This window comes from Pseudonocardia sp. Ae150A_Ps1 (assembly GCF_001932315.1).
Taxonomy (GTDB): domain Bacteria; phylum Actinomycetota; class Actinomycetes; order Mycobacteriales; family Pseudonocardiaceae; genus Pseudonocardia.
The window spans coordinates 5,448,779-5,506,186 of sequence record NZ_MCIJ01000001.1 but is presented as its reverse complement, the minus strand read 5'-3'; the positions used below and the strand labels follow the sequence as shown (position 1 = coordinate 5,506,186).

General features: G+C 73.1%; 51 protein-coding genes and 3 rRNA genes (2 of these 54 only partly in view). 29 read left to right on the top strand and 25 right to left on the bottom strand.

All coding sequences use genetic code 11. The annotated features are described in order from the left end of the window. Positions 1-1,282 carry the end of a fused isobutyryl-CoA mutase/GTPase IcmF gene (icmF, locus tag Ae150APs1_RS25890; protein ID WP_060572940.1) on the top strand. The gene continues 1,994 nt to the left of window position 1, outside the view, so only the last 1,282 of its 3,276 coding nucleotides appear in the window; its start codon lies beyond the left edge, outside the window; its stop codon occupies positions 1,280-1,282. 108 nt (positions 1,283-1,390) lie between these two features. On the opposite strand, the gene Ae150APs1_RS33980 is transcribed toward icmF, so the two are convergent. Continuing rightward, positions 1,391-1,957, bottom strand: coding sequence for a hypothetical protein (locus tag Ae150APs1_RS33980; RefSeq protein WP_249266483.1), 567 nt, complete (start codon positions 1,955-1,957; stop codon positions 1,391-1,393). Between the two features lie 37 nt (positions 1,958-1,994). On the opposite strand from Ae150APs1_RS33980, the gene Ae150APs1_RS25880 reads away from it, so the two are divergent. Beyond that, positions 1,995-2,834 (top strand): MFS transporter, encoded by an 840-nt coding sequence (locus tag Ae150APs1_RS25880; RefSeq protein WP_075300854.1) that lies wholly within the window; start codon positions 1,995-1,997, stop codon positions 2,832-2,834. Between the two features lie 335 nt (positions 2,835-3,169). Here the strand turns inward: Ae150APs1_RS25880 and Ae150APs1_RS25875 are convergent, their stop codons facing one another. Both Ae150APs1_RS25875 and Ae150APs1_RS25870 read right to left on the bottom strand, forming a co-directional pair. After that, positions 3,170-4,426 carry an alpha/beta hydrolase gene (locus Ae150APs1_RS25875; protein ID WP_083680554.1) on the bottom strand — a complete coding sequence of 419 codons (1,257 nt, stop codon included), beginning with the start codon at positions 4,424-4,426 and terminating at the stop codon, positions 3,170-3,172. Positions 4,427-4,500: 74 nt separating this feature from the next. Next, positions 4,501-5,754 (bottom strand): MFS transporter, encoded by a 1,254-nt coding sequence (locus Ae150APs1_RS25870; RefSeq protein ID WP_010227027.1) that lies wholly within the window; start codon positions 5,752-5,754, stop codon positions 4,501-4,503. A gap of 68 nt (positions 5,755-5,822) precedes the next feature. Between Ae150APs1_RS25870 and Ae150APs1_RS25865 the strand changes: the two genes are divergently transcribed. Together Ae150APs1_RS25865 and Ae150APs1_RS25860 are read left to right on the top strand one after the other, a co-directional pair. Beyond that, positions 5,823-6,722, top strand: a complete 900-nt coding sequence (locus Ae150APs1_RS25865) for a LysR family transcriptional regulator (protein ID WP_075300851.1) — start codon at positions 5,823-5,825, stop codon at positions 6,720-6,722. A 91-nt stretch (positions 6,723-6,813) separates the two neighbouring features. After that, positions 6,814-7,566, top strand: coding sequence for a helical backbone metal receptor (locus tag Ae150APs1_RS25860; protein ID WP_139317225.1), 753 nt, complete (start codon positions 6,814-6,816; stop codon positions 7,564-7,566). Between the two features lie 332 nt (positions 7,567-7,898). Here Ae150APs1_RS25860 and Ae150APs1_RS25855 read toward each other — a convergent pair whose 3' ends face one another. From Ae150APs1_RS25855 to Ae150APs1_RS25835, 5 genes are all read right to left on the bottom strand, one after another. Next, positions 7,899-9,161, bottom strand: a complete 1,263-nt coding sequence (locus Ae150APs1_RS25855) for a helix-turn-helix domain-containing protein (RefSeq protein WP_139317207.1) — start codon at positions 9,159-9,161, stop codon at positions 7,899-7,901. Positions 9,162-9,181: 20 nt separating this feature from the next. Next, the gene (locus tag Ae150APs1_RS25850) at positions 9,182-9,376 is read right to left on the bottom strand and encodes a ferredoxin (RefSeq protein WP_075300847.1); all 195 of its coding nucleotides are present in this window, start codon (positions 9,374-9,376) and stop codon (positions 9,182-9,184) included. Between the two features lies 1 nt (position 9,377). Further along, on the bottom strand, positions 9,378-10,565 hold the full coding sequence (locus Ae150APs1_RS25845; protein WP_075300846.1) for a fatty acid desaturase: 1,188 nt from the start codon (positions 10,563-10,565) through the stop codon (positions 9,378-9,380). Positions 10,566-10,738: 173 nt separating this feature from the next. Beyond that, on the bottom strand, positions 10,739-11,512 hold the full coding sequence (locus tag Ae150APs1_RS25840) for an ABC transporter permease (protein ID WP_075300844.1): 774 nt from the start codon (positions 11,510-11,512) through the stop codon (positions 10,739-10,741). Continuing rightward, a complete protein-coding gene (locus Ae150APs1_RS25835; protein ID WP_349289900.1) occupies positions 11,509-12,501 on the bottom strand; it encodes an ABC transporter ATP-binding protein in 993 nt (330 codons plus the stop codon). The genes Ae150APs1_RS25840 and Ae150APs1_RS25835 overlap by 4 nt, the downstream gene beginning before the upstream one ends. A gap of 49 nt (positions 12,502-12,550) precedes the next feature. Here Ae150APs1_RS25835 and Ae150APs1_RS25830 point away from each other — a divergent pair, with 49 nt between their 5' ends. From Ae150APs1_RS25830 to Ae150APs1_RS25815, 4 genes are all read left to right on the top strand, one after another. Further along, positions 12,551-13,675: a sensor histidine kinase gene (locus tag Ae150APs1_RS25830; RefSeq protein WP_075300842.1), complete on the top strand. Its 1,125-nt coding sequence runs from the start codon at positions 12,551-12,553 to the stop codon at positions 13,673-13,675. Further along, positions 13,672-14,340: a response regulator transcription factor gene (locus Ae150APs1_RS25825; RefSeq protein ID WP_010224195.1), complete on the top strand. Its 669-nt coding sequence runs from the start codon at positions 13,672-13,674 to the stop codon at positions 14,338-14,340. The genes Ae150APs1_RS25830 and Ae150APs1_RS25825 overlap by 4 nt, the downstream gene beginning before the upstream one ends. A 137-nt stretch (positions 14,341-14,477) precedes the next feature. Then, complete coding sequence (locus Ae150APs1_RS25820) at positions 14,478-14,681, top strand: hypothetical protein (RefSeq protein ID WP_010224193.1); 204 nt, start codon at positions 14,478-14,480, stop codon at positions 14,679-14,681. Between the two features lie 72 nt (positions 14,682-14,753). After that, a complete protein-coding gene (locus Ae150APs1_RS25815; protein ID WP_075300838.1) occupies positions 14,754-15,305 on the top strand; it encodes a DUF1707 domain-containing protein in 552 nt (183 codons plus the stop codon). Here the strand turns inward: Ae150APs1_RS25815 and Ae150APs1_RS33015 are convergent, their stop codons facing one another. The 3 genes from Ae150APs1_RS33015 to Ae150APs1_RS25805 are packed head-to-tail and all read right to left on the bottom strand — an operon-like array spanning position 15,306 to position 18,039. Next, positions 15,306-16,100: a helix-turn-helix domain-containing protein gene (locus tag Ae150APs1_RS33015; RefSeq protein WP_249266596.1), complete on the bottom strand. Its 795-nt coding sequence runs from the start codon at positions 16,098-16,100 to the stop codon at positions 15,306-15,308. After that, positions 16,094-17,200, bottom strand: coding sequence for a GAF domain-containing protein (locus Ae150APs1_RS33975; protein WP_249266482.1), 1,107 nt, complete (start codon positions 17,198-17,200; stop codon positions 16,094-16,096). The genes Ae150APs1_RS33015 and Ae150APs1_RS33975 overlap by 7 nt, the downstream gene beginning before the upstream one ends. 38 nt (positions 17,201-17,238) lie before the next feature. Continuing rightward, a complete protein-coding gene (locus tag Ae150APs1_RS25805; protein WP_083680555.1) occupies positions 17,239-18,039 on the bottom strand; it encodes an FCD domain-containing protein in 801 nt (266 codons plus the stop codon). A gap of 270 nt (positions 18,040-18,309) precedes the next feature. Here Ae150APs1_RS25805 and Ae150APs1_RS25800 point away from each other — a divergent pair, with 270 nt between their 5' ends. Genes Ae150APs1_RS25800 through Ae150APs1_RS25785 form a run of 4 tightly spaced genes read left to right on the top strand, consistent with a single transcriptional unit; the run spans position 18,310 to position 22,640 of the window. Beyond that, positions 18,310-19,701, top strand: a complete 1,392-nt coding sequence (locus Ae150APs1_RS25800; protein ID WP_075300837.1) for an MFS transporter — start codon at positions 18,310-18,312, stop codon at positions 19,699-19,701. A gap of 47 nt (positions 19,702-19,748) precedes the next feature. Then, positions 19,749-20,273: a MaoC family dehydratase gene (locus tag Ae150APs1_RS25795; RefSeq protein WP_349289899.1), complete on the top strand. Its 525-nt coding sequence runs from the start codon at positions 19,749-19,751 to the stop codon at positions 20,271-20,273. After that, positions 20,270-21,475 carry a CoA transferase gene (locus tag Ae150APs1_RS25790; RefSeq protein ID WP_075300835.1) on the top strand — a complete coding sequence of 402 codons (1,206 nt, stop codon included), beginning with the start codon at positions 20,270-20,272 and terminating at the stop codon, positions 21,473-21,475. Before Ae150APs1_RS25795 ends, Ae150APs1_RS25790 begins: the two co-directional genes overlap by 4 nt. A gap of 1 nt (position 21,476) precedes the next feature. After that, complete coding sequence (locus tag Ae150APs1_RS25785) at positions 21,477-22,640, top strand: acyl-CoA dehydrogenase family protein (protein WP_075300834.1); 1,164 nt, start codon at positions 21,477-21,479, stop codon at positions 22,638-22,640. A 49-nt stretch (positions 22,641-22,689) separates the two neighbouring features. Here Ae150APs1_RS25785 and Ae150APs1_RS32270 read toward each other — a convergent pair whose 3' ends face one another. After that, complete coding sequence (locus Ae150APs1_RS32270; RefSeq protein WP_170918135.1) at positions 22,690-22,860, bottom strand: hypothetical protein; 171 nt, start codon at positions 22,858-22,860, stop codon at positions 22,690-22,692. A 2-nt stretch (positions 22,861-22,862) separates the two neighbouring features. Here Ae150APs1_RS32270 and Ae150APs1_RS25780 point away from each other — a divergent pair, with 2 nt between their 5' ends. The 6 genes from Ae150APs1_RS25780 (at position 22,863) to Ae150APs1_RS25755 (ending at position 30,037) form a co-directional block, all read left to right on the top strand. Beyond that, complete coding sequence (locus Ae150APs1_RS25780) at positions 22,863-24,251, top strand: amidase (protein WP_075300832.1); 1,389 nt, start codon at positions 22,863-22,865, stop codon at positions 24,249-24,251. A 31-nt stretch (positions 24,252-24,282) separates the two neighbouring features. Further along, a complete protein-coding gene (locus Ae150APs1_RS25775) occupies positions 24,283-25,734 on the top strand; it encodes an MmgE/PrpD family protein (RefSeq protein WP_170918134.1) in 1,452 nt (483 codons plus the stop codon). Continuing rightward, complete coding sequence (gene rutA, locus Ae150APs1_RS25770) at positions 25,689-26,741, top strand: pyrimidine utilization protein A (protein WP_075300828.1); 1,053 nt, start codon at positions 25,689-25,691, stop codon at positions 26,739-26,741. Before Ae150APs1_RS25775 ends, rutA begins: the two co-directional genes overlap by 46 nt. Positions 26,742-27,096: 355 nt before the next feature. After that, entirely contained in the window at positions 27,097-28,173 is a 1,077-nt protein-coding gene (gene dctP / locus Ae150APs1_RS25765; RefSeq protein ID WP_075300826.1) for a TRAP transporter substrate-binding protein DctP, read from the top strand. After that, entirely contained in the window at positions 28,170-28,748 is a 579-nt protein-coding gene (locus Ae150APs1_RS25760; RefSeq protein WP_075300824.1) for a TRAP transporter small permease, read from the top strand. Before dctP ends, Ae150APs1_RS25760 begins: the two co-directional genes overlap by 4 nt. After that, the gene (locus Ae150APs1_RS25755; RefSeq protein ID WP_060572973.1) at positions 28,748-30,037 is read left to right on the top strand and encodes a TRAP transporter large permease; all 1,290 of its coding nucleotides are present in this window, start codon (positions 28,748-28,750) and stop codon (positions 30,035-30,037) included. Before Ae150APs1_RS25760 ends, Ae150APs1_RS25755 begins: the two co-directional genes overlap by 1 nt. Positions 30,038-30,050: 13 nt before the next feature. Here the strand turns inward: Ae150APs1_RS25755 and Ae150APs1_RS25750 are convergent, their stop codons facing one another. Then, entirely contained in the window at positions 30,051-30,443 is a 393-nt protein-coding gene (locus tag Ae150APs1_RS25750) for a DUF5313 family protein (protein ID WP_060572975.1), read from the bottom strand. Between the two features lie 38 nt (positions 30,444-30,481). On the opposite strand from Ae150APs1_RS25750, the gene Ae150APs1_RS25745 reads away from it, so the two are divergent. From Ae150APs1_RS25745 to Ae150APs1_RS25730, 3 genes are all read left to right on the top strand, one after another. Then, entirely contained in the window at positions 30,482-30,943 is a 462-nt protein-coding gene (locus Ae150APs1_RS25745) for a MarR family transcriptional regulator (protein WP_060572977.1), read from the top strand. A gap of 385 nt (positions 30,944-31,328) precedes the next feature. Beyond that, positions 31,329-31,943, top strand: a complete 615-nt coding sequence (locus Ae150APs1_RS33970) for an excalibur calcium-binding domain-containing protein (protein WP_249266481.1) — start codon at positions 31,329-31,331, stop codon at positions 31,941-31,943. A 28-nt stretch (positions 31,944-31,971) separates the two neighbouring features. Beyond that, positions 31,972-32,487, top strand: a complete 516-nt coding sequence (locus Ae150APs1_RS25730; protein WP_170918201.1) for an isochorismatase family protein — start codon at positions 31,972-31,974, stop codon at positions 32,485-32,487. Positions 32,488-32,520: 33 nt separating this feature from the next. Here the strand turns inward: Ae150APs1_RS25730 and Ae150APs1_RS25725 are convergent, their stop codons facing one another. Continuing rightward, a complete protein-coding gene (locus tag Ae150APs1_RS25725; protein WP_075300821.1) occupies positions 32,521-36,012 on the bottom strand; it encodes an indolepyruvate ferredoxin oxidoreductase family protein in 3,492 nt (1,163 codons plus the stop codon). A gap of 191 nt (positions 36,013-36,203) precedes the next feature. On the opposite strand from Ae150APs1_RS25725, the gene Ae150APs1_RS25720 reads away from it, so the two are divergent. From Ae150APs1_RS25720 to Ae150APs1_RS25710, 3 genes are read left to right on the top strand one after another with little or no spacing between them, the layout of a single operon-like run. Continuing rightward, the gene (locus tag Ae150APs1_RS25720; RefSeq protein ID WP_075300820.1) at positions 36,204-36,650 is read left to right on the top strand and encodes an Lrp/AsnC family transcriptional regulator; all 447 of its coding nucleotides are present in this window, start codon (positions 36,204-36,206) and stop codon (positions 36,648-36,650) included. Positions 36,651-36,707: 57 nt separating this feature from the next. Next, on the top strand, positions 36,708-37,937 hold the full coding sequence (locus Ae150APs1_RS25715) for a glycosyltransferase (protein WP_083680556.1): 1,230 nt from the start codon (positions 36,708-36,710) through the stop codon (positions 37,935-37,937). Next, positions 37,934-38,671 (top strand): alpha/beta hydrolase, encoded by a 738-nt coding sequence (locus Ae150APs1_RS25710; protein WP_249266480.1) that lies wholly within the window; start codon positions 37,934-37,936, stop codon positions 38,669-38,671. Before Ae150APs1_RS25715 ends, Ae150APs1_RS25710 begins: the two co-directional genes overlap by 4 nt. A 2-nt stretch (positions 38,672-38,673) precedes the next feature. On the opposite strand, the gene Ae150APs1_RS25705 is transcribed toward Ae150APs1_RS25710, so the two are convergent. The 10 genes from Ae150APs1_RS25705 to Ae150APs1_RS25665 all read right to left on the bottom strand — a co-directional run bounded on the left by Ae150APs1_RS25705 (position 38,674) and on the right by Ae150APs1_RS25665 (position 50,277). Beyond that, positions 38,674-39,171: a hypothetical protein gene (locus Ae150APs1_RS25705; protein WP_083680557.1), complete on the bottom strand. Its 498-nt coding sequence runs from the start codon at positions 39,169-39,171 to the stop codon at positions 38,674-38,676. Between the two features lie 134 nt (positions 39,172-39,305). Then, on the bottom strand, positions 39,306-39,728 hold the full coding sequence (locus Ae150APs1_RS25700) for a zf-HC2 domain-containing protein (protein WP_075300816.1): 423 nt from the start codon (positions 39,726-39,728) through the stop codon (positions 39,306-39,308). A 35-nt stretch (positions 39,729-39,763) separates the two neighbouring features. After that, complete coding sequence (locus Ae150APs1_RS25695) at positions 39,764-40,411, bottom strand: GntR family transcriptional regulator (protein ID WP_075300814.1); 648 nt, start codon at positions 40,409-40,411, stop codon at positions 39,764-39,766. Beyond that, positions 40,412-40,843, bottom strand: a complete 432-nt coding sequence (locus Ae150APs1_RS25690; protein ID WP_075300812.1) for a VOC family protein — start codon at positions 40,841-40,843, stop codon at positions 40,412-40,414. It lies immediately after the preceding gene. Between the two features lie 1,515 nt (positions 40,844-42,358). Beyond that, positions 42,359-42,475 (bottom strand): 5S ribosomal RNA (rrf, locus tag Ae150APs1_RS25685). Positions 42,476-42,609: 134 nt separating this feature from the next. Then, positions 42,610-45,710, bottom strand: a 23S ribosomal RNA gene (locus Ae150APs1_RS25680). A 320-nt stretch (positions 45,711-46,030) separates the two neighbouring features. Further along, positions 46,031-47,550 (bottom strand): 16S ribosomal RNA (locus Ae150APs1_RS25675). The 16S, 23S and 5S rRNA genes sit together here, the layout of an rRNA operon. Before the next feature lie 139 nt (positions 47,551-47,689). Continuing rightward, positions 47,690-48,691: an acyl-CoA desaturase gene (locus tag Ae150APs1_RS34740; RefSeq protein WP_349289898.1), complete on the bottom strand. Its 1,002-nt coding sequence runs from the start codon at positions 48,689-48,691 to the stop codon at positions 47,690-47,692. Between the two features lie 39 nt (positions 48,692-48,730). Beyond that, entirely contained in the window at positions 48,731-49,093 is a 363-nt protein-coding gene (locus tag Ae150APs1_RS34735; protein ID WP_349289897.1) for a hypothetical protein, read from the bottom strand. A gap of 38 nt (positions 49,094-49,131) precedes the next feature. Further along, a complete protein-coding gene (locus Ae150APs1_RS25665) occupies positions 49,132-50,277 on the bottom strand; it encodes a ferredoxin reductase (RefSeq protein WP_075300810.1) in 1,146 nt (381 codons plus the stop codon). 175 nt (positions 50,278-50,452) lie between these two features. On the opposite strand from Ae150APs1_RS25665, the gene Ae150APs1_RS25660 reads away from it, so the two are divergent. From Ae150APs1_RS25660 to Ae150APs1_RS25640, 5 genes are all read left to right on the top strand, one after another. Then, a complete protein-coding gene (locus tag Ae150APs1_RS25660) occupies positions 50,453-51,301 on the top strand; it encodes a MerR family transcriptional regulator (RefSeq protein ID WP_075300808.1) in 849 nt (282 codons plus the stop codon). 59 nt (positions 51,302-51,360) lie between these two features. Further along, the gene (locus Ae150APs1_RS25655) at positions 51,361-53,253 is read left to right on the top strand and encodes a maleylacetate reductase and hydroxyquinol 1,2-dioxygenase domain-containing protein (protein ID WP_075300806.1); all 1,893 of its coding nucleotides are present in this window, start codon (positions 51,361-51,363) and stop codon (positions 53,251-53,253) included. Positions 53,254-53,324: 71 nt separating this feature from the next. After that, entirely contained in the window at positions 53,325-53,582 is a 258-nt protein-coding gene (locus Ae150APs1_RS25650; RefSeq protein ID WP_075300804.1) for a hypothetical protein, read from the top strand. An 18-nt stretch (positions 53,583-53,600) separates the two neighbouring features. Next, positions 53,601-55,412 carry a glutamine--fructose-6-phosphate transaminase (isomerizing) gene (gene glmS, locus Ae150APs1_RS25645; protein ID WP_075300803.1) on the top strand — a complete coding sequence of 604 codons (1,812 nt, stop codon included), beginning with the start codon at positions 53,601-53,603 and terminating at the stop codon, positions 55,410-55,412. A 171-nt stretch (positions 55,413-55,583) separates the two neighbouring features. Then, positions 55,584-56,156, top strand: a complete 573-nt coding sequence (locus Ae150APs1_RS25640) for a L,D-transpeptidase (RefSeq protein ID WP_349289896.1) — start codon at positions 55,584-55,586, stop codon at positions 56,154-56,156. A 45-nt stretch (positions 56,157-56,201) separates the two neighbouring features. Here Ae150APs1_RS25640 and Ae150APs1_RS25635 read toward each other — a convergent pair whose 3' ends face one another. Beyond that, on the bottom strand, positions 56,202-57,408 hold the 3' portion of the coding sequence (locus Ae150APs1_RS25635; RefSeq protein WP_075300801.1) for a DHA2 family efflux MFS transporter permease subunit. The gene runs 227 nt beyond the window's last position; 1,207 of the gene's 1,434 nt are visible here — the last part of the coding sequence; its start codon lies off the right edge, out of view; the stop codon is at positions 56,202-56,204.

Below are 57,408 nucleotides of genomic sequence, written 5' to 3'. Positions count from 1 at the left end.
CCTCTGCTCGCCGACGACGTCGGTGTCGATGACGATCAACGGCCCGGCGCCGACGATCCTCGCCTACTACCTCAACGCCGCGATCGACCAGCAGGTCGACGGCTTCCGCTCCGAGCACGACCGCGAGCCCGACGACGCCGAGCGCGAGGAGCTGACCGCCTTCGCGCTGGCGAACGTCCGCGGGACGGTGCAGGCCGACATCCTCAAGGAGGACCAGGGCCAGAACACCTGCATCTTCTCCACCGAGTTCTCACTCCGGATGATGGCCGACATCCAGGAGTGGTTCATCGCGCACAAGGTGCGGAACTTCTACTCGGTCTCGATCTCCGGCTACCACATCGCCGAGGCGGGGGCCAACCCCATCTCGCAGCTGGCGTTCACCCTCGCGAACGGCTTCACCTTCGTCGAGTCCTACCTGTCGCGCGGGATGGCGATCGACGACTTCGCGCCGAACCTGTCGTTCTTCTTCTCCAACGGGATGGACGCCGAGTACACCGTGCTCGGCCGGGTCGCCCGGCGGATCTGGTCGGTCGCGATGCGGGACCGGTACGGGGCGAACGAGCGGTCGCAGAAGCTCAAGTACCACGTCCAGACCTCCGGTCGGTCCCTGCACGCGCAGGAGATGAACTTCAACGACATCCGGACCACGCTCCAGGCGCTCTGCGCGCTCTACGACAACGCGAACTCGCTGCACACCAACGCCTACGACGAGGCCGTCACCACCCCGACCGGCGAGTCCGTGCGCCGCGCGATGGCCATCCAGATGATCATCGGCAAGGAGTGGGGGCTGTCGCTGAACGAGAACCCGCTGCAGGGCTCGTTCGTCGTCGACGAGCTGACCGACCTGGTCGAGGAGGCGGTGCTGCGCGAGTTCGAGTCGATCGCCGAGCGCGGTGGCGTGCTGGGGGCGATGGAGACCGGCTACCAGCGCGGCAAGATCCAGGACGAGTCGATGCTCTACGAGCACCGCAAGCACTCGGGCGAGCTGCCGATCGTCGGCGTCAACACCTTCCTCAAGCCCTCCGACGACGACGAGGAGCCGCAGGAGATCGAGCTCGCCCGGGCCACCGAGTCCGAGAAGCGCTCCCAGCTGGACCGGCTGGAGGACTTCCAGACCCGCAACCGCACCGAGGCCGAGCAGGCGATGCGGCGCCTGCAGGACGTGGCCACCGGCGACGGCAACGTGTTCGACGAGCTGATGAAGGCCGCGCGGGTGTGCTCGCTGGGCCAGCTGACGACCGCGTTCTTCGAGGTGGGCGGGCAGTACCGGCGCAACATGTGAGACCGGCCGGGTGCGGCCGCCCCCGGCGGGGGTGGCCGCACACCCGTGTCCGCACCCGGACCGGTCGTTGCGCCGTCGAACCGATTTGAGTTGTTTGACCCTAAGCAACTAATGTCGGAGGCACCGCTGCAGAAAGGTGCCCCGACCGTGTCCGAGACCCTGCACGTCGAGTCCGCACGCCGGGACCGGGACACCCCGCACCCCCGGCGGCACGTCGTGTTCGCCGTGGTCTCGGTCGCGCTGCTGATGTTCTCGCAGGACCAGACCGCGGTGGCGACCGCGCTGACCACCGTCAGCGGCGACCTCGGCGTCGACCTCGCCTGGACCGGCTGGATCGTCACCATCTACGCCGTCGGCCAGATCCTCGCCCTGCCGCTCGGCGGGCGGCTCGCCGACCGCTTCGGCAGCCGGCGCACCTTCCTCGTCTCCGTCGCCGCGTTCACCGTGCTCTCCGGCCTGTGCGCGGTCGCCGGGGCGATCGGCCCGCTGATCGGGCTGCGGTTCCTGCAGGGCGTCGCCGGCGGGGTGATGCTGCCGGCCGCGAACGGGATCGTCGCGCACCACTACGGCCGCGACCGCGACCGCGCGCTCGCCGCCTTCACCAGCGTGTTCCCGATCGGCGCGATCCTCGGCCCGCTGGTCGGCGGGCTGATCCTGACCACCTGGTCCTGGCACGCGATCTTCCTGGTGAACGCGCCCCTGGGGGGTCGTCGTGGTCGGCGTCGCCGCACTGACCGTGCAGGACCCGCCGCGCCGCCGTCCGGACGCCGTCGACGTCCGCGGGATCGCGCTGCTCCTGGTCACGCTCGTCGCCGCGATGGTGGCGATCACCGGGCTGTCCGGTCTCGGCCGGACACCCGCGGTGCTGCCGCTGACGCTGGCCGCGGCGCTCGCCGCCGTCGCCGGCGGGTACGCGTTCGCCCGGCACGCATGGCGCCGGGAGGACGCCGTCGTGCCGTGGCGGCTCCTCGCCGGGCGCGGGCTCGGGATCATGAACGTCACCAACGTCCTCTTCGGAGCGGCGGTGATCGGCTTCTCGGCGCTGCTCCCGCTCTACGCGCAGACGCGCTACGGGCTCGCGCCGTTCGCCGCCGGCGCGCTGCTCACCGGGCGCGCGGCAGGGACGATCGCGTCGTCCGGGGTGTCGGTCGCGCTGCTCCGGCGCACCGGTCACCGGCCACTGCTGCTCGGCGGGATGGGCGTCATCGTGCTCGGGCTGCTGCTCAGCGCGGCACCGGCCGTGGGTGTCACACCCGAGGTCTGGCTGCTCGGCGCGGCGACGGTGCTCGGCATCGGCATGGGCCTGACCGGCCCGGCGGCGAACAACGCCGGCATGCACCTGGTCCCGGGCGACGTCACCGCGGTCGCCGGGCTCCGGATCATGTTCCGGCAGATCGGCGGGATCGCGGCGGTGGCCGCGACGACGGCGGCGATCGCCGCCTCCGCCACACCGGGTACGGCGGGGGCGATCGCGATCGTGGTGCTGGCCGGGCTGCTCGCGGCCGTCACACTGCTCGCGGCGCGCATCCCCAACCAGCGCGGCCAGTGGTGACCGTCCGGCCTAGCGGCGGGTCCGGCTCCGGCGACGGCCGCGGTTCCAGCCTCCGATGATGCCGATGGCCTCGACGAACGACTCCGCAGCCTTGGAGAGCTTGCGACCGGCCTTCCGCATCGGGTTCCTCCTGGGGATGTGCAACTGCTGGGGGCGGCGACCACGCTCCCAGACGGCGTTCCGCGAGCGCACGTGGGTTGCTGCTCCGGCAGGGTGACGGCGCGGACGCGGTTCCTTCCGGATCGGAAGCGTTGCCACCCGGCGCGCGGAGCGCTCCGCGGCGTGTCCGCGCGACACGTACGCCGGTCGGCGCAGCACCACACCGTCGTCCGGGGTCACACGTCCGATCGGGCGGCACACCGGCAGCCGGGGTCGATCCGGGTGTCGGCGCCGATCGCGGCCGTCAGCACCGGACCCAGTGTCGCCTGCATGCCACGGCGCGGGATCGCCGCCAGCCGCCCGGCGAGCCGGGGCAGCGCGCGGTGCGCCCCCGCCTCGACGACGTGCGCGACGTTCAGCGCGGCGAGGGAGTGGGTGTCCGTGGCGCTGTGCCCCTGACCCGCGAGCGGGACCAGGACGCCGTCCGGGAGCTCGGCGACGACCTGCTCGGCGACCGGTCGCGGGGTGCGCAGGTCCCGCTCGCCGGAGATCACCGCCACCGGCCAGCCGAAGCCACGGCGCGCGGCCGCGAGATCGTGCGGCGCCGCGTGCCCGGTCCCGCCCGCCATGTCCCCGTAGGTGCGCTGGAGATCGAGCACCTCGCCGTCCGGCGGGACCCCGAAGCCCAGCTCGCCGATCCCGATCGGCCGGACCAGATCGCCGTCGAAGATCATCGGTTCCCTCCTGCCCGCCGACTCGCCCGCGCCCAGCCCGGCGATCCACGCCCAGGAACGGCGGGCGCCGCCCCGGACGCGAGCGGCGAGCAGCCGTTCCAGCCGGGCCGGCCCGGCGAACTCGTGCACGGTCCGTACGACGGAGGTGAGGTCGCGCGGGTCCTTCCCCGCCGCGGCGAGGGCCGCCACGTGCCGCGCGCTCCGCGCTGTCCGGGGATCGGCGCCGTCCCGGTAGAGCCGGCGCAGGTGGGCACGCAGCACGGGCACCGAGCCCGGCCCCGTGCTCGGTGAGTCGAGCACCATCGCGGCGACCCGCTCCGGGTGCCGCGCCCCGAACACCTGGGCCAGGTAGCTGCCGTAGGACGTGCCGAGGACGACCGCGCGGTCGACGCCGTTCGCGTCGAGGACCGCGGCGACGTCGTCGGCGGCGGCCGCGGTGGTGACGTCGCCGGTGGTGACGTCCTGCCCGGTGCCGTCGGTCCGGGAGAGCCCCACCCCGCGGTGCTCGACCATGATCACGTCGAGACCGCGGGCGACCGCCGCCTGCCGCAGCGCGTGGTACGGCAGCACACTCGCGAGCCCCGGACCGCCCGGGAGGACGACGACCGGCGTCCGGTCCCCGCCCCGGGCACGGACCCAGGCCAGCGGGAGGACGCGACCGCCGTCGAGCGGCCGGTCCACCGTCCCGCCGTGCCGGGCCACCTGCTCACGTGCCGCCCGCTCCCGTACCTCGGCCGCTCGATCCCGTGTCCGTCCCACCCGTGCCTCCCCCTCGGCGCCGTTTCTTCCACCGTGGACGAACGGGCCGCCGCGAGGGTTCCGGGGCGTCCGGGTCAGGCCGGTGCCGGGGTGCGCCGCAGGACCAGCGCGAGCGCGAGCGCACCGGCGAGCAGCACGCTGACGTAGCAGACCACGCCGGCCCAGCCGGCGTGGTCGTAGGCGATCCCGCCGACGGCCCCGCCCGCGCTCGAGCCCGCGTAGTAGCCGACCAGGTAGAGCGACGACGCCTGCGCCGGCACCGCGCCCGTCATCAGCGCGGAGCGGCGGCCCACCCAGCTGCTCGCGACCGAGTGCGCACCGAAGAAGCCGACCGTCACCATCACCAGTCCGGCGAGGACGGTGACCAGGAGGTCCGCCCAGGTCACCCAGATCCCGGCCAGCGCGACGAGGGTCGCCACCCAGAGCACCGGACGGCGGCCGAACCGGTCGCCCAGCAGCCCGGCCCGGGTGGACGCCCAGCTGCCGGCGAGGTAGCCGAGGAAGACCAGGCCCACCAGCGTCGCGGGCAGCGAGAACGGCGGTGCGAGCAGCCGGAAGCCCAGGAAGTTGTAGACGGTCACGAAGGCACCCATGAGCAGGAACGCCATCCCGAACAGGCTGAGCAGACCCGGGTCGGTGAGGTGACGGCGCAGCGGGCCGCCGAGGTCGCGCAGCCTCGTCCGGGGCGGCGTGGGTGCCGTCGCGGGCGGCAGGAGCAGCCGGAACGCGATCGTGGCGGCGACCGACACCGCGCCGACCGCGGCGAGCCCGGCCCGCCAGCCGCCGAGGTCCGACACCCAGGTCGCGATCAGCCGTCCGGAGAGCCCGCCGAGCGTGTTGCCGGCGATGAGCAGGCCGACCGCACCGCCGAGGTGCTTCGCCGCGACCTCGTGCGTCAGGTGCGCCATCGACAGCGCCGGGAGCGCGGCGAGCGTGACGCCCTGCAGGCCGCGGATCGCCACCAGCGACTCGAAGGTCGGCGCGAACGGGGCGAGCAGCGCCAGCACGGCGGAGACCCCGAGCGCCCAGGTCATGACCCGGGCCCGGCCCCAGGACTCGGTGACGGCGGACAGCGGGAGGACGGCGAGCGCGAGCGTCCCGGTCGTCGCGGACAGGACGAGGCTGGCCGTCGAGGACCCGACGCCGAACTCCGCCGACAGCGTCGGCAGGAGGCCCTGCACGCTGTAGACCAGCACGAACGTCGCCACCCCTGACAGCCACAGCGCCGCGCCGAGGCGCAGGAAGCCCGGCGTCCCACGCTCGTGCGGGGGCGCGAGGCGGGTGCCGGTCCCGGTGTCTCCGGTGGTGGGACGTTCGGTCGTTGTCATCGCACACGACCGTAGGCGCGGGGGGTCGCATGCGTCCAATGCATGGTTTCACCGGATAAGATGCGGATGTGCATGAGTCGTTGGCGCCCGCGCTGCACCGGTTCGTCGCGGTCGCGCAGGACGGTCACCTGACGCGGGCGGCGGAGCGGATCGGCGTCCCGCAGCCCACGGTGTCGCGGGCGATCGCGCGGCTGGAGGACGAGCTCGGCGTCGCGCTGTTCCGCCGGGTCGGGCGCGGGCTGCGGCTCACCCCGGCCGGGCGGACGCTGCTGCCCCGTGCCGAGGCCGCGCTCGCCGAGCTGACCGCGGCCGCCGCGGAGCTCGCCGGTGACGCCGACCCCCGGACCGGGCGGGTCGCCTTCGGATTCCTCGGCACGCTCGGGACCGAGGTGGTGCCGCGGATCCTGCGCGGGTTCCGGGAGGCCCACCCGGGCGTCCGGATCGAGCTGGTGCAGAGCCGGCACGCCGTGCTGCTGGACCGGGTCCGGGAGGGCACCGTCGACCTGGCACTGACCTCGCCACTGCCCGACGAGCCCGGGCTCACCTCGACCGGCCTGGCCGAGGAGGAGCTGCGCCTGGTCGTGCCGGCCGGGCACGGCCTGTCGCGGCGGGTGGACGTCGATCTCGCCGAGGTCGCCGACGAGCCGTTCCTGCTGTTCGCGCGTGGCTACGGCCTGCACGGCACCGTGGAGGCGTGGTGCGAGGAAGCGGGCTTCCGGCCGCGCCGGGCCTTCGAGGGCGGCGAGACCGCGACGCTGCGGGGGCTCGCCGGTGCCGGTCTCGGCGTCGCGTTGCTGCCCCGCGGCCCGGACGCACCGGGGGTCGTCCAGCTCCCGGTCCGGTCACCGCGCACGGTCCGCACGCTCGGGATGGTGCACGCCGCGGGCGACCGGCCGACCGCGCCCGTGCGCGACCTGCGCGCCTTCGTCGCCGAGCACGGGCCGGGTCTGCTCGCGCACGGCGACTGAGGACGCGGCGGGACCCCGCGCGGACGTTCGGAGGGCCCGGCGGGCCGGACGGTGCCCGGCCCGCCGGGTTACGGTCGTCGGCGTGAACCCGGTGATCGACGACGAGGGCCGCGAGCCGGCCGTCCCCGCCGAGGTGCGCCGGGTGGTGTCCCTGGTGCCGTCGCTGACCGAGGCCGTCGAGGCGACCGCGCCCGGCCTCGTCGTCGGGGCGACCGACTGGTGCACCCACCCGGCCGGCCTCGCCGCCGAGCGGGTGCGGGGCACCAAGAACCCGGACGTCGAGAAGATCGTCGCCCTCGCCCCCGACCTCGTCCTCGCCAACCAGGAGGAGAACCTCCTCCCGGACCTCGACGCGCTGCGCGACGCGGGCCTGCCGGTGTACGTCACCGACATCCGCGACGTCGACGGCGGGCTCGCCTCCCTCGGCCGGATGCTCGCCGCCTGCCGGCTCGCCGAGCCGGACTGGCTGCGCGAGGCACGGGAGCTGTGGGCCGCGATCGAGCCCGCGTCGCCGCGGCGCCGCGCGGTCGTCCCGATCTGGCGGAAGCCGTGGATGGCGGTCGGCTCGGACACCTTCACCGGCGCCGTCCTGGACCGGCTCGGGATCGGCAACGTCCTCGACGACTCCCCCGAGCGCTACCCGCGGTTCGACCCCGCCACGCTGCCCGAGCACGACCTGGTGGTCCTGCCCGACGAGCCGTACCTGTTCACCGCCGACGACGGCCCCGAGTCCTTCGACGCCCCGTCCGTGCTGGTCAGCGGACGCCTGCTGACCTGGTACGGGCCGAGCCTGGTCGAGGCGGCCCGGGAGCTGCCCGCGGCGTTCGGGCTCGCGGCTGCCTGAGCCGGTCGCGGACGACGTGTCGCTGCCTCACCGGGGTGGTCCTTCTGCAGAATCGCTGCGTCAGGAAGCGATCTGACGGACACGGACCACCCGGCCCGGCTCGGCCCGCCGTCCACGGGTACGTCCTTCTACGGAATCGCTTCCTCAGGAAGCGACTCTCCGGAGGCCGACCCGGTCGACCCTCCCCTGCCCTGCCCTTCGAGGTCGCCCCTCCACCGAATCGCTTCCTGAGGAAGCGATTCTCCGGAATACAGGTCCGGCCGGTTCGGCAGGTCCGGCAGGTCCGGCAGGCACCGCGTTCCGCGGAACGCGGCGGGTCCGGCCCGGCCGGCTCACCCGTGCAGGACCGCGGATCCCAGGACCCTGCAGGCCAGCAGGGCGACCTCGACGTCGACGCGCCCCTCGGCCAGCGGCCGTCCCAGCACCTCCTCGGCGCGGCGCACCCGGTACTGCACGGAGTTCCGGTGCAGGTGCAGCTCGGCGGCCGCGGCGGCGAGGCTGTTCCCGCCGCGCAGGTAGGCGTCGACGGTGTCGCGGAGGCGTTCGTGCTGCTCGTCGTCGGCGGCGAGGGCGCCCAGGGTCTCGCGGACCCAGGCTCCGAGCAGGTCGGCATCGGCGCCGAGGAGCAGCAGCGGGCCGAGGTCCGCGGGGGTGGTCACCGGCCGGCGGGCGTCGGGGGCCGCGGCCGTCACAACCGACTGCACCTGCCGGGCCCGGCGGTGCGAGCGGCGGAACCCGTCGAGGTCGCGGTCGGGGGTGCCGAGCGCGACGAGCACCCCCTCCGGCGCGGGCACGGCGGACGCACCGGGGCCGGGGCCGGGGCCGGGGCCGGGGCCGGGGCCGGGGCCGGGGCCGGGGCCGGGGCCGGACGAGGCGTACCAGGCCCAGAGGGTCTCGCCGTCCGGTGCGACGACCAGCGGCGGCCGCGTGCACCCGAGCGCCTCCCCGAGAGCGGTGACCGCCCGTTCCAGGGACCGGCCCGGATCGGTGGTGCCCGGCGCGGACCAGAACACGGCCGCGAGGTGGTCGCCGACGACCGGGTGCCCCAGTGCCGCCTCCACGTCGGCGACGGAGCCGCCCCGGCCGGCGAGGACGGCGTCGACCATGGCGAGCCGGGCCGCGTCACGGCGGCGCACCCAGCCGTCCCGTTCGGCCTGGTGGACGGCGACCATCTCCTCCGAGACCCGGTCGACGTAGCCGAACGCCACGGCCGTCAGCTCCCGGACGGCGGTGGCGACCTCGCCGTCGGGCAGCCCGGAACCGGCGATCCGTCCGATCAGGACCTGCTGGAACGCGGCCTGCCCGAGCCGGTAGGCGCGCAACAGCACGGTGACGGGGACGCCCTGCTGGGCGAGCCGGCGGGCCAGGCCGGACGCGGACGGCGGGATCGGCGCGTCGTCCGCGTCGCCGCCGCCGGTCAGGACGGCCAGGGCACCGTCGAGCGAGCCCTCGATCGTCCCGACCAGCAGCTCACGCACCCGCGGGTCGCGGCCCAGCTCCGGCAGGCCCGCGTCGATCTCGGTGAGGACGTGCGCGCCGAGCGGGCCGAGGTCGTCCCGCGCCGCCCGGGCGAGGAGGTCGGTGACCGGGGGCACGTGCGGCACCGCAGCGCCGCTCAGGCCTCGTCGAGGCGCAGGGCCCGGGCCGGGCAGGCCCGGACGGCGGCGCCGACGTGCTCCCGGTCGGCCTCCGGCGGGTGCTCGTCGTGGACGACCACGACGTCGTCGTCCCCGATCGCGAAGTAGTCGTCGGCCATGGCCTCGCACATGCCGAAGCCCTCGCAGCCGGCGGCGTCGGCGACGATCCGCATCTCAGACCCCCTCGGCGTCGAGGGCGACGAAGTCGACCTTCTCGCGGACGCCGCAGTCCGGGCAGGTCCAGTCGTCGGGGATCTCCGACCAGGCGGTGCCCGCCGGGAAGCCCTCGGACTCGTGCCCGGCCGCGACCTCGTAGGTGTACCCGCACCCGGGGCAGCGGGCGGCGGTGACGCCGTCGGCCTGCGCGCGGCGCGCGGTGTCGGCCCGGTCGTCCTCCACGGTCCCCTCCACCGGCGGCGGGTACGTGGCCAGCAGCCGCTCCCGCTTCGCGGGCTGGAGGTTCGCCAGCCGCAGGTCGCCGTCGTAGTGGGCGATCACCAGCGGGTCCATCAGCCGCCGGAACACCGGCGGCACGAGCGCGGCCAGCATCATCCCGGTGTAGCCGGTCGGCAGGACCGGGGCCTCGGGGAAGTCGCGCAGCGTCTGGAAGCGCCGGGTCGGGTTCGCGTGGTGGTCGGAGTGCCGCTGCAGGTGGTAGAGGAGCACGTTCGTGGCGATGTTGTTCGAGTTCCACGAGTGCGCCGGGGTGACCCGCTCGAAGCGGCGACGGTCCGGCGGGCCCACCCGCTGCCGCAGCATCCCGTAGTGCTCCATGTAGTTGACCAGCTCGAGCAGGGTGAACCCGACGACGGCCTGCACCAGCAGGTACGGCAGCACGACCCAGCCGAACAGCGCGACCAGCGCACCCCACAGGACGAGCGTCATCAGCCAGGCGTTGAGCACGTCGTTCCCGATCCGGTACGGGTGCCGGTCGCGGCGGGCGAAGCGCTTGCGCTCCAGCCGCCACGCGCTGGTCAGCGACCCGACCACGGTGCGCGGCCAGAACCGGTAGAAGCTCTCGCCCATCCGGGCCGACGCCGGGTCCTCCGGGGTGGAGACGCGGACGTGGTGGCCACGGTTGTGCTCGACGTAGAAGTGGCCGTAGAAGCTCGGCGCGAGGGCGATCTTCGCCGCCCAGCGCTCGACGTCCTCGCGCTTGTGCCCGAGCTCGTGCGCGGTGTTGATCGCGACCCCCGCGACGGTGCCGAGGGTGACGGCCAGGCCGACGTCCCCGGCGAGCGGCGCCCCGGCGTCGGCGATGTACCACATCCCGGCGAACAGGCCCAGCAGCCAGGCGTGGCGCTTGCCGTCGTGCCAGGTGTCCTCGCTGTTCACCGGTTCGGACAGTGCGTAGGTCTTCACGGCCGGTCTCCCTCGCGTCGGCTCTGACGGGATGTGCCGTGGAACGGTAGGGAGATCGCGGCCGGGATCCGACGGCGCCGGGAACGAAGATCCCCCGTGCTGTCGTGCCGGGAGCACAAGAGCCCGGCCGTCCCCCTCGTGACGGCCGGGCCCCGGTGCGGCTCACCCCGGGCTCACTCCCAGCGGAACCAGCGGACCGCGCCCAGCCCCGCGACGACGGCCGTCGCCACCATGCCGAGCACCGGCGCGAGCTCCGGTGGCACCCCGCGCCAGGCCGCGCCGAGCACCTGGACGGTCGCCCCGAACGGCAGCACGCGCCCGATGTCGGCGAGCGGCCCCGGCAGCGCCGAGGGGTCGCCGAACATGCCGCCGAGCACGCCGGTGCCGAGGAACAGCACGAGCCCGGCGGCGATCGCCGAGTTGACCGTCGGGGCGATCGCCGCGACCAGCGCACCGACCGCGAAGAACGCCGCCGCGGCGAGCAGCAGGCCACCGGCCGCCACCCACGGCGACGACGGCATCCCCGCCCCGAACCCGGCGACCGCCACCATCACGGCGACACCGACCCCGGCCGTTGCCTGCACGACCCCGACGACCCCCTGCGCGACGAGCTCGGGGACGGCGCCGGCGGGCGTGACGCCGAGCCGGCGCAGGACCCCGGTGCGGCGGTAGGTCGCGAGGAAGCTCGGCAGGTTCACGATCCCGACCAGGCCGATCACCGTGGCGGCCGCGATCGGGAGCCCGACCACCTCCAGCACCGTGCGGCCGCCCAGCTCCTGCGGCGGGACGTCCGGCGCGGTGAACCCGATCATGGCGAGGATCAGCAGCGGCAGTCCGAACGGGACGATCAGTCCCGCGGTGTCCCGGGCGACCATCCGTGCCTCCGCCCCGACGAGTGCGACCCACCCGGCGGCCGGGAGCCCCGGCCTGCGCGTCCCGGCGGTCATGCCGCGACCTCCGTCCCGGCAGCAGGCAGCGACCGGCCGGTCAGCTCCAGGAACGCGTCGTCGAGGGTGGGCCGGTCCTCCCGCAGCCCGGTCGCGACGACCCCCTGCCGCACCAGCTCGGCACCGATCGTGCCGAGCAGGTCCCCGTCGCCGTGCACGACGACCTCCTCCCCCACCCGGGTCAGCTCCCGCACCCCGGGCAGCGCGTGCAGCGCGGGCCGGTCGAACCCGCCGACCGTCCGGAACCGGACGCGCGCGGCGAGCCCGGCCGCGGCGACCAGGCCGGCCGGCGGCGCGTCGGCGACGACCCGGCCGCCGTCGAGCAGCAGCACCCGGTCGCAGAGCCGCTCCAGCTCGTCGGTGCGGTGGCTGACCAGCAGCACCGTCACGCCGTCGGCCGCCAGCTCCGCGACCAGGTCGAGCACGCCCTCCCGGGATCGCGGGTCCAGCCCGGTCGTGAGCTCGTCGAGGATCACCACCCGCGGCGCCCCGACGAGGGCGAGCGCCACCGACAGCCGTTGCTGCTGCCCGCCGGAGAGCCGGTCGAACCGGATGCCGGCCTGCTCCTCCAGCCCGACCGCGGCGATCAGCCGGGCGGGGTCGGCGCCGTCGCGGTGCAGCGCCCGGTGCATCCGGACCAGCTCGGTCACGGTGAGCATGTCGTGCAGCGCGGCCTGCTGCAGCTGCACGCCGAGCACCGCCCGGACCGCGCGGCGGTCACGCCACGGGTCGAGCCCCAGCACCCGGACGCTGCCGCGGTCCGGCCGCCGCAGGCCGGCGACGCACTCGACCGTCGTCGTCTTCCCGCCCCGTTCGGGCCCAGCACCCCGACCACGGAACCGGCGGGCACGCGGAAGCCGACCTCGTCGACCGCGACCCGGGCCCCGTAGCGTTTGTGCAGGTCGTGCACCTCGATCGCATCCATGGTGGAGGAGCCTGCCGCCGGACGGGGCTCGCCGTGAGTGCCGGACGTCGTGACCGCGGCCCATGACTTCCGGCACTGCGCCGCCGGTCGCCGGCGCCCCTAGTCTGTCCGATATGCGCAGAGTCGACCCGAACGCCGTGACCGGGGTGATCATGACCGTGCTCTGCGCCGTGCTCGCCGTCCCCGTCGCGCTGGAGCAGCTCGCCGACGACGGCGCCCGCACCGCGGGACCGCCGTGGCTCTGGTGGTCGGTCTACGCCGTCTTCTTCGCCGCGCTCGTGTTCGGGGGCTGGCTCGACGAGGTCGTCGGACCGCTCGTGACCCGGTACCTGCTCGCCGTGATGGTGGCCGCCGCCGCGGTGCTGGTGCTGCTCGCGCCGGGCTTCGGGTGGGTGCCGATCCTGCTGGTGTTCACGGCCGCGCTGTCGGTCTACCACGCTCCCCGGCGGGTCACCGGGGCGATCGTGCTGTTCAACGTCGGTGTCGTCGTCGGCGCCGGGCTCCTGGCCGGCATGCGGATCGCGGGCTCCCTCACCGCGGGTGTGATCTACCTGATGCTGCAGAGCGCGTCGGTGCTGCTCATCGTCGCCCTGCACCGCGAGGAGGCGTCCCGGCGGCGGCTCGCCGAGGCGCACGCCGAGCTGGCCGCGACCGGCGCCGCGCTCGCCGAGACCAGCCGCGTGCAGGAACGCCTGCGGATCGCCCGCGAGCTGCACGACCTCGTCGGGCACCAGCTCACCGCGCTGGCCCTGGAGCTGGAGGTCGCCACGCACCGCACCGACAACGCCGAGCACGTCGACCGTGCGCGGGGCATCGCGCGCAACCTGCTCGCCGACGTCCGGTCCACCGTCGGCGAGCTGCGCCGCCGCGCCCCCGACCTGGCCACCACGCTGCAGCGGATCGCCGCACAGCTGCCCAGCCCGGCCGTGCACGTGCGGATCGGCGACGACGTCACCGCCGACGAGGAGCGGACCATCGCGGTCGTCCGGTGCGTGCAGGAGATCCTCACCAACGCGATCCGGCACGCCGACGCGGGCAACGTCTGGATCGACGTCGAGGCCGCGCCGGACGGCGGGCTGCGCCTGCACGCCCGCGACGACGGCCGCGGCGCCGCCCCCGATCTCGTCCCCGGCAACGGCCTGCGCGGCCTCGCCGAGCGGGCCGCGGCACTCGGCGGGACCGTCGACTTCGGACCGGCCCGGCCGGGCGGGTTCGCGGTGACGGCGGTGCTGCCGTGACCGTGCGGGTGTGCCTGGTCGACGACCAGACCCTCGTCCGGCACGGCATCCGCAGCCTGCTCGGTCTCGCGGACGACGTCGAGGTCGTCGCCGAGGCGGGCGACGGGGCCGAGGGCGTGGCGATGGTCGTCGAGCACCGGCCGGACGTCGTGCTGCTGGACCTGCGGATGCCCCGCCACGACGGCATGTGGGCACTCGGCGAGCTCCGCGCCCGCGGCCTCGACGTCCCCGTCCTGGTGCTCACCACGTTCGACGACGACGAGCTCGTCCTGCAGGCCCTCCGCGCCGGGGCGCGGGGCTACCTGCTCAAGGACGTCACCCTGGAGCAGCTGGTCGGCGCGGTCCGCACGCTCGCCGCGGGCGGCACCCTGATCAGCCCGGCGATCACCGAGCGGCTGCTGCGCGCGGTGCACGGCGTGCCCGCCCCGCCCGACGACGGCGCCCCGCTGCAGGAGCTGTCCGGGCGGGAGCTGGAGGTGCTGAGGCTGCTGGCCGCCGGGTACGCGAACCGGGAGATCGCGCAGGTGCTCGTCCTCGCCGAGGGGACCGTCAAGAACCACGTCTCGAACGTGCTGCTCAAGCTGGGTACCCGCGACCGGACCCGGGCGGTGCTCCGGGCGTTGCACCACGGACTGCTCGATCCGGCCCCCGGCCGCCGGGATTAGAACTCCGGCACACGGGGTACGCCCCACCCGGAAGGGTGACATCACGAGGAGGTCGGCATGGGAGACAACGGGTTGCGGCACACGGTGGAGGGGTTCGTGTGCGCCTGTGACCTGCTCCCCGGCGCCGGGACCGGCCGGTGACGCCGGACCTGGCCCGTGCCGCCGACGCGGTGACCCGGCTGGTCGAGGAACTCGGCCCGGGCACCTGCCACGACGCGGTCGCGACGGCCGTCCGGCAGGCCTGTGAGGACCTGCGCGGCAGCCCGGTGGGTGCCCTGCCCGAGCTGGTCGAGCGTCTGGCCCGGGTGCGGCTGTCGGCGCCGGTGCCCGTCGACGCCTGACCTGCGCGACCCCGGGGACGTCTCCGGGGGAACCCCGGTGTCCCGGAGCGGACCGCCGAGCATGATCGGGGCATGACGTCCTCCGAGGGTCCGATCGCCCCGCGCGACCTGCGCGTCTCGCACGACGAGCGCGAGCACGTGACCGCACTGCTGGCCCGTCACCACACCGAGGGCAGGCTGACCGCCGACGAGTTCGCGGAGCGGTCCGCGCGGGCGTCGGCCGCGGTGACCCGGGCGGACCTGAACGGCACGGTCGCCGACCTGCCCGGCGCGCTGGACGCCGTCCCCACCCGCGAGGTGCTGGAGCTGACGAACACCGCGGGCGACCTGCGCCGCGGCGGCGAGTGGCTGGTGCCGCCGCGGATCGTCGTGCGGTCGTGGTTCGGCAACGCCCGGCTCGACATGCGCCGGGCCCGGTTCATCACCGGCGAGGTCGTGATCGAGTGCGACCTGACCTTCGGCAACCTGGAGCTGCGGCTGCCGCCGGAGGCGACCGTCGACGTCGAGGACGTGAGCACCTCGGTCGGCTCGGTCCTCGACCGGCGCGGGGCCGCGGCCGAGCGCGGGGTCCCGCACGTGATCGTCCGTGGCGGCACGCTCATCGGGAACATCCGGGTCCGGTAGCTACTGCCGGCCCGACGCGTCCAGCCGGTGCAGGCGCAGCGCGAGCTGCACCTCCAGCGACCGCTCCGGGTCCTGCCAGCCGGGCCCGAGCAGCGTGCCGATCCGCTCCAGGCGCTGCGCGACCGTGTTGACGTGGACGTGCAGCCGGGCGGCGGCGCGGGTCGGGCTGGCGCCGGTGGCGTAGTACGCCTCCAGGGTGTGCAGGAGGTCGCTGCCGCGGCGCTCGTCGTGCTCCGCGACCGGGCCGAGGATCCCGTCGACGTACCCGGCGACGTCCGGCCGGTCCCCCAGCAGCAGCCCGGCGAAACCGAGGCCGGCCGCGGCCGCGGACTCGCCGGCGCGGTCCAGCGCCAGCAACGCCTCCGCCGCGCGCCGCGCCTCCCAGAGCGCGGCGTCGGCCCCGTCGGCGGGCCGGAACGGGCCGGCCGCCCCGACGGTGACGCCGGCGTCCGAGTCCTGCTCGGACGACGGCCGGGCCAGCCGGGCGCCGGCCGCGGCCGGGTCGTCGCCGGGCAGCAGGACGACGAGCGCGCCCTCCCGCTCCGCGACCAGGCCGGAGCGCCCGCCCAGCGTCGCCGCCTCGCGGGCCAGCGCGCGTCGCCGCGCCGGGTGGGAGCGGCACACCAGCAGCAGGTGCGGCCGGTGGACCGACACCCCGAGGGCGGCGAGCCGGGCCAGCGTCGCCGGGCGCGGCGGGCCCGCGGCGCCGAGCAGCTCGGCGAGGCCGTCGGCGCGGTCGAGCCGGTCGGCCTCGTCGGCGCGCTGGGTGGACAGGAGCACCAGCGCCGTCACCATCGCCGCCCGCTCCACGGTGCGGACCTGCGCCGGCGACAGCTCCGCCGGTCCGGGCCCGCGCCCGTCACCGATGCCGCCCAGCAGCAGGGTGCCCAGCCGCTGGCCACCCGCGACGACCGCGACCACCCGGGCCCCGCCCGCGCACGGCACGGTGACGGGCCTGCCCGCACCGTCACCGCCACGTTCGTCGTCGGCGCGGCGCAGGGCGGCGGCGACGTCGAGGTCCGGCGGGACCGGCCCGTACCGGGCGGCGGGCGTCCCGTCGAGGTCCACGACGGTGACCCAGCCACCGAGCAGCCTGCCCAGCGCCTCGGCGATGTCCCCGACGTCACCGCCCTCCAGCACGACGCCGGCGAACCGGTCGTGCGCGTCGGCGGCCTCCGCGATCGCCGCGTGCGCCCCCCCCCCCGCAGCGCCTCCAGGGTCGCCGCGGTGTCGGCGAGCCGGCGGGTCTGCACCAGCGAGACGGCGGCGAGCGCGGCGAGCGAGCCGAGCAGCGCCACGTCGTCGGGGGTGAAGGGGCGGGCCGAGCGGTTGGCGGCGAACAGCACGCCGACGAATTCGTCGTCGACCAGCAGCGGGGTGCCGCAGATCGCGACGATCCCCTCCTCCCCGACCGCGGTGTCGATCGCCTCGGTGTGCCGGTAGCGGTCATCGCCGGCGTAGCGGCCGGTCCAGTGCGGGGTGCGGCTGGCCGCGACCAGCCCGCCGAGCCCGGCACCGAGCGGGAGGCGCAGCGTCTGGAACCGGCGGGACACCGAGCCCGAGGTGACCCGCATGTAGGTGTCGCCGTGCTCGGCGTCGTAGAGGGTCAGGTAGGCGACGTCGGTGCCCAGCAGGGCCCGCGCCCGCCGGACGATGGTGTCCAGCACCGATCCGGTGTCGGACTCCGAGGCCAGGTCCCGCGCGATCCCGACGAGTGCGGCGAGCTCCGACTCGCGGCGGCGGCCGGCGTCCATCGCGGCCAGGACCCGCAGGGCGAGCGCGCCGGCCTCCGGCTCGGAGGCGAGCTCGGCGGCGGCGCGCTCCAGCTCGTCGGCGGAGGCGTCACCGTCGGCCCGCTCGGCGAGCAGCCGGAGCAGGTCGAGGACGGTGCGCACGCCGCCATCCTGCCGTGCGCGCGCCGGGCCGGGCCCGTTCAGCCGGACTTCCAGGCCCCGGGGCGGGCGTAGAGCTCGCGCAGGTCGAGCAGGTGGTTCCGCATCGCCTCCTCCGCCTCGGCCGCCTCGCCCCGGGCGATGTGCTCGGTGATCTCGGCGTGGCAGGCGTCGACCTCGGCCCACCGCTCCGCCGCGACCGCGCCGCGGTCCAGCCGGGTGCGCAGGACGTCGCCGACCGGCTGGCCCATCATCGTGAGCATCAGGTTCCCGGTGGCCATGAGCACCGTGGTGTGGAAGTCCATGTGCTCGACGAAGCCGCTCGGGTCGCGCGGGTCGCGCGGTGCCGCCGCGGCGGTGCGCAACGCCTCGACGGTCTCCGGGGCGGCCCGCTGGGCGGCGAGCCGGGCGGCGGCCGGCTCCAGCAGGAGCCGGGCCTCGAGGAGGTCGGCCATGCCCAGGCGCGGGGTCGCGACCAGCACCCCGAGCGCGCCGCCGACGTCCTCGACGAGCCGGGCCGGGTCGGGGGCGGCGACGAAGGACCCACCCTGCACGCCCCGCCGGGTGTCGATCAGGTGCTGGCTGGCCAGCACCCGCAGCGCCTCGCGGACCGTGGACCGGCTGACACCGAACATGCCGGTCAGCTCGCTCTCCGCGGGCAGCCGGGCGCCGGGTGCGAGCGAGCCGCGCATGATCTGCGTGCGCAGCTCGTCGGCGACCTGGCGGTAGGCCGGGCGGACCCGCTGGACCTGCAGCCGCGCCGTCGGCGGCCGGGCCGCGGAGGGCGACGACCCACCGGCGGACGCGGCCGCACGGCCCGGCTGCTCCGGGGTCGGGCTCATGGGTCACGCTCCGCGGATCGGGCTCACCGGCGCGGCGGGCGCCGCGCCGGAGGGACGAGCGTACCGACCCGGCGCCGGTCGCACCGGACCTCCGGGTGAAAACATCCGACCGATCGACGGCGACCCCTGTCCAGGTCCCCGCAGGCCGCCGAGCAACCCTTGCGACCTAAGTGTCTGACGTTTACGGTCCGAGGGTGCCCGCCGGGGCGCCCTCCGCAGCGGTGCGGAGCCCGGCGACCGCGCGACGACGCGCGCCGAGGGGAGTTCACGATGACCACCGGCCCACCCGACACGCACGGCCCGGCCCGCACGGAGCACGGCCCGCCGGATCCCGCGGCGCGGCTCGACCGGATCCCCGTCATCACCCCGAGCCACCGGCGGTGGGTGGGACTGCTCGGCTTCCTGTTCGTGTTCGACCTGGTCGACCTCAACTCCTTCGCCTACGCCGCGCCGGCCCTGCGCACCGAGTGGGGGCTGTCCGTCGGCGGCGTCGGGGTGATCACCTCCGCCGGGTTCGTCGGAATGTTCGTCGGCGCGATCGTCGGCGGGCGGCTCTCGGACCGCTTCGGACGGCGTCCGGTGCTGATCGGCGCGGTCTTCTTCTACTCGCTGTTCTCGCTGCTCAGCGCGTTCGCACCGGGGCCGTGGTCGCTCGGCGTGCTGCGGGTGCTGACCGGGTTCGGGCTCCAGGCCATGACGGGCGTGCTGCTGGTCTGGGTGAGCGAGATGTTCCCGCGGGCGCTGCGCGGCCGGTACCAGGCGCTGCTGCTCGCGATCGGCCTGGCCGGGGTCCCGATCGCGGCCTGGGTGGCCCGGCTGGTGGTGCCGCTCGGGCCCGGTGCCTGGCGGTGGATCTTCGTCGTCGGCGCGGTCGACGCGGTCGGCGGCCTGGTCGCCCTGCGCGTGCTGCCGGAGTCGATCCGCTGGCGCTCGGCCCACGGCCGGCCGGTCGACGACCGCGAGGAGGCCCTGATCGCCCGCATCGAGCGGGAGGCCCGTGAACGCACCGGCGCCGATCTCCCGGAACCGGTCGTCGAACCGCCGGTCGCCCGCGGCAGCGTGACCGAGCTGCTGCGTGGGGCGATGCTGCGCCGCACCGTCGTCGCGTCGGGGGCGTGCGTCTTCCTGATCCTCTCGTTCTACGGCTTCAGCTCGTGGGTGCCGACCCTGCTCGTCGAGCGCGGCTACACCACCGCGGAGAGCCTGACCTTCGCCTCGGTGCTCGCGATCGCCGCGGTCCCCGGCGCGCTGCTGGCGATGCCGGTGATCGACCGCTTCGAACGGCGCTCGGTGATCCTGGTGCTGCAGGTCGCGGTGGCCGCCCTGCTGATCGGGTTCGGCCTGTCCGACGACCCGGTCGCCATCGTGGTGTGCGGGTTCGGCGCGGCGATGCTCATGCAGACCGGCGTGGCGACGCTCTACACCTACATCGCCGAGGTGTTCCCGCTGCACCTGCGCGGCCTCGGCTCCGGCATCGCCAACGGCTCGGGCCGCCTCGCGGGCGTCGCGGGCGGCCTGCTCGTCGCCTCGATCTACTCCGGCGCCGGCCTCGCCGCCGTCTACGTCTACCTGGCGGTGGCGGCCCTGCTGCTCGGCCTGGTGATGGTCCTGTTCGGCGAGCGCACGACCAACCGGCGACTCGAGGACATCGAGCGCACATGACCGGAACGCACGACACGCACCACCGCACGGACGGAGGAGACGCACAGGTGACGATCAAGCAGGGGTGGCAGGGCCGGTTCTACGAGGACTTCGAGGTCGGCGACGTCTACCAGCACCCGCTCGGCCGCACGATCAGCGAGACGGACAACACCTGGTTCACGCTGCTCACGATGAACACCAACCAGGCGCACTTCAACGCGCAGGTCGGTGAGTCCTCGGAGTTCGGGCGGATGCTGGTGGTCTCGCCGCTGACGATCGCGATCGCGATGGGGCAGTCGGTCACCGACACCTCGCAGAACGCGTTCGCCAACCTCGGGGTGGACGGGCTGCGGCTGACCGCGCCGGTGTTCGTCGGCGACACGATCTGGTCCGAGTCGATCGTGCTGGAGAAGCGGGAGTCCGGGTCGCGGCCGGGGGCGGGCATCGTGAAGGTCCGTACCCGCACGCTCAACCAGGACGCCGTCGAGGTGCTGACCTTCACCCGCGCCTTCTACGTGCACAAGGCGGACACCGACCGGGCCGCGTCCCTGTTCCCGCAGGCCGCCACGCCGCTCACGCTGGAGGACTCGTGAGACCGCTGGAGGACGTCCGGATCATCTCCCTGGAGCAGTACGGCGCCGGCCCGTTCGGGTCGATGCACCTCGCCGAGCTCGGCGCGGAGATCATCAAGATCGAGGACCCGGCCGCGGGCGGCGACGTCGGCCGGACCATCCCGCCCTACACCGCCGGCGCGGACTCGCTGTTCTTCCAGTCGTTCAACCGGGACAAGTCCTCGATCACCCTCGACGTCCGCACGGCGGAGGGGCGGGCGGTGTTCCACGACCTCGTCCGGACCGCCGACGCCGTGTACTCGAACCTGCGCGGCGACGTCCCGGCGAAGCTGGGCATCCGCTACGACGACCTCAAGGAGGTCAACCCGCGGATCGTCTGCTGCTCGCTGACCGGGTTCGGGATGACCGGCCCGCGCTCGGAGGAGCCCGGCTACGACTACGTGCTGCAGGCCCTCGGCGGCTGGATGTCGCTGACCGGCGAGCCGGGCGGGGCGCCGCAGAAGACCGGCCCGTCGCTCGTCGACTACTGCGGCGGTTACGTGGCGGCGATCTCGCTGCTCGGCGCGATCCACGGCGCACGGCGCGACGGCGTCGGCACCGACTGCGACCTGTCGCTCTACGACACCGCGGTCAGCCTCCTCACCTATCCGGCGACCTGGCACATGACCGCCGGGTACCCCCCGGCCCGCACCCGGCACTCGGCGCACCCGTCGCTGGTGCCGTTCCAGGCGTTCGAGGCCTCGGACGGCTGGCTGGTCGTGGGCTGCGCGAAGGAGAAGTTCTGGCAGCGGCTCACCGTCGTGCTGGAGCGTCCCGACCTGGCGGCCGACCCGCGGTTCGCCACGTTCGCCGACCGGGCCGAGCACCGCGACGAGCTGGTGCCCGAGCTGGAGCGGCTGTTCCGCACCCGCACCGTCGCCGACTGGCTGGCCCCGATGTACGCGGCGTCGATCCCGTGCGCCCCGGTCCGCGACGTCGCCGGCGCGCTGACCGACCCGCACACCCTCGAGCGGGACCTGATCGCCGAGACCGACCACGACGCGTTCGGCCGGATCCGGAGCCTGCGCAGCCCCGTCCGCGTCGGACCGCCCGGCGACGACCGCTCCCCGACGAGGCCGGCCCCCGCGATGGGCGCCGACACCGACCGGGTCCTGCGCGAACTCGGCTACGACGACACCACGATCACCACGCTCCGCGAGTCCGGCGCGCTGGGGAAGGACTGAGATGGACTTCCGGTTCGCCGACGAGCAGCGCCTGTTCCGGGACACGCTGCGCAGCTTCGTCGACAAGGAGATCGTGCCGGTGGCGCGGGAGTGGGAGCACTCCGGCCGCTACCCGACCGAGATCGTCGAGGGGATGAAGCAGCTCGGGCTGTTCGGGCTCGCCGTCCCCGAGGAGCACGGCGGCCTGGGCGCCGACACCGTCTCGTTCGGGCTCGCGTTCGAGGAGATCTCCCGGGGCTGGATGGGCATCGCCGGGATCCTGGGCAGCCACTCGGTGTCCTGCTTCATGCTGGCCCGGCACGGCACCGAGGAGCAGAAGCAGCGCTACCTGCCCGACCTCGCGAGCGGCGCCCGGCGCACCGGGATCGCGCTCACCGAGCCCGGCGCGGGCACCGACCTGCAAGGCATCCGCACCACAGCGCGCCGCGACGGGGACGACTACGTCGTCAACGGCACCAAGATGTGGATCACCAACGCGCGGCACGCCGATCCGCTGCCGGTGCTGGTCAAGACCGACCCGTCGGCGGAGCCCGCGCACAAGGGCATGAGCATCCTGCTGGTCGAGGCGGACTCCCCCGGGTTCGAGGTCACCGCCGACATCGGCAAGCTCGGCTACAAGGGCACCGAGTCCTGCGAGGTCGTGCTCACCGACGTCCGGGTCCCCGCCTCCCAGCTGCTCGGCGGCGTCGAGGGCCGCGGGCTGCAGCAGGCACTGTCGTCGCTGGAGACCGGCCGGATCAACATCGCGGCGCGCAGTGTCGGGATCGCCCAGCGCGCCTACGACGAGGCCCTGAACTACGCCCGCGAGCGCACCGCGTTCGGCCGCCCGATCGGCGAGTTCCAGGCCGTCGAGCAGCGGCTGGCCCAGATCGCGGTGCGGCTGCAGGCCGCCCGCCTGATGACCTACTGGGCGGCGTCCCGGATGGACGACGGCGTCCGGATGGACACCGAGTCCGGCATGGCCAAGATCTTCGCCTCCGAGCAGGCGCTGGAGTGCGCGATCGACTCGATGCGCATCCACGGCGGCTACGGCTACTCCACCGAGTTCGAGATCGAGCGGCTCTACCGCGACGCCCCGCTGATGTCGATCGGCGAGGGCACCAACGACGTGCTGCGCGGTGTCGTCGCGAAGGCGCTGCTGTCCGGGAAGGCGACCGTGCGGTGACCTCGGCCGACGACCTCGGGGCGCTCGGGGCGCTCGCCGCGCGGCTGGGCTACGCGCTGGAGCCGGACCAGGTCGCCGCGATGGGCGAGGCGGTGGCCGGCACCGAGCCGGTCGCCGCCGCGCTGCGGGAGATCCCGGTCCCGGCGGTGGCGGCGGACCCGGCCGCCGGTGACGCCTGGCTGCTCCCGCCGCCCGCCGCCCGCCGGCGCCGGTGCGCCACCCGTGGACGACCCGCTGGCGGCCGCGCTGCGGGAGGCGTGGTCCGGCCGGGTGCCGGAGTCGCTCGATCGCCTCGAACGCCTGCACGCCGAGCTGAACTGCACGATCCGGGTGCTGCGCGAGCGCGCGCTCGCCCACCGCGAGCCCGCGGGCGGGCCGCGCCCCCTGGAGGGCGTGCCCTTCGCGGTCAAGGACGTCATCGACGTCGCCGGGGTCCCGACGACGGCCGCCTCCCGCACCCGCGCCGGCACCGCCCCCGCGGCGGAGTCGGCGACGGTCGTCGCCCGGCTGGAGGCGGCCGGGGCGGTCCCGGTGTCGAAGGACGCGACGACCGGGTTCGCCGTCGGTGGGCCGCACCCGCCGCTCACCGGGGCCTGCCGCAACCCGTGGGACCCCGAACGCTGGGCGGGCGGCTCGTCGACCGGCACCGCGGCCGCGGTCGCCGCCGGGGTGGTGCCGTTCGGCCTGGGCACCGACGTCGGCGGCTCGGTCCGGCTGCCCGCCGCCTGGTGCGGGCTCACCGGGCTCAAGCCCACCGCGGGGGCGATCCCGCGGACCGGGTCGGTGCCGCTGTCCTGGACCACCGAGACCATCGGCCCGCTGGCCCGCGACGCCCGCACCGCCGGGCTCGTCCTCGGTCTGCTCCGGGGCCCGGACGGGCGGGACCCCCGGGTCCCGGAGCTCCCACCCCTCCCCCCGACGGGCGTCCCGGCCGACCTGCGCGGCCTGCGGGTCGCGCGGCCCGGCGGCTACCTCACCGAGCTGTGCGACTCCGCGGTCCGCGCGGGTGTGGACCACCTGGTCGACGTGCTCACCGACGCCGGCGCGGAGATCGTGCCCGGGGAGATCCCGTCCGCGCACCGGGCACTGCCGATCGGCTACCAGCTCGTGTTCACCGAGGCCGCCGCGGTGCACCGGGCCGACGCCGGCCGCTGGGACGGCTACGACCCGGTGACGGTGCGCCGGATCAGCCAGGGCATCACCACCCCGGCCGCGGACTACCTGCGGGCGCTGCACTTCCGGGCCGAGCTGCAGCGCGAGCTCGACGCGGTGTTCGCCGGGGCCGACCTGATCGTCGTCCCGACGACCCCGGCGACCGCGCCGCGGCTGCCGGACTGCACCGTCGTCGTCGACGGCGAGCGCTACCCGCTCTACGCGGCGCAGTCGCGCGCCACGATGCTCGGCAACCTCACCGGCGCACCCGGCCTGGCGCTGCCCACCGGGCTCGCCCCGGACGGCTGCCCGGTCTCCGCGCTCCTGATCGCCCGCCCGCACGACGAGATCACCGCGCTGCGCGTCGCGGCGCTGTTCCAGGACCGCACCGACCACCACCGCCGCCGGCCGCCGATCGCGGACCGGATCGGCGGGCCCTTCCCATCCGAATACGTCTGACCTAACCTCGCCCTCGATCCGGAGGTCACCGATGACCGCAGTGCAGGCACCCACCCTGGCCGGGAGGGTCGGCGAGTTCGCCGCCCGGGCCGACCTCGACGACGTCCCGCAGGAGGTGCTCGAACGGGCCCGCCACCTGGTGCTGGACGCCGTCGGCCTGGCGTTCGCCTCCACCGCCTATCCCTTCCCCGGCGTCGCGCTGCAGGCGCTGACCGCCTTCGGCGGAGCCGGTGAGCAGCCGGTGCTCGGCATGTCCGAGCGGCTCCCCGCCCGCGACGCCGCCGTGCTCAACGGCGTGCTGATCCACGGGATGGACTTCGACGACACCCACATCCCGGCCGTCACCCACGTCTCGGCGGCCGCGCTGCCCGCCGCGCTGGCGGCCGCGATCTCCCGCGGTGCCGACACCCGGACCCTGCTGCTGGCCTACGTGCTCGGCGTCGAGGTCTCGGCCCGGGTCGGGATCGGCGGTGCGGGCGGGTTCCACGACGTCGGCTTCCACCCGACCGCCGTCGCCGGGGCGTTCGGCGCCGCCGTCGCCGCGGGCCGGGTGTCCGGTCTGGACGCCGCCGGGATCACCCGGGCGCAGGGCGTCGTCGGGTCGATGAGTGCGGGCCTGCTCGAGTTCCTCGCCGACGGGTCGTGGACGAAGCGCCTCCACCCGGGCTGGGCGGCGATGTCCGGGCTGACCGCCGCCGGGTTCGCGTCGGCGGGCTGGAGCGGACCGCCCGCCGTCTACGAGGGCCGGTTCGGGCTCTACAACACCCACCTCGCCGGCCGGGAGACGCGGCCCGAGGCCGTCGGCGCGGAGCTGGGCGAGACCTGGGAGCTGATGCGGACGGCCGTGAAGCCCTACCCGATCTGCCACTTCATCCACGCCTTCGCCGACGCGGCGCTGCTGCTGCGCGAGGAGATCGGCGACACCACGATCCGCGAGATCCGCTGCGCGATCCACCCGGTGCCGGGCAAGGTCGTCTGCGAGCCGCCCGAGGCCAAGTGGGCCCCGCGCGACGAGTACGACGCCAAGTTCAGCCTCCCCTACGTCGTCGCCACCGCCCTGACCCGCGGCCGCTTCACCCTCGCCGAACTGGAGGACGACGCACTGGCCGACCGCGCCGTGCTGGACCTCGCCCAGAAGGTGCGGGTCTCCGACGACCCGGACAGCGGGTTCCCGGCGGCCTACTCGGGCGCGGTGGAGATCGAGCTGGCCGACGGCCGGGTGCTGCGGCACCGCGAGCAGGTCAACCGGGGCCACGAGGACCGGCCGCTCACCAACGACGAGATCGCCGCCAAGTTCCGGGACACGATCGGCCGGGTCGCCCCGGACGCCATCGCCTCGCTCGACCTGCTCGCCCGCGAGGTCGCCCCGGTACTGCGTTCCACACCCGCCGTCCGGCCCGCCGCGGCCGGCCCCGCCTCCGACCGGAAGGACTCCCCGTGGACTTCGGCGTCTTCATCCCCATCGGCAACAACGGCTGGCTGATCTCGGAGAACAGCCCCCAATACATGCCGTCGTTCGACCTGAACAAGCGGGTCGTCCAGGAGGCGGAGCGGCAGGGCTTCGCCTTCGCCCTCTCGATGATCAAGCTGCGCGGCTTCGGCGGGAAGACCGAGTTCTGGGACCACAACCTGGAGTCGTTCACGCTGATGGCCGGGCTCGCCGCGGTCACCGAGCGGATCAAGCTCTACGCCTCCACCGCGGTCCTCACACTGCCGCCGGCGCTGGTCGCCCGGATGGCGACGACGATCGACTCGATCGCGCCGGGCCGGTTCAGCATCAACATCGTCTCCGGCTGGGCCAAGGGCGAGTACGACCAGATGGGCCTGTGGCCCGGCGACGACTACTTCGGCTACCGCTACGACTACTCCACCGAGTACGTGCAGGTGCTGCGCGACCTGTTCGAGAAGGGCCGCTGCGACCTGCAGGGCGAGCACTTCACGATGAACGACTGCGTGCTCTCGCCGCGGCCGTCGGGGCACGTGGACATCGTGTGTGCCGGGCAGTCCGACCGTGGGATGCGGATGGTCGCCGAGTACGGGGACTACAACTTCGTGCTCTCCCCCGGGGTCAACGACCCGGAGGTCTACCGGGAGTCCACCCAGCGCCTCGCCAAGGCGGCCGAGACCACCGGGCGCGACGTCGGCTCGCTGCCGCTGTTCATGGCGATCATGGCCGAGACCGACGAGGAGGCCCAGGCGAAGTGGGCGTCCTACAACGCCGGTGCGGACGCCGCCGCCCTGGGCTACATGTCCGACGAGGGCGGCAAGGACGCCACCGCGGACGGCTCCGGCACCGCCCGGACGATCAACCTCCCGGAGGGCGCGGTCAACTTCAACATGGCCACCCTCGTGGGCAGCTACGAGACGGTCGCCCGGCAGATCGACCAGGTCGCCACGATGCCCGGGGGGAAGGGGATGATGTTCACCTTCGACGACTTCGAGCAGGGCGTGCACGACTTCGGCACGAAGGTGAAGCCGCTGCTGGGCTGAGGTCCCGCGGCTCCTCTCCCCCGTGACACGGCCGGGCCGGTGGACTCACCGGTCCGGCCGTTCGGCGCGCACCCATACGTCTGATGTTTTCCCCTATCGAACCGCTGCGCACGCAGCCGCCACCGCAGAATGCCCGGTTCAAAATATCTGATGATTCTTGATCCGATATGCCCGATCGTGCGAGGCTGGCTGTGACGCCGAGCACGGGCCCACCGGTCCGTGCCACCGTCCGGCCGTAGCCGTCCGGGGCGGGCGTCGCGGGGGCCCACCCGGCACGCGCCGGGACACCGGCGTCCCGCGCCGCCGTCCACCCCGCCCGGCGCGCCGGTGGACGACGCCGAAGGGGAACCGTTCGATGACAAGGCTGGGCAACGGAGCCGGGCTGCTGGCGGGCTCGCTCGCCGCGGCGGCCGCGCTGGTCGCCGGGTGCGCACCCACACCGGGGGATCCCGGGCCGGACGCGGCACGCACGCTCGTGGTCGCCGACTCCTACCCGGTGTCGCATCCCGCCTCGCGGGACGGCATCGTGCACTTCACCGACCGGGTGACCGAGCTGACCGGCGGGGCCGTCGGTTTCGACTACTTCCCGTCCGAGCAGCTGGGCAAGGCCACCGACTACGTCAAGCTCGTCGCCGGGGGCGCCGTCGATATCGGCGTGGTCTCCCCGCCCTACCTGTCGGACAAGCTCCCGCTGTCCAACGTGGGCGACCTCCCCGGGCTCAGCGGGGACTCCTGCACCACCGCGCGCGCCGTCAGCGAGCTGACCCGCGAGGGCGGGATCCTCTACGAGGAGGAGTTCGCCCCGCGCGGGCTGCGGCCGCTGTTCGTCGGCGTCGTCCCGCAGTACGAGCTGTTCACCAACGGCCCGGTCACCGACCCGGACCAGGCGGCCGGGCTGCTGACCCGCTCCCCCGGCGGCGTCGTCGACCAGACCCTCGGCCACCTGGGCGCCACCCCCGTCTCGATCGCCGGGCCGGAGGTCTACGAGGCGATGTCCCGCGGCACCGTCGACGCGATGACGCTGCCGCCGATGAGCGCGGTCCCCTACCGCCTCGACGAGGTCGCCTCGCACGCCACCGAGGGCGCCCCCCTCGGCGGGTTCACCCTCACCTTCTCGATCTCCGAGTCCCTCTGGCAGGAGCTGCCCGAGCCGCAGCGGGAGGCGATGCGCGTCGCCGGCGACGAGACCGTCGGCCACCTGTGCGACGAGATGACCCGGGAGACCGAGGAGGCCCGGGCGGAGCTCGAGGCCGGCGGGATGACCTTCACCTCGCTGACGCCAGCCCAGCAGGCCCGCTGGCAGCAGAAGGTCGCCGAGGTCCGCGCCGACTGGGTCACCGGCATGGAGGACCGGGGCAAGCCCGGCAGGGCCGTCCTCACCGCGATGGAACAGGCGCTGACCCGGGCCGGGAACGCGGAGGCGGCACGATGAGCGCGCCGGAGCGGGGCCCCGCCGACCGCCTGCTGCGGACCGCCGAGAACGTCCTCGCCGCCGTCGGGCTGTCCGGCCTGGCGGCCACCGGCGTGCTGATCGTCGTCGACGTCGCGCTGCGCTACCTCGTCGGGGCGCCGCTGTCGTGGTCGGTCGGCTTCGTCGGCGACTACGCGCTGATCGGGCTCTTCTTCCTCGGACTGTCCTACACGGTGCGCGAGGGCGCCCACGTCCGGATCGACCTGGTGTACACCCGGCTCGGCCCCGGCGGGCGTCGCGCACTGGACCTGCTCGGGCCGCTGCTGACCGCGGTGTTCCTGGCCCTGGTCGGCTACGGCGGGCTGGTCCTGACCCTGGACGCCGCCCGGTTCGGCGACGCCCCGCTCGCGGGCGCGTCCGAGCTGTCCTGGCCGGTGTGGACGTCGGCGGTGATGGTGCCGCTCGGCGCCGGGCTGGCCGTGCTGCGCTCCCTGCACACCCTCGTGACCGTGGCCCGTCACGGCGCCGGCGGCGACACCCACAGCGACACCCACGACACCCCCGCCCGCCCCGTGACCGCGGAGGAGACGCACTGATGGTCCTCGCCGGAGTGCTGGTCCTGCTCTTCGCCCTGCTCCTGATCCGGGTGCCGGTCGGCATCGCGATCGGCCTGAGCGGTGTGGTCGGCCTGCTCGCGCTGGGCGGCCCGGAGACGGCCGTCGGGTTCCTGCAGACGACGCCCTACACCGCGGTCTCGGCGTACACACTGGCCGCGATCCCCCTGTTCATCCTGATGGCACAGCTCGTGCTGAAGAGCGGCGTGACGACCGAGCTGTTCGAGGCGGCCCGGATCTGGGTCGGGCGGGTCCCCGCCGGGCTCGGGGTGGCGACGACGACCACGGGTGCCACCTTCGCGGCCGTCTCCGGGTCGAGCACCGCCGCGGCCGCCGCACTGGCCTCGACGACCGTCCCCGAGATGGAGCGGCAGAACTACGACCGCACGCTCGCCGGCGGTCTCGTCGCCGTCGTCGGGACCCTCGCCGCGATGGTGCCGCCGAGCATCATCCTGGTCTTCTACGCGATCCTCGCCGAGGTCAGCGTCGGCCAGATGCTGGTCGCGGGCCTGGTGCCCGGCCTCCTCGTCACCCTGACCATCATCGTCACCACGCTGGTCCTGGTCCGCCGGAACCCGGAGCGGGCACCGGCCGGGCAGCGGCACACGATGGCCGAGAAGATCCGGACGATCCCGGTGCTCGGCCCGGTCGCCGTGCTCTTCCTGCTCGTCGTCGGCTCGATCTACTTCGGACTGACCACGCCGACCGAGTCCGCCGGGCTCGGTGTCGCGGGCGCGCTGGCGATCGGGCTCGCGCGCCGCCGCCTGGACCTCGCCCGGATCCGGGACGCGCTGGTCGAGACGCTGACCTCGACCGCGATGATCCTGCTGATCATCTCGTCGGCGTACCTGTTCGGCTACTTCATGACGCTGACCGGCATCACCGTGACGCTGGTCGAGGCGATCGGCGGCATCGCGGCACCACCGCTGCTGATCTTCGCGCTGATCGCGGTCGTCTACCTGGTGCTGGGCGCGTTCCTCGACCAGCTCGCGATCCTCGCGCTCACCGTGCCGGTCGTGCTGCCACTGATCGAACAGCTCGGCTTCGACCCGATCTGGTTCGGCGTGCTGATCATCCTGCTCGCCGAGATCGGGCTGGTCACGCCACCGCTCGGGATGAACGTGTTCATCGTGTCGAGCTCGACCGGCCGCCCGGCCGAGGAGATCTTCGTCGGGGTCCTGCCCTACGTGCTCGGCCTGCTCGTGCTGGTGGTGCTGCTCGCCGCGGTGCCGGGCATCGTGATGTGGCTGCCGGAGACGATGGCGGGCTGACCCGGGGCCGGGCTCAGCTGCGCCAGCGGCGCTCGTAGCGCTCGCGCGCCGCGTCCCGCTCGTCCGCGCCGGCCTCGGCGCGGACGGCGGCGGCGTGCCCGACCGGGTAGCCGGCCTTCACCACCCGGTGCTCGGCCGACTCGTACATGTAGGCGACCGAGTAGAAGTAGCCCAGCAGCGCACCCGCCAGCACCGACAGCGCCCGGACGTACACCGGTCCCGGGATGAGCAGGTACAGCGCGACCCCGATCGGCAGCAGCTGCACCGTGACCCGCACGAGGTGGCGCAGCTGCCAGGTCGGCGCCGTCACGTCGTGCAGCACCCAGGTGCGGTGCCGGTCCGGCAGTCCCGCGCCGAAGACGTAGAGCAGCCAGCGCAGCGGGCCGGGACGGTGCGGCTCGTCCACTGTTGGTCCCCCAATCCTTGGTGCACCAACAATGTACGATGCCGGTCGTGGAGGCCGCATCCCCGGGTGACCAGGACGACCTGCTGAAGCTGGACCGGCAGGTGTGCTTCGCCCTGGCCGTCGCCGCGCGGAACGTGATCGCGCTCTACCGGCCGCTGCTCGAGCCGATGGGGCTGACCCACCCGCAGTACCTGGTGATGCTCGCGCTCTGGGAGCGGTCGCCGCGGTCCGGCGGTGAGCTGGCCCGCGAGCTGGCCCTCGACCCCGGGACGCTGTCACCGCTGCTCAAACGCCTGGAGGCGGCCGGGCTCCTGGAGCGCAGGCGGGTGCCCGGCGACGAGCGGACCCTCGCGGTGACCCTGACGACGGCCGGGCGTGACCTGCGGCGCGAGGCCGAGGCGATCCCGCCCGCGATCGTCGAACGGCTGGGCATGCCGCCGGCCGAGCTGGAGGACCTCCGCGCCGTGCTCGACCGTGTGATCCGGGCGTCCCGGGACTGAACCTCGGAGTCCCGACGACCGGACCGGTCCTCATCAGTTCTGACGATGCCTGCTCCCACCGGGTTAACGCTTACTCCGCCACCGTCGACGAACCGGCCGCATCCGGCATCCGCCGGACCACGCTCCCTGTCCTCCCGGAGGAAACCCGTGTCCAAGGCCGGTCTGTTCGGCACCGCTCTCGTCGTCGCCGCCACCGTGTGCGCCTGTGGCGGCCCGGACGAGCCGACGATCACCGACGCCGCCTCCGCGGCCGGTCCCGCGGCCGCCGTCGCGCCCGCGGCGGCTCCGCCGACGACCTCGTCCCCCCGCGGCGCCGGCGGGCACCGGCTCCGGCAGCGGGTCGACCGGCTACGGGACCGGCGCCGAGACCGTCGTCGTCACCTCGGTGACCGACGGCGACACGTTCCGCGTCGGTGAGCGGCGGATCCGGGTGATCGGGATCGACTCCTGCGAGACCGGCACGACCGGGGGCCGCGACGCCACGGCGGCGGCCCGCCGGTGGCTGTCCGGCGCGACCGTCACCCTGACCCGGGAGCCGGGCGTCGATTTCGACCGGTACGGCCGCGAGGTGCGCTACGTCGGCACCGCGTCCGGCGACTTCGGCCGGCTGATGGTCCCGGCCACCCACACCGGCGTCTACCGGGGCGGGAACAACGCCTCGGCGTCGTACCTGGCCGGGCTGACCGCCCTCGACGCCGGCGGCCGCAGCTGCGGCGCCTCCACCGAGCCCGCCACCCGGCAGGCCGCCCCGACGACCGAGCGGAAGGCCGCGCTGCAGGCCGCCCCGCGCACCGAGGCACCGCGCACCGCCGCACCCCGCCCGGTCGCGCAGGCCCCGGCGACGAAGGCTCCCGCGGCGAAGGCCCCGGCGTCGTCCGGCGGGACCTACTACAAGAACTGCACGGCCGCGCGCGCCGCGGGCGCCGCCCCCCTCTACCGCGGCCAGCCCGGGTACGCCGCCAAGCTCGACCGCGACAACGACGGCGTCGCCTGCGAGTGAGTCCCCGCGTTACGGTCGGTCCGTGCTGATGACCGCCGACGACGCCGTCCTGCTGCTGGTCGACCTCCAGGAACGCCTCGCCCCCGCGATCCACGACGGCGACGAGGTCGTCGCACGGGCCGCGCGGCTCGCCGAGGGCGCGGGCCTGCTCGGTGTGCCGGTACTGGCCACCGAGCAGGTCCCGGACAAGCTCGGGCCCACCGTCGGACAGCTCTCCGGGTACCCGCACCTGGTGACGCCGAAGTCCCGGTTCGCCGCCGACGGGTCCGGGCTGCTCCCGCCCGGCCGCTCGGAGATCGTCGTGACCGGGATGGAGGCGCACGTCTGCGTGCTGCAGACGGTCCTGCAGCTGCTGGCCGACGGTCGGCGGGTGCTGGTCGCCGCCGACGCGACCGGCTCCCGGGACCCCCGCGACAAGTCCGTCGCGCTGGACCGGGCGCGCGCGGCCGGCGCGGAGGTCGTCACCTCGGAGATGGTGCTGTTCGAGTGGCTGCGCGACGCGACCCACCCGCGGTTCCGCGAGGTGCAGAAGCTGCTGAAGTAGCCCGCGCCCGACCGCGCCCGGCCCCGGCGGCACTCAGCCGCGCAGGGCGGCCAGGCGCTCGGCGGCCGCGGCACGGAAACGCTCCACGTTCGCGAGCTTGACGTCCTCGTAGCCCCGGACGATCGACGCCGTCTCCGCGACCGCGACGACCTCCTCCGCGGTGCCGGGGTCGAGCGCGTCCAGCGCCTCCCGGACCAGCGCCTGGTACTCCCCGATCAGCTCCCGCTCGACGCGGCGCACCCCGGCCAGGCCGAACACGTCCAGCGCCGTGCCGCGCAGCCGGCGCGCCGCGCGCAGCGCCCGGAACGCGGGCGCCGCGACCCGCCCGTCGAGCGCGATCTTGCGCTGCATGCCCAGCGCCCGCAGCACCGGCGGGTGCAGCATCACCGAGACCCGGGCGTCCGGGCCGTACTCGCTCGCGCGGCGCGCGACCTCGACCGGGTCGAGGTGCAGGCGGGCGACCTCGTACTCGTCCTTGTAGGCCATCAGCGTGTGCAGGCCGCGGGCGTAGGCCGCGGCGACCCGGGTGCCGGCGTCGTCGCCCGCCCGGACGCTCGCGATCGCGGCGACCCGGCGGACCTCCTCGGCGTAGCGGCGGGCGTACCCGGCGTCCTGGTAGCCGGTGAGGTCGGCGATCCGGGTGGCGAGCAGGTCCTCGAAGGACTCGTCGCCGGACGCGACGGAGCGGGCGAGCGCGCCGGACGTCCCGTCGACCGCGACCACGGCCGGTTCGGGCGCGACCAGCGCGGCGTGCACCGCGGCGGCGTCGATCGCGGCGGCCCGGCCCCAGCGGAACGCGGTGAGCGTGCGCTCGACCGCGGCGCCGTTCAGCCGGACCGCCTGCTCCAGGGCCTCGGCGGACACCGGCAGCACCCCGTACTGGTAGGCGGCGCCGAGCAGCAGCATGTTCGCCGGGAGGTGGTCGTCGAAGAGCGCCTCGGCGAGCGTCTGGGCGTCGACGGTCAGCAGGTCGCGGGTGACCCGCCCGATCCGCTCGACGGCGTCGTCGGTAGAGCCGGGGAGCACGACCCGGCCGGTGACCATGGCCGCGGTCGGCATCAGGGAGGTGGTGACGACGGCGACGGTGTGCCCGGGCCGGGCGACCGCGAGGGTGGCGTCGGTGGCCGTCCCGACGAGGTCCATCCCGATCAGGACGTCGGCGGTGCCGCGGGAGGCCCGCAGGATGCCGTCGACGGGCTGCTTGGAGATCCGCACGTCGGAGACAACGGGGCCGCCCTTCTGCGCGAGCCCGACCTGCTCCAGCCCGGCGGCGCAGAGGCCGTCGAGGTGGGCGGCCATCTGCAGGACCGCCGACGCGGTGACGACGCCGGTGCCGCCGATGCCCGGCATCCGGATCAGCGTGGAGTCGCCGGTGGTGCGCGGCTCCGGGTCGGTGAGGGTGACCGGCAGCGGCGGGATCCCGCGGCGGCGCGGGGTGCCGGGGGTGACCATCAGGAACGACGGGCAGTCGCCCTTCAGGCAGGACAGGTCGGAGTTGCAGGACGCCTGGTGGATGCGCGTCTTGCGGCCGAACCCGGTCTCGACCGGGAGCACCGACAGGCAGGTGCTCTTGTCGCCGCAGTCGCCGCAGCCCTCGCACACCCGCTCGTTGATCACGATCTTCTCCGCCGGGACGGGGAGCTTCCCGCGCTTGCGCAGGCGTCGCTCCTCGGCGGCGCAGCGGTCGTCGTGGATCAGGACGGTGACACCGTCGACGGCGGCCAGCTCCCGCTCGACGCCGGGCAGGTCGTCGCGGTGGCGCACCGACGCGATCGGGTCGAGCGCGATCCGCCGGTAGCGCTGCGGCTCGTCGGTGGTGACCACGATGCGGCGCACGCCCTCCAGCGCGAGCGAGCGGGTGATCTCGGGGACGCCCATCCGGCCCTCGGCGCGCTGGCCGCCGGTCATGGCGACCGCGTCGTTGTAGAGCAGCTTGTAGGTCATCGTGACCCCGGCGGCGACGGCCGCCCGGATCGCGAGCGAGCCGGAGTGGTGGAAGGTCCCGTCGCCCAGGTTCTGCACCAGCGTGCGGTCGTCGGTGAAGGGGGCGAGCCCGAACCACTGGGCGCCCTCGCCGCCCATCTGGGTCAGCCCGACCTGGCGGCCGCGGTGCTCGCCGTCCAGCGCGATCATCGCGTGGCAGCCGATCCCGACGCCGACGAGCGTGTCGTCCGCGGTCCGGGTCGAGGTGTTGTGCGGGCAGCCGGAGCAGAAGTACGGGGTGCGGCTGCCGAGGTCGCCGGCCATCGGGACGGTGATCCGGGACGGCTTCGGCGGGGCGAGCCGGTCGAGGTGCGCGACGGCCCCGGCCGGGAGCGTCGCCCCGCACGCGGTCAGCCGGGCGGCGACGGCACGGGCGACGTCCTCGGCGGAGAGCTGGCCGCGGGCGGTGAGCAGCGGGCGCTCGCGGTCGTCGCGGCGGCCGGTGATCCGCGGCCGGTGGTCGCGGCCGTACAAGGCGTCGCGCAGGTGCCCCTCGAGGAACGGCACCTTGTCCTCGACGACGAGCACCTCGGACAGCCCCTCGACCAGGCCGGCGAGCGCGTCGCGGTCGATCGGGAACGGCATCGCGAGGCGGATCAGCCGGACGCCGAGCGCGTCGAGCTCGCCCTCACCGAGGCCGAGGTCGTCGAGGGCACGGAGCACGGTCGCGTAGCCGGTGCCGGAGGCGAGGATCCCCAGCCGGGACTCGCGGGCGTCGAAGGTGACGCGGTTGAGACCGGTCTCGCGGGCGTACTGGCGGGCGAGGTCGAGACGCCGGGTGAGCTGGTCGTGCTCGGCGTCGACCGCGGCCGGGCCGACGAGCGCTCCGGCCTGCGCCCGGTCGGTCGCGGGCGGGAGCGGCACACCCAGCAGGTCCGGGTCGAGCGCTCCCAGCTCCACCGTGGACGACGCGGCGGCCACGTCGGCGATGATCTTCAGTCCGGTCCAGAGCCCGGTGGCCCGCGACAGCGCGACGGCGTGCAGGCCGAACTCGACCACCTCGGACACCGAGCCCGGCGCGAGCAGCGGCAGGCAGAGGCTCTGCGCGATCGGCTCGCAGGAACTGGGCACGGTGGAGGACTTACAGGACGGGTCGTCGCCGATGATCGCGACGGCACCGCCGAGCCGCGCGGTGCCGGCCAGGTTGCCGTGCCGGATCGCGTCGGCGGCCCGGTCGAGACCGGGGTTCTTGCCGTACCAGTACCCGACGACGCCGTCGTGCCGGGCGCCCGGGACGGCGTCGAGCATCTGGGTGCCGGCGACGGCGGTCGCGGCGAGCTCCTCGTTCAGCCCCGGCCGGAAGACGACGCCGGCTGCGTCGAGGTGGGTGCGCGCGCGGCCGAACTCCGTGTCCAGGCCGCCCAGCGGGGAGCCCTGGTAGCCGGAGACGAACGACGCGGTGTCGAACCCGCGCCCGGCGTCGAGCCGGGCCTGGGCGAGGGTGAGCCGGACGAGGGCCTGCACGCCGGTCATCGGCGCGCGGCCGCGGGTGGCGACGTACTTGTCGTCCAGGGTCACACCGACCTCGGTCGGACCGTTCATGCGTGGCTCCTCGTCGAGTCGGTGGTGGGGCGCGGACCGGGGTGCCCGGCCCGCGCGGCGCCCGGCACGGTGCGTACAGGACAACGTGACGCCGACCACCGGCGCAATGCAGCGCAGCAAGTTCGCCACGAAGACGCAACGGATACGCTTGTACCACCCGATAGACAGGACATCGTTGCGCCGGAGGTCCCGTGCCCGACAACCCCGAGGTCGACGGCATCGACCACGCGCTGCTCCGGCTGCTCCACGAGGACGGCCGCCGCACCTTCGCCGACATGGCCGGCCGGGTCGGGCTGTCGACCGCGGCGACGAAGCGCCGGGTGGACCGGTTGCGCGAGATCGGGGGGATCACCGGCTTCACCGTGCAGGTCGACCACCGCAGGCTCGGCTGGCCGGTGGAGGCGTTCAGCGAGGTCCGCTACGCCGGTGCGACGAGCGTCGGCGACATCGTCGAGACGGCGTCCCGCCAGCCCGAGGTGCAGGCCGTCTACACCGTCGCCGGGGACCTCGACGCGCTCGTCCAGATGCGGGTCCGCGACCTCGACCACCTGCAGGAGGTGGTGGACCGGCTGCGGCGGACCGGGACCGTCACCGGTACCCGCACGCTGATGGTGCTCGGCCGGTGGACCCGGAGCTGACCGTTTGCATCCCGCAACCACTCGGATGATCATCGAGGGGTGCGAGTCCTCTGCAGCGTGACCGGGTCCCCCTCCCACGGCCGGGCGGTGCTGCCGTTCGCGCGGGCACTGGGCGCGGCCGGGCACGACGTCGTCGTCGCCTGCGCGCCGGACGTCGCGGGCGTGTTCGCCGACGCCCCGGTGCGGGTCGAGGCGGTGTTCGCGCCGATGACCGAGGCCGCCGAGCACCTGGGGCCGGTCCTCGCCGCGCTCGGTGACCCGGCGTCGCTGAGCACGACCGAGCTGACCCGGGCCATGCTGCCGACGCTGTTCGCGGGCCCGCAGGTCACCGGCTCGGCGCGGGCGCTGCTGGAGGTGTGCGACCGCGACGGCAAGCCCGACCTGGTGCTGCGCGACGGCGGCGAGACCGCCGGCCTGCTGGTCGCGGAGCACCTGGGTGTCCCGTGCGTGGCGGCGCCGTCGGGTGCGGGCAACGTGCTGACCCCGGAGATCGTCGCCGACGCCCTCGCCGAGCGCCGCCGCGACCTCGGGTTCGCGGCGCCCGCCGCCCCGGCGGCCCTGCACCGCTGGGGCAGGCTGGACTGCATGCCGGCCGAGTTCTCGCTGGCCGCACCCGGGATCACGGCGCCGCTCGCGTTCCGGCAGGACGACCAGGTCGCCCGTGGCGAGACGCTGCCGGCCTGGATCGGTGAGCTCCCGGCCGGGCGTCCGCTGGTGCTGGCCGGCATCGGGACCGCGATGCCGATGATGGCCCGGCGCGGTGAGGACGCCGCCCGCGCCGGGGAGCCGCCGCCCCGCGGCCCGGTCGACCCGCACGTCGCGCTGCGCACGGTCGTCGACGCCGTGTCACGGCTCGACGCCGAGGTGGTGCTGTCCACGGGCGGGCTGCCGCTCGACGACGTCGACCTCCCGGACCACGTGCACCCGTCGCCCTGGGTGCCGCAGCCGTTGCTGCTCCAGTGCGCCGACCTGTTCCTCACCCACGGCGGCTACAACGGCGTCCGGGAGGCCGTCCGGCACGGGGTGCCCCTCGCGGTGCTGCCGCAGTTCGGCGACCAGGAGCACAACGCCGAGCGGGTCGCCGCGCTCGGGATCGGCGCGCACTGCCCACCCGACCCCGTGCAGGTCGCGGAGACCTGCGCCGAGCTGCTGGGCGACCGCGGGGCCCCGGTGCGCGCGCAGATGCGCCGCGCGCAGCGGGCGATGCTGGCGCTCCCCCAGGCCGACGCCGCGGTGTCCGACCTGGAGGACCTGGCCGAGGGCCGGCGCGCCACACTGGCCGGATGAGCGGGAGCGGACCCAGCCGGCCGGTGCCGGTCGTCGCGGTGCCGGGGACGCTGTGCTCCCCCGCCGTGTTCGACGCGCTGGCCGCGACCCTCGGCGACGGCTTCGACGTCGAGCCGGTCGACTGGCTGACCGGCTCCGGCCCGTGGACGGTGCCCGCCGTCGCGGACCGGATCGGGGACGCCGTCGCCGCGGCCGGGCGCCGCCCGGTCCTGCTGATCGGGCACTCGACCGGCGGAGCGGTCGCGCTGTGGCTGGCGACGGAGCGGCCGGAGCTGGTCGCCGGGCTCGTGGCCGTCGGGACCGGGGCGCACATGCGCGGGCACGGCGACGTCGACGCGATCATCGAGCGGGTCCGCACCGCGTGGGGCCCGGAGCTGCGGCAGGCCGTCCTGGACCGTTCGTTCGCGACGCCTCCCACGGCGGAGTTCGCGGCCGTCCTGCGCGACTACGCCGCGGGCGTGACACCGGAGGCCGTCGCCCAGGTGCTCGCGAGCCAACGCGACCTCGATCTCGAACCGCGGCTCGCGGCGCTGACGATGCCGGTGACCGTCGTGCACGGACGGCACGACCCGACGCGGCCGGTGGAACGCGCGGCCGAGCTGGCCGCGGCGGTCGGCGACGGCGAGCTCGTCGTGCTCGGCACGGGCCACACCCCGGTGCACGAGTCGCCGGGCCAGGTCGCCGCCGCGGTGCGGGCCCTCGCCGTCCGTGCGGGGCTGCGGCCGGCCGGCTGAGGTCAGGCCGGTGGGGCTCCCGGCACGTGCGTGCCGGCGGCGACGACGATCCGGGCCCAGGTCGCGAACAGCACGCAGACGCCGAGCACGGTCACCACCAGCCCCGGGCCGATGTCGGCCTCCGGGCTCCCGGTCTGCCGTGCCCACACCGCCCACAGGCCGGTCAGCGCACCGACCCCGGTGCAGGTCGCCGCCGTCCAGGCCAGTGGCCAGAACCGGGTCAGCAGCGCGAGGACGGAGACGACCAGCCCGACGGCCGCGACCACGGTGAACAGCCGCGGCAGCGGACCCATCACGACGTGCCCGGCGAGGATCTGCCAGCCGTCGGCGTGGACGGACCAGGGCATCAGCAGCGACGCCGAGATCGCGGCGACGGACGCGCCCGCGACGACGGCGGCTGGCCCGGGGTCGATCCAGCGCTCCACGCGCCAGGCGATCCGGGTGAGCTCGTCCTCCAGTTCGGGGCTCGTCGAGGCGTGGGGGGCAGGCTGCTCGCTCATGCGGTCCCTCCTGCTCCTCGCCGTGGCCCGCGCGCCGGACGGTGCGGGTCGTGCGCGACGCCTGCCAGGATGGCAGGCCCCGGCCGGTGCCGTCACGGGGGTGGTCCCCGGTCCGCGCCCGTGCTCAGGCGGCCTCAGGCGGCCTTCGTGCCGCACCGGCACGGAGCGCCGCCCTGGCAGCCGCAGCCGCAGCTGGCCAGGCAGCCGCACGCCGACCGCTCGGCACCGGGGACGACATCGGCGACGACGTCGCCGCCGCAGCAGCCCCCGGCCAGGCAGGTCAGGTCCGGCCGGGCCGACGGGACGGCCACGGTGTCGGGGTCGTCGACGCCGAGCGCCGACAGCACCGCGGCCGCGATGTCCGGTACCTCCTCCGCCGGGCGTACCCGGGTGAGGCGGGTGACGCGCTCGGCGCCGGCGGCGTACGTGCGACAGGCGGGACACCCGTCGAGGTGCACGTCGGCCGCCGCGCGCTCCTCGGGGGCGGCCTCGCCGTCGAGGGCGGCGGATACCACCTCGCGGCACAGCTGACAGTCTATACCGTCACTGTCGTACACGGGGGCCGTCGGGTTCCCGCCGCCCCCTGTTCGGTCTAGAACTCGTTGCGACTCCCGCGCGGACCCAGGTCGTGGATGTGCGACGACAGCGCCTCCCGCAGCGCACCCGGGTCGCGGTCTTCCAGCAGGTCGAGCAGGTGATCGTGCTCGTCGGCGAGACCGAGCATGTGCCCGGTGTCGGTCGGGACGCCCTGCCGGGCGAGCCGGACGAACGCACCGAGCTGCTCGAGGAGGAGCGACAGCGTGGGCATCCGGGCAAGCGCGGCGAGACCGCGGTGGAACTCCTCGTCGAGGGCGAGGAAGCCCTGGACGTCCCCGGTCGCGGCGACCCGCCGCTGGCGCCGGACGGCGACCCGCAGCGGATCGACCTCCCCCTCGGTGTGCACGGTGCACGCCTCGGCCGCCGCGGCCCCCTCCAGCGCGACGCGCACCGTGGCGATCTCCCGGCGGTGTGCGTCGCTGCGGTGGCCGGACAGGTCGACGACCCGCATCTGACGACGGCTGCCGGTGGTCAGCAACCCCTCGCTCTGCAGGCGGCGCAGCGCCTCCCGGACCGGTGTCCGGGAGGCGCCGAACGTCGCGGCGAGCTCGGCCTCGTCGAGCACCGAACCCTGCGCGCGGTGGCCGGCGACGATCTCGTCGCGCAGCGCGTCGTGGATCGCGCCGGCCTTGGTGCGGGACATCTACTTCGCGAAGATCTGGGACTCGTCGGCGAACGCCTTGAACTCCAGGTTGTTGCCGGCGGGGTCGGTCAGGAACATCGTCCACTGCTCCCCGGACTCGCCCGCGAACCGCTGGTACGGCTCGATGACGAACGCGGTGCCCGCCGCGCGCAGGCGGTCCGCCAGCTCGTGGAACCCGGCCACCGGGAGCACCAGCCCGAAGTGCGGCACCGGGACGTCGTGCCCGTCGACCGGGTTGTGCGCGGGCGGGGTCGACCGCGGGGCGACGTGCGTGACGACCTGGTGGCCGTGGAAGTTCCAGTCGACCCAGATGTCCGACGACCAGCCCTCGGGCAGGCCCAGGACGTCGCCGTAGAACCGGCGGGCGGCCGCCAGGTCGTCGACCGGGATCGCGAGATGGAAGCAGGGACGGGTGGGAGTTGCGGTGCTCATGCGGACCTTCCTCGACGACGACGGGCCTCCGGATCGACCCACGCTCAAGTATACAAATTTCCGTTCTTCATACATCAATCTGTGCACGGGAGCACAGGACGGGCTGCAGGACGAGCAGGCGCCCACATCGGTGGTCTGCGTGCGGCGCGTCCCGGAACGCGGCCCCCGTCGCGCGACGCGGTGCCGTCCACCGTCCACACAGGCCGTGCCGCGACAGCGCGGAACGCCGCGCCGGTCACGTTCCGCGGAACGCACTCGGGCACACGGCGCGCCGCACGCCATCCCGTGCACGGGGCCGCAGATCGGCAGAGAGCGCGGGTCCCGACGGACACGGCAGCGTCGGCGTTCATCGGGCATACAGTGCGAACGAGCGACGGCGCTCGCAGACCCTGACGATGCGCGTTCCGCGGAACGCCGCTCGGTCCTCCCGCGCCTGCGAGGCGTCGGGCCGTCACCTCGGAGCACCGTGCACCGGCGCGTTCCGCGGAACGCACTCCGCACCATCAGTCCTGCGCCACGGACCACGGACCCAGCCGGACCCCGCGTTCCGCGGAACGCATCCCGTCGGGTCCGGCAGGCTGCCGGTTCGGGGGACCACCTCCGTCACCGCGGCTCCATTCCTGTGCAACGTCACCCACCCGGAACGTTCCGCAGAACGCGCACCGACACGTCGCAGCGACCCGGCGCGGCGACCGAGGTGGTCCGCTCTCCTGCGTTCCGCGGAACGCACGCGGCTCCAGCGGCACGACGGGCGAGCCGGCCACCGATGTCAGGTGTCCGGGCCACGCACGCCCTCCGCTCGGGTGCCGACGGCGGTCCGTCCTCCTCACACCCGACCGGCCCCACCAGCGGGAACGGCGTACTGGGGACCCAGGGTGCGCGTTCCGCGGAACGCGCACCACCGTCCGCGCAGGCCGACCGAGAGTCATGGGAGCCGCCCGCCACCGGGCCACCCCAGCCACGAGCGACATGTCCACCGGTGCCGGGTCCCCTGGGGCGGCACCCGTTCTCCGTTCAGGTGCCGACGACGATGCACTCTTCTCACCCGCCTGGGCCCACCAGCAGCCGTCGGGGCCGCCGGCGTGAACGACCTGGGGGACGCCCGTGCGGGCGCGTTCCGCGGAACGCGCAGGACGGTCTGCGGGCCCCGGGAGTGCTGTGGGAGCCGCTCGCCAGCGGGTCGGCCCAAGGTCGGCGCCCGGTCGGCGCCCGCCGGTCGGGCAGATCGCGCTCCGAGAACCCGTCCGCGTCCCGACCGCGTTCCGCGGAACGCGGACCTGGCAGCGTTCCGCGGTCCTGGCAGCGTTGCGCGGTCCTGGCGGTGTTGCGCGGACCTGGCGGTGTTCAGCGGAACGCGCGACGACCGCAGACGACACACCCATCCGGCGTCGACGACACCCCAGGACCCGCGCCCCGGACCCACCGGACCGCCGGCCCGCCACCAGGAAAACCGGGCCCGTAACGCAGAAAATCCCCCGGACCGAAACGGTCCGAGGGATCCCCTGAAATGTTGAATGTCGGCGGCGACCTACTCTCCCACACCCTGTCGAGTGCAGTACCATCGGCGCAGGAAGGCTTAGCTACCGGGTTCGGAATGGGACCGGGCGTTCCCCTACCGCCATAACCACCGACAACACTATCCAATTACACCCCACACCCCCTCACACCCCACACCACGGTGGGACACAAGAAGACCCAGGAAACAGAGACCACACAACCAACGGGGTTGTAGACTCAGGGTCACACAGTGGATGCGAACAACATGTTGTGGCAAGCCCTCGGCCTATTAGTACCGGTCAACTCCACCCCTCACAAGGCTTCCATCTCCGGCCTATCAACCCAGTCATCTACTGGGAGCCTTACCCACTCAAGGTGGTGGGAGACCTCATCTTGGAACAGGCTTCCCGCTTAGATGCCTTCAGCGGTTATCCCTCCCGAACATAGCCAACCAGCCGTGCCCCTGGCGGGACAACTGGCACACCAGAGGTTCGTCCGTCCCGGTCCTCTCGTACTAGGGACAGCCTTCCTCAAGTCTCCAACGCGCGCGGCGGATAGGGACCGAACTGTCTCACGACGTTCTAAACCCAGCTCGCGTACCGCTTTAATGGGCGAACAGCCCAACCCTTGGGACCTACTCCAGCCCCAGGATGCGACGAGCCGACATCGAGGTGCCAAACCATGCCGTCGATATGGACTCTTGGGCAAGATCAGCCTGTTATCCCCGGGGTACCTTTTATCCGTTGAGCGACACCCCTTCCACCAGGAGGTGCCGGATCACTAGTCCCGACTTTCGTCCCTGCTCGACCCGTCAGTCTCACAGTCAAGCTCCCTTGTGCACTTACACTCAACACCTGATTGCCAACCAGGCTGAGGGAACCTTTGGGCGCCTCCGTTACTCTTTAGGAGGCAACCGCCCCAGTTAAACTACCCACCAGGCACTGTCCCTGAACCAGATCATGGCCCGAGGTTCAGACACCCAATTCGACCAGAGTGGTATTTCAACAACGACTCCACCGCCACTAGCGTGACGACTTCACAGTCTCCCACCTATCCTACACAAGCCGAACCGAGCATCAATACCAAGCTATAGTAAAGGTCCCGGGGTCTTTCCGTCCTGCCGCGCGTAACGAGCATCTTTACTCGTAATGCAATTTCGCCGAGTCTGTGGTCGAGACAGCGCCCAAGTCGTTACGCCATTCGTGCAGGTCGGAACTTACCCGACAAGGAATTTCGCTACCTTAGGATGGTTATAGTTACCACCGCCGTTTACTGGCGCTTAAATTCTCCGCTTCGCCCCCAAAGGGGCTAACAGGTCCTCTTAACGTTCCAGCACCGGGCAGGCGTCAGTCCGTATACATCGTCTTGCGACTTCGCACGGACCTGTGTTTTTAGTAAACAGTCGCTTGGGCCTGGTCTCTGCGACCACCCACCCCTAGCCCGCGAAGGGGCTTCAAGGCAGATGGCCCTCCTTCTCCCGAAGTTACGGAGGTATTTTGCCGAATTCCTTAACCACAGTTCGCTCGATCGCCTCGGTATTCTCTACCTGACCACCTGTGTCGGTTTGGGGTACGGGCCGCAACAGCACTCGCTAGAGGCTTTTCTCGACAGCATGGGATCACCCTCTTCGCCTCAATCGGCTACGCATCACCTCTCACCCTTGATGAGCCCCGGATTTACCTAGGACTCGGGCTACAGGCTTACACCACGACAACCACCGCGTGGCGGAGCTACCCTCCTGCGTCACCCCATCACTTGCCTACTACCGGATCGGATCCCACGCTCCCCCACAAACAACACTCCCGAAGGAGCGAAGGTGGGTTCGGATGGTTAGCATCACCGGCCCCGGCATGGACGCACTATCACGAGCACGGGAATATCAACCCGTTGTCCATCGACTACGCCTGACGGCCTCGCCTTAGGTCCCGGCTCACCCTGGGCGGAACAACCTGGCCCAGGAACCCTTGGTCATCCGGCGGCAGAGATTCTCACTCTGCATTCGCTACTCATGCCTGCATTCTCACTCCCACACCCTCCACCCGTAAATCACTCCCGGGCTTCACCACATGCAGGACGCTCCCCTACCCAACAACACAACAGTGTCATTGCCACGGCTTCGGCGGTGCGCTTGAGCCCCGCTACATTGTCGGCGCAGGACCACTTGACCAGTGAGCTATTACGCACTCTTTCAAGGGTGGCTGCTTCTAAGCCAACCTCCTGGTTGTCCGGGCGATCCCACATCCTTTCCCACTTAGCGCACGCTTAGGGGCCTTAGCCGGTGATCTGGGCTGTTTCCCTCTCGACCACGAAGCTTATCCCCCGCAGTCTCACTGCCGCGCTCTCACTCACCGGCATTCGGAGTTTGGCTGACTTCGGTAAGCTTGTCGACCCCCTAGGCCATCCAGTGCTCTACCTCCGATGAGAAACACACGACGCTGCACCTAAATGCATTTCGGGGAGAACCAGCTATCACGAAGTTTGATTGGCCTTTCACCCCTACCCACAGCTCATCCCCCAGGTTTTCAACCCTGGTGGGTTCGGGCCTCCACGGCGTCTTACCGACGCTTCACCCTGGCCATGGGTAGATCACTCCGCTTCGGGTCTACACCCCGCGACTCCACCGCCCTATTCGGACTCGCTTTCGCTACGGCTACCCCACAACGGGTTAACCTCGCCACGAAGCATAACTCGCAGGCTCATTCTTCAAAAGGCACGCCATCACCCTGCAGCACAAGACTGCTCCAGGCTCTGACGGCTTGTAAGCACACGGTTTCAGGTACTATTTCACTCCCCTCCCGGGGTACTTTTCACCTTTCCCTCACGGTACTAGTCCGCTATCGGTCACCAGGTAGTATTTAGGCTTAACGGGTGGTCCCGCCAGATTCACAGCAAATTCCACGAGCTCGCTGCTACTCGAGAACAATGCCCACGACCAGACTCATGCTTTCGCGTACGGGGCTCTCACCCACTACGGCCGACCATCCCAGAGTCGTTCCGCTAACACAAACACTGGACCGCCCCATCCTCGGCAGAAGATGAACAGCACGTCTCACAACCCCGCATCCGCAACACCTGCCGGCTTGACACGGACACGGTTTAGCCTCTTCCGCTTTCGCTCGCCACTACTCACGGAATCACTGTTGTTTTCTCTTCCTGTGGGTACTGAGATGTTTCACTTCCCCACGTTCCCTCCACGCACCCTATGAATTCAGGTACGGGTAACACCCCATGACGGGTGCTGGGTTTCCCCATTCGGACACCCTCGGATCACAGTTCGGTTGACAACTCCCCGAGGACTATCGCGGCCTCCCACGTCCTTCATCGGCTCCTGATGCCCAGGCATCCACCATGTGCTCTTAACAACTTGACCACAACAAGATGCTCGCATCCACTATGCAACACTCAACCCACAACCACAGAAGACCCCAGGCAACCACCACCCCCAACCAGAAGGCGTTAGGACAACCCAGAACCCACGCGGCCAAAGACAACACCCACCAAACCGGTGTCCCCTCAGGACCCAACAGTGTGCCGAACCACAGCTTGACGTCCATTGCGTTCCACCCAGTCACACCCGACCCACACTCGGGGCCGACAGCGCGATCTCAGTTAAGGAACCAACACATTCCCACATTTCAGAAGAAACGAAAGAAACGAGCCGGTGCCCCACCACATGGTGAGACTCCTTAGAAAGGAGGTGATCCAGCCGCACCTTCCGGTACGGCTACCTTGTTACGACTTCGTCCCAATCGCCAGTCCCACCTTCGACGACTCCCTCCACAAGGGTTGGGCCGCCGGCTTCGGGTGTTACCAACTTTCGTGACGTGACGGGCGGTGTGTACAAGGCCCGGGAACGTATTCACCGCAGCGTTGCTGATCTGCGATTACTAGCGACTCCAACTTCACGGGGTCGAGTTGCAGACCCCGATCCGAACTGAGACTCACTTTAAGGGATTCGCTCCACCTCACGGTCTCGCAGCCCTCTGTATGAGCCATTGTAGCATGTGTGAAGCCCTGGACATAAGGGGCATGATGACTTGACGTCATCCCCACCTTCCTCCGAGTTGACCCCGGCAGTCTCCCATGAGTCCCCACCACTACGTGCTGGCAACATGGAATAAGGGTTGCGCTCGTTGCGGGACTTAACCCAACATCTCACGACACGAGCTGACGACAGCCATGCACCACCTGCACACAGGCCACAAGGGAAACGACATCTCTGCCGCGATCCTGTGCATGTCAAACCCAGGTAAGGTTCTTCGCGTTGCATCGAATTAATCCACATGCTCCGCCGCTTGTGCGGGCCCCCGTCAATTCCTTTGAGTTTTAGCCTTGCGGCCGTACTCCCCAGGCGGGGCGCTTAATGCGTTAGCTGCGGCGCAGAAACCGTGGAATGGTCCCCACACCTAGCGCCCAACGTTTACGGCGTGGACTACCAGGGTATCTAATCCTGTTCGCTCCCCACGCTTTCGCTCCTCAGCGTCAGTATCGGCCCAGAGACCCGCCTTCGCCACCGGTGTTCCTCCTGATATCTGCGCATTTCACCGCTACACCAGGAATTCCAGTCTCCCCTGCCGAACTCAAGTGATGCCCGTATCGACCGCACGCTCAGAGTTAAGCCCCAAGTTTTCACGGCCGACGCGACACACCGCCTACGAGCTCTTTACGCCCAATAATTCCGGACAACGCTCGCACCCTACGTGTTACCGCGGCTGCTGGCACGTAGTTGGCCGGTGCTTCTTCTCCAGGTACCGTCACAAAAGCTTCGTCCCTGGCGAAAGAGGTTTACAACCCGAAGGCCGTCATCCCCCACGCGGCGTCGCTGCGTCAGGCTTCCGCCCATTGCGCAATATTCCCCACTGCTGCCTCCCGTAGGAGTCTGGGCCGTGTCTCAGTCCCAGTGTGGCCGGTCGCCCTCTCAGGCCGGCTACCCGTCACCGCCTTGGTAGGCCATCACCCCACCAACAAGCTGATAGGCCGCGGGCCCATCCCCCACCGAAAAAACTTTCCACCACCCAACATGCGTTGAGAGGTCCTATCCGGTATTAGACCCAGTTTCCCGGGCTTATCCCAGAGTGGAGGGCAGGTCACCCACGTGTTACTCACCCGTTCGCCGCTCGTGTACCCCCGAAAGGGCCTTACCGCTCGACTTGCATGTGTTAAGCACGCCGCCAGCGTTCGTCCTGAGCCAGGATCAAACTCTCCAACAAAAACCCTGACTTACAAACAACTGGCCCACCAGCACGACGGGGTCGCACCGGCAGCCAAACAAACAATCTGGCACAAAAACGCCAAACCAAAAAATAGCTCGACACACTGTTGAGTTCTCAAAAGACACCCGCACCACCATCACCGATCTCCCGACCGGATCCAGAAGGCGGATCGCCTTGACCCCACCACCGTAAACCCACAACAAACTCGAAGGCCGACCGGGGTGTCGTAGTGGCCAGCGGGCCTGTTGACCGGGCCTCCAGGGCCCGTTCTGTCCGGCTCACTCGCTGACAGAGAGAAAGTTACAGGACCGTCCGAGGTGCCTGAACAGGGGGGGGCGGTTACCGACGTTCCTGCAGGTCGGGCCGCGATTTCCCGGGTGCGGGCGGTGGTCAGGCCGCCTCGGTGCGCGCGGGCCTGCGGCGCAGACCCCGTCGTTCCCGGCGGCGCTCCCGCTCCCGGATCCCCCCGCGCCGGCAGGGAGAGCCGCCAGATCGACCGGGTCGCCTGCCAGAACTGCCGGGGGAACGGATCCGTCGTGTAGGGCAGGTCGTACTTGTCGCAGACCTCCCGCACCGTCACGGCGATCTCCGGGTACCGGTTCGACGGCAGGTTCGGGAAGAGGTGGTGCTCGATCTGGTAGCCGAGGCTGCCCGACATCACGTGCATCAGGCGGTTGCCGCCGAAGTTCGCCGACCCGAGCAGCTGGCGCAGGTACCACTCGCCACGCGTCTCGTCGTCGAGCTCCTCCTCGGTGAACACCTCGGCGCCGTCCGGGAAGTGCCCGCAGAAGATGATCGCGTAGGACCAGACGTTCCGGACCACGTTGGCCGTGGCGTTCGCGGCGAGTGTCGGGACGAACGCACGGCCCGTCAGCAGCGGGAACAGCACGTAGTCCTTGCGCATCTGCCGGGCGTGCTTGCGGCCCACGTCGCGCAGCTTGCGCCGGAACTCCGCGGGATCGTCCACGCTGAGCTTCAGCAGGCCCTCGACGTCGAGGTCGTGCAGCGAGACGCCGTGCTCGAAGAGCAGCATCAGCGGCACGTTCCACACGGGCTGGCCGAGGTAGACCGGGTGCCAGGGCTGGTCGGCGCGGACCCGGAGGATCTCGTAGCCGACGTCCTTGTCCTTGCCGATCACGTTCGTATACGTGTGGTGCAGGTAGTTGTGGGAGTGCCGCTACTGCTCGGCCGGGCACACGTTGTCCCACTCCCACGTCGACGAGTGGATCTCCGGATCGTTCATCCAGTCCCACTGGCCGTGCATGACGTTGTGCCCGATCTCCATGTTCTCGAGGATCTTGGCGACCGAGAGCATGGCGGTGCCGGCGGCCCACAGGGCGGGGACCCGGCTGCCGAACAGGGTGGCCCGGGCGGCGACGGTGAGGCGGCGCTGCCAGGTGATCAGACTGCGGATGTAGTCCGCGTCGGACTGGCCGCGCTGTTCCTCGACGTCGGCGCGGATCGCGTCGAACTCGCGTCCGATCGCCTCGACGTCGGCGTCGGTGAGGTGGGCGAACTCCTTGACGTCCGAGATGGCCACGGTGGGCTCCCTCCGGGGTCGGGTCGGTCGTGCGGGTCTCAGATCTCGAGGACGCAGTCGCCGGCGGCGGCCGTGACGCAGGTCTGCACCTTCTCCGCGGGGGTGTCGGGGTCGGCGCGGTGCTCGCTGCCGTCGCGCAGGTCGCGGACGGTCCCCGACCGCAGGCCGACGACGCAGGTGTGGCAGATGCCCATCCGGCAGCCGTAGGGCAGGTCCAGGTCCGCCGACTCGCCGGCCTCCAGCAGGGTCGTCGCGCCGTCGATCTCCACGGTGGCGGCGACGTCGCCGTCGTCCGGGGTGGACGTCCCCGCGACGGCCGAGCCCCGGCGCGCGAACGTCACCGTGCCGCCCTCGGCCTCTCCCCCGCGCAGCGCCGCGGAGAACCGCTCGACGTGCAGCCGGTCGTCGCACCCGGCCGACGACCAGAGCTCCTCGGCCTCGTCGAGCATCGCCGACGGTCCGCACGCCCAGGTGCTGCGCTCGGACCAGTCCGGGCAGTAGCGCGCGAGGTCGTCGGGCGTGAGCCTTCCGCGCTCGCCGGTGAGGTGCCGGTGCAGCCGCAGCGACGGGTGCCGCTGCGCCAGCCGCTCGAGCTCGGCGGCGAAGATGACGTCCCCGCTGCGGGGTGCCGAGTGCACGACGACGGTGTCGGGCACGGTGCCGCGCCGGTCCAGGGTGCGCAGCATCGCCATGATCGGCGTGATCCCGCTGCCCGCGGTCAGGAACAGCAGCCGCGACGGCGGCGGGTCGGGCAGGACGAACTCGCCCCGCGGCAGCGCGAGACGCACGATCGTGCCCGGCCCGACGCCGGCGACCAGGTGTTTCGACAGGAAGCCCTCGGGCATCGCCTTCACCGTGACCGAGATGTGCCTGCGGTCGCGCCGCGGCTCGGAGGTGAGCGAGTACGACCGCCAGTGGAACCGGCCCTCGACCTGGACGCCGATGCCGACGTACTGGCCCGCCCGGTGGCCGAACGACCAGCCGAGCCCCGGCCGGATCACCAGCGTGGCGGCGTCGGACGTCTCCCGGACGATCTTCACGCCCCGGCCGCGCAGCTCCCGCGCCGACCAGAGCGGGTTGAGCAGGAGGAGGTAGTCGTCGGGCAGCAGGGGCGTGGTGAAGCGGGCCGCGGCCCGGCGTGCCCGCCGGAGTCCGCGGGGCAGCGCGGTACCGGTGTCGCTCATGGCCGACCTCCCCGTCGTGGCTGCCGACCATCGGACCGGATCGCGGGCGATCCGGCAACTTGGAACCGGCACGACCGTGTGAGCTGCACCGATACCGCCCTGACGTATCGACCGAGAACGTTACATAGGATCACCGGCAGGCGGTGTCACGATCGTCGTCACTAGCATCGCGGCGGTGGCGGACTATCCGATCGAGGAGCTGGCCCACCGGGCCGGGATGAGCGTGCGCAACGTCCGCACCTACGTCTCACGCGGGCTGCTCCCGCCCGCACGGATGGCCGGACGTGCCGCCCGCTACACCGACGAGCACCTCGACCGGCTCGATCTCGTCAACGGCCTGCGCCGTCGCGGGTTCACCCTGGGTGCCATCGAGGTGCTGGTGCGCCAGGACCCGGACCGCGCGGCCGAGGACGCGTTGCGGCTCTACCGCGGCATGCTCGCCCCGTGGCGCCCCGAGGAGCCCGTCGAGATCGACGAGGACGCCCTCGCCGGCTGGATGGGCCTGCCACCGGAGGCCCTGGACACCCTCCGGGGCGACCCCGGGGACGCCGGGCCCGGGACGGCGGGGCCGGGGGTCACGACGGCACGGCTGCGCGAGGCCGGGCTGGTCGAGCCGGCCGGTCCCGGCCGGATCCGGATCCTGCGGCCGGACCTGGTGCGGGCCGGCGGGGACGCGGTCCGCCTGGGTATCCCGCTCGAGGCCGTCCTGACCCTGCGCGAACACCTCGACGAGCACACCGGGCGCATCGCGGAGCTGTTCGTCGAGCTGTTCGCCGAGCAGGTCTGGGCCGGTTACGTCCGCGACGGGCTGCCCGCGGAGGGCGTGCCACGGATCCAGACCGTGGTCGAGGGCCTGCAACCGGTCGCGACGACGGCGCTGCTCGGCTCGTTCCGGGCCCGGATGCAGTCCACGATGGACGCCTTCATCGAACGGATCTCCGGCGAGATCAGCGAGAGCGCCGCCGCCGACGCGGCCCGCCTGCTCGGGCCCCGCGGCACCGAGCGCCGCCTGGACGATCGTTGACCTCTCAACCATACTGACGGGCGCACGACCGGATCGCCGACGCCCCGGAGGTATCCCGCATGTCCCTCGTCCACGAACCGGCCCCCACCCGCGTGCTGTTCGGGACGGGCACCCTCGGGACCGTCCGCGACGAGGTGGAGCGGCTCGGCCGGTCCCGCAGGTTCCTCGTCGCCGGGCGCAGCCCGTCCGGTGCCGGTGAGCGGGTCGCCGACGTGCTCGGGCCGCTGCTGGCCGGCCGGTCGCCGCGGGCCGTCGTCCACACGCCGGTGGAGGTCACCGCGGAGGCCCTCGCCGCGTTCCGGGAGGCCGGGGCCGACTGCGTCGTGGCCGTCGGCGGCGGGTCGGCGATCGGGCTGTCCAAGGCGATCGCCGTGCGGACCGGGGCCGACCAGGTGGTGCTGCCGTCGACCTACTCGGGCTCGGAGTGCACCGCGGTGCTCGGCGAGACCGAGGGCGGCGTCAAGACCACCCGGACCGCCGAGGCGATCCGTCCGGAGACCGTCGTCTACGACACCGACCTGGTCCGCGACCTGCCCGCCGCGGTCGCGCTGCCGAGCGCGGTGAACGCCCTCGCGCACGCCGTGGAGGCGCTCTACGGGGCGGGCGCGACCCCGCTCACCGACGCCGTCGCGGTCGAGGCGGTGCGCGTGCTCGTCGCCGGCCTGCGGTCCGGGGACCCCGAGCAGTTGCTGCGCGGTGCGTGGCTGGCCGGGACCTGCCTGGACCGGGTCGGGATGGGGGTGCAGCACAAGCTCGCGCACACCCTCGGCGGGACGCTGGACCTGCCGCACGCGCCCACCCACACCGTCCTGCTGCCGCACGTGATCGCCCTCAACGCGGCCGCGCTCCCCCGGCTCGGCGAGGTGCTCGGCACCGCGGACCCGGCCGGTGCGGTGCACGACCTCGTGGTCTCCGCGGACGGGCCGGCAGCGCTGCGGGACCTCGGCGTCACCGAGGCCGGCCTGGACCGCGTCGCCGACCTCGCGGTGCAGCGGCCCTACCCGAACCCGGTGCCGCTCACCCGGGACGGGATCCGGGACCTGCTCGGACAGGCGTGGGCCGGTGCCCGGCCGGTCCCGCAGGAGCCCGCCGACCCGGTCGCCGGCACGCTCGACCGGCTGACCGCCCAGGTCGTCGACTCGTTCCGGGCCGGCGACCCGCGGCTGCGCGAGCTCCTCACCGGACTCGTCCGCGCGCTGCACGGCTACGCCCGCACCCACGGGCTCACCCAGGCGGAGTGGCAGGCCACGATCGACTTCCTCACCGCCACCGGGCACGCCACCGACGAGCGGCGGCAGGAGTTCGTGCTGCTCTCGGACACCCTCGGGCTGTCCAGCGTGGTCGACGTGCTGACCCACTCGCGGACGCCGGACACGACGTCGTCGGCGGTGCTCGGGCCGTTCTACACCGAGGGACCACCGGAGCTCGCCCAGGGCGCCGACGTCTCGGCGGGGAAGAAGGGCACCCCGCTGTGGGTCGACGTCGCCGTGACCGGGACCGACGACCGGCCGGTCCCGGGGGCGGTCGTCGACGTCTGGCAGTCCGACGAGGACGGCTTCTACGACCTGCAGCTGCCCGAGGAGGACGGACCGGTGCTACGCGGCCGGTTCCGCACCGGCGACGACGGACGGCTGCGGTTCCGCTCGATCCTGCCCGCCGCGTACCCGGTCCCGGCCGACGGGCCGGTCGGCTCCATGCTCGACGCGACCGGGCGGCACCCCTTCCGGGCGCCGCACCTGCACTTCCTCATCGCGGCCGACGGGTACCGGGAGCTGATCACCCAGCTGTTCGTCGCCGGCGGGGCGCACCTGGACTCCGACGCCGTATTCGGGGTGAAGGAGGACCTGATCGTCGACTTCGTACCGCGGACCGGTGCGATGCCCGACGGGACCGTCCCGGACGGCGGATGGCGGCAGCTCACCTTCACCTTCCGGATCTCCCGCGACGACTGATCGGCCCATTCCCTGCCCGATTCCGGGCAGGATCGTGGCACTCCGGGTCCGCGGCGGGGAGGATCACCGCCGTGGATCCGGATCTCGTGCGCCACGTGGCCGCCACCACCGGACTCGGGGAACCCGTCGCGGCCCGTGTGGTCGCCGACGTCGTCGCCCACTTCGGGGAGACGACCGAGGAGTTCGTCCGGCGGCGGCACCGCGAGCTGCAGTCCCGGGACCGGCGCAACGACGAGATCTGGCCGCACATCGCCGCCGAGCTCGCCGCCCGCGTCGTCGCGCCCGGCGAGATCTCGCAGCGCCGGCTGCGCCGGATCGTCTACGGCTGACCAGGAAGGGAGACCTGCATGTGCGGGATCGTGGGGTACGTCGGGCCGCGGGAGGCCGCGGCGGTGCTGCTGGACGGGCTGGCCCGGCTGGAGTACCGGGGGTACGACTCGGCGGGGCTCGCCGTGGTGCACCGCAGGCGCGTCACCGTGCGCCGCACCGCGGGGCGGGTCGACGACCTGCGGGACGTGCTGGGCGACGAGCCGCCGCGCGGCCGCACCGGGATCGCGCACACGCGGTGGGCGACCCACGGTGAGCCGAGCGAGGGCAACGCGCACCCGCACACCGACGCGTCCGGGCGCATCGCCGTCGTCCACAACGGGATCATCGAGAACGCCGACGGGCTGCGTACCGGGCTGGTCGCGCGCGGGGTCCGGCCGGTGTCCGACACCGACACCGAGGTGCTCCCGCACCTGATCGCCGAGGCGTTCGACGCCGGCGCCCCGACCCTCGCCGACGCCGTCCGGACCGCGCTCGCGCCGGTCGAGGGCACCTACGGGCTCGCCGTCGTCGACGCGCACCGCCCCGAGGAGATCGTCGTCGCCCGCAACGGCAGCCCGATCGTCCTGGGGATCGGCGGCAGCGAGATGGTCGTCGCCTCCGACCTCGCCGCCGTCGTCCGGCACACCCGCCAGGTCGTCTTCCTCGACGACGGCGAGCTCGTCACCGTGCGGGCCGACGGGATCGAGGGGGCCACCCGGATCCCGCCGACCACGGTGGACACCGAGTCCAAGGACTACGCGCTCGGCAGGCACCCGGACTTCCTGGCCAAGGAGATCGCCGAGCAGCCGGACGCCGTGCGCCGTGCACTGGCCGGCCGTCTCGACACCCGGTTCTCCACGACCCGGCTCGGCGGGCTGGAGCTCGACCCGCGGGACCTGCGCGGGGTGCGCCGGGTCCTGTTCCTCGGCTGCGGCTCCGCCTACTACGCCGGGGAGATCGGCGCCGGTCTGGTCGAGGAGCTGGCGCGCATCCCGGCGTCGGCCGAGCCCGCCGGGGAGTTCCGGCACCGGAACCCGGTCGTCGACCCCGACTGTCTCTACGTCGCGGTCAGCCAGTCCGGCGAGACCGCCGACACGCTGAGCTGCGTGCAGGAGCTGCGCCGCAAGGGCGGACGCGTGATCGGCGCGGTGAACGTGATCGGCTCGGCGATCTCCCGCGAGTGCGGCGCGGGGGTGTTCCTGCACTCGGGGCCGGAGGTCTCCGTCGCCTCGACGAAGGCCGTCACGAACATGGCCGTGTCGTTCGCGATGCTGGCCGTGCTGCTGGGCCGGGTCCGGGACCTGTCGGTCGCCGACGGGAGGCGGGTCGTCGAGGCGCTGGCCGCGCTGCCCGGCCACATCGACACCGTCCTCGAGCAGGACGGGGAGATCGCCGAGGTCGCGAAGCGGTACGCCGACGCGTCGTCGATGTTCTTCGTCGGCCGCACCCGCTGCAGCCCGGTCGCGCGGGAGGGCGCCCAGAAGCTTAAGGAGATCTCCTACGTCCACGCCGAGGCCTACCCCGCCTCCGAGCTCAAGCACGGCCCGCTGGCACTGATCACGCCGGAGATGCCCAGCGTGGTGCTGGTCCCCGGCGACGACCTGTTCGCGAAGAACATCGGGACGATCGAGCAGATCCGGGCCCGCGGCGGCCCGGTGATCGCGGTGACCGACACCGACCTGCCCGACGGGCTCGCCGACGCCGTGCTGCGGGTGCCGCGCACCGAGCCCGAGCTGGCCCCGCTGCTGCTGACCGTGCCGCTGCAGATGCTGGCCCGGCACGTCGCCGTCGCGCTCGGGCGGGACGTCGACAAGCCGCGCAACCTGGCGAAGTCGGTAACCGTGGAGTGACGGCGCGGGAGGACGCAGTGGAGTCACGGCGGGCCGGCCCCGCCGACCGCTCCCCCGCGACCACCTGATCGTGGCTCAACCCCGGGCGGGGTCGTGCGTCGACCGTCACGGAAGCCACCCGTCGGCGTTGTACCGGTCGGGGTACCGACCGAGTCACGAGGAGCCGTGCACGTGCCGAGCAGGACGATCCGCCGGAACCGGGCCGCGACCGCGGCGGTGGCGGCACTGGTCGTCGTCGCCGGGATCGCGACCGCCGGTGTCGCGACCGCCGACGCCGAGGCCGAGAACAGCGAGGCCGCCCGGCAGACGCACGCCGAGAAGCAGGTCCCGGGCACGCCGTGCTCGGTCTCGGCACGGGCCTGCGTCGATCTCGAGACGCAGCGGGCCTGGCTGATCGAGAACGGGGCGGTCACCCACGGGCCGGTGCCGGTCGCGTCCGGCGGGGCCGGTCAGGAGACGCCGATCGGGCACTCGTTCCGCGTGTACCGCAAGGAGGCGGACCACACGAGCGGCGAGTTCACGACGCCCGAGGGGCAGCCGTCGCCGATGCCGTGGTCGGTGTTCTTCGCCGACGGCGGGGTGGCGTTCCACGGCGGTGACCGGGACCGCGCGTCGGCCGGGTGCGTCAAGCTCGACGCCGTCGAGGCGCAGCGGTTCTTCACCGACCTCGACAACGGCGACAAGGTCCAGGTCCTGAACGCGACCACCGAACGGGACGAGCGGGCGAAGCTCGCCACCGCCTGAGCGCCGTGGCCCGGGAGCCCGTCGGGTTCCCGGGCCACTCCCTGCTCAGTGCATCGTGACCTCGGGCCGGACGGCCCCGGTGCGGCCCCGCACCAGCAGCGACAGCAGCACCGCGACCACACCGACCCCACCGGCGACGGCGAACGCCGCGTGCAGGCCGGCCGCGTCCGGCGACGGTCCGCCGGGCGCCGAGCCGGTCGCGGCGACGGTCACGAACAGGGCGGTGCCCATCGCGCCCGCGACCTGCTGCAGCGTGGAGAGGATCGCGCTGCCGTGCGAGTACAGCGAGTCCGGCAGCGAGCCCAGCGCCTCCGTCATCAGCGGCGTCATCATCAGCGACAGCCCGCCCATCAGGACCAGGTGGTAGGCGATCACCACCCAGAGCGGGGTGGCCGGGCCCATGGTGGAGAACAGGCCCAGCCCGGCCGCCATCAGCACGGCACCGGGGATCACCAGCGGTCGCGCGCCGACCCGGTCGAACAGCGCACCCACCGGACGGCCGAGCAGGCCGAGCAGCAGCCCGCCCGGGAGCACCGCGAGTCCGGAGACCACCGTGCTCACCCCCATGACGGTCTGCAGGTACAGCGGGAGCAGCACCGCGGCGACGCCGATCAGCGACAGCAGCACCAGCGCGGTCAGCACCAGCGCGACGACGAACGGCCGCTTCTGAAACGGGCGCAGGTCGAGCAGCGCGCGGCTCTCCCGCTGCAGCCGCAGCTGGCGGGCGACGAAGAGCGCGAGCGCGACGAGGCCGGCGACGACCGGCACCCACGGCGGGATGCCGCCGCCGCTGCCCTTGCCGATCGCGGACAGCCCGTAGACGAGGCCGCCGAACCCGACGGCGGACAGGATCACCGACAGCACGTCCAGCGGGACCGGGCGGCCGCCGCCGTCGAGCCGCAGGAAGCGGGCACCGACCGCCAGCGCGGCCACGGCCAGGGGCAGGACCAGCCAGAACATCCAGCGCCAGCCGAGGCCGGCGAGCACGGCGCCGCCGATCGTCGGGCCGATCGCCGGGGCGACCGCGATGACGATCGTGATGGTGCCCATCGTCGCGCCGCGGCGCTCCTGCGGGACCAGCCGCAGGATCGTCGTCATCAGCAGCGGGATCATCATCGCGGTGCCGACGGCCTGCACGATCCGGCCGGCGAGCAGCACCTCGAACCCGGGCGCGAACCCGGACACCGCGGTGCCGGCGGTGAAGGTGCCCAGCGACGCGAGGAACACCTGACGCGGGGTGAAGCGGTCCAGC

Bases quoted from the DNA above. Each gene is read 5' to 3' on its own strand.
- Ae150APs1_RS25870 (WP_010227027.1), bottom strand. From the start codon at position 5,754: ATGACAACGACCGAACGTCCCACCACCGGAGACACCGGGACCGGCACC.
- Ae150APs1_RS25850 (WP_075300847.1), bottom strand. From the start codon at position 9,376: ATGCGGATCGTCGCCGACGCCGCCGGCTGCGAGGGCTTCGGCATGTGC.
- Ae150APs1_RS25840 (WP_075300844.1), bottom strand. From the start codon at position 11,512: ATGACCGCCGGGACGCGCAGGCCGGGGCTCCCGGCCGCCGGGTGGGTC.
- Ae150APs1_RS25835 (WP_349289900.1), bottom strand. From the start codon at position 12,501: ATGGGCCGCGGTCACGACGTCCGGCACTCACGGCGAGCCCCGTCCGGC.
- Ae150APs1_RS25830 (WP_075300842.1), top strand. From the start codon at position 12,551: ATGCGCAGAGTCGACCCGAACGCCGTGACCGGGGTGATCATGACCGTG.
- Ae150APs1_RS25815 (WP_075300838.1), top strand. From the start codon at position 14,754: ATGACGTCCTCCGAGGGTCCGATCGCCCCGCGCGACCTGCGCGTCTCG.
- Ae150APs1_RS33015 (WP_249266596.1), bottom strand. From the start codon at position 16,100: ATGGTGACGGCGCTGGTGCTCCTGTCCACCCAGCGCGCCGACGAGGCC.
- Ae150APs1_RS25805 (WP_083680555.1), bottom strand. From the start codon at position 18,039: ATGAGCCCGACCCCGGAGCAGCCGGGCCGTGCGGCCGCGTCCGCCGGT.
- Ae150APs1_RS25800 (WP_075300837.1), top strand. From the start codon at position 18,310: ATGACCACCGGCCCACCCGACACGCACGGCCCGGCCCGCACGGAGCAC.
- Ae150APs1_RS25785 (WP_075300834.1), top strand. From the start codon at position 21,477: ATGGACTTCCGGTTCGCCGACGAGCAGCGCCTGTTCCGGGACACGCTG.
- Ae150APs1_RS25775 (WP_170918134.1), top strand. From the start codon at position 24,283: ATGACCGCAGTGCAGGCACCCACCCTGGCCGGGAGGGTCGGCGAGTTC.
- dctP (WP_075300826.1), top strand. From the start codon at position 27,097: ATGACAAGGCTGGGCAACGGAGCCGGGCTGCTGGCGGGCTCGCTCGCC.
- Ae150APs1_RS25760 (WP_075300824.1), top strand. From the start codon at position 28,170: ATGAGCGCGCCGGAGCGGGGCCCCGCCGACCGCCTGCTGCGGACCGCC.
- Ae150APs1_RS25755 (WP_060572973.1), top strand. From the start codon at position 28,748: ATGGTCCTCGCCGGAGTGCTGGTCCTGCTCTTCGCCCTGCTCCTGATC.
- Ae150APs1_RS25745 (WP_060572977.1), top strand. From the start codon at position 30,482: ATGCCGGTCGTGGAGGCCGCATCCCCGGGTGACCAGGACGACCTGCTG.
- Ae150APs1_RS25730 (WP_170918201.1), top strand. From the start codon at position 31,972: ATGACCGCCGACGACGCCGTCCTGCTGCTGGTCGACCTCCAGGAACGC.
- Ae150APs1_RS25725 (WP_075300821.1), bottom strand. From the start codon at position 36,012: ATGAACGGTCCGACCGAGGTCGGTGTGACCCTGGACGACAAGTACGTC.
- Ae150APs1_RS25710 (WP_249266480.1), top strand. From the start codon at position 37,934: ATGAGCGGGAGCGGACCCAGCCGGCCGGTGCCGGTCGTCGCGGTGCCG.
- Ae150APs1_RS25705 (WP_083680557.1), bottom strand. From the start codon at position 39,171: ATGAGCGAGCAGCCTGCCCCCCACGCCTCGACGAGCCCCGAACTGGAG.
- Ae150APs1_RS25695 (WP_075300814.1), bottom strand. From the start codon at position 40,411: ATGTCCCGCACCAAGGCCGGCGCGATCCACGACGCGCTGCGCGACGAG.
- Ae150APs1_RS25690 (WP_075300812.1), bottom strand. From the start codon at position 40,843: ATGAGCACCGCAACTCCCACCCGTCCCTGCTTCCATCTCGCGATCCCG.
- Ae150APs1_RS25665 (WP_075300810.1), bottom strand. From the start codon at position 50,277: ATGAGCGACACCGGTACCGCGCTGCCCCGCGGACTCCGGCGGGCACGC.
- Ae150APs1_RS25655 (WP_075300806.1), top strand. From the start codon at position 51,361: ATGTCCCTCGTCCACGAACCGGCCCCCACCCGCGTGCTGTTCGGGACG.
- glmS (WP_075300803.1), top strand. From the start codon at position 53,601: ATGTGCGGGATCGTGGGGTACGTCGGGCCGCGGGAGGCCGCGGCGGTG.